Genomic DNA, 48,537 nt, shown 5'->3' with positions numbered 1-48,537 from the left:
CCGTGAGGGTGGACGCACCGTCGGCTCGGGTGTTGTCACCAAGATCATAGCGTAAAGGGTACGTACCCTGGGTAGGTTACACTCGCTAGCGTAGTGTTTTATAGAGGAACACCATGGCCAAACAGAAGGTGCGTATTCGCCTCAAGGCATACGACCACAAAATCCTGGATCAGTCGGCACGCCAGATTGTTGACGCTGCCGAACGGACTGGTGCGTTGGTCGCCGGCCCTGTGCCGTTGCCAACCCGCATCGAGAAGTATAGTGTGATGCGTTCACCGTTTATCGATAAAGACTCGCAGGAACAGTTTGAAATTCGTACGCATAAACGCTTAATCGACGTGCTCGATCCGAGTCAGCAGACGATTAATGCGTTGATGAAACTCAATCTGCCCGCTGGTGTTGATATCGAGATCAAACTGTAGTTGTAACTGAAAGAAAAGGCAGCCGCTGCGCAACGACGTAAGCTGCGGAGGTAGCAGTATGGTTCATGGAATGTTGGGTCGCAAGGTGGGGATGATGCAGGTCTTCACCGAAAAAGGGGAGGTTGTCCCTGTTACGGTGATTAACGCTGGGCCTTGCGTTGTGACACAGGTACGCGTAGCTGAACGCGATGGCTACGATGCAGTGCAGATCGGCTTTGAAGAAGTTCCAGCTCGTAAGTTGACCAGGCCTCGGCAGGGTCACTTGAAGCCGGCTGGTGTCCTGCTCCGCATTTTGCGTGAATTCAGTGCCGATCACCCACAAGACCATAAGCCTGGCGATGTTATCAAAGTTGATCTCTTCCAGCCCGGTCAGAAGGTTGATATTGCGGGTAATTCCAAGGGGCGCGGTTTTGCCGGTGTTGTCAAACGCCACGGCTTCCGCGGTGGCCCCAAGACCCACGGACAGAGTGACCGCCATCGTGCCCCGGGTTCGATTGGTGCCGGCACGACCCCCGGTCGGGTCTGGAAGGGGCAGAAGATGGCCGGTCGTATGGGTGGCAAACGGGTGATGGTTCAGAATCTCGAAGTGGTTGATGTGCTGCCCGAGAAAAACCTCATCCTGGTCAAGGGCTCTGTCCCTGGTGCCCGCAACGGCCTGTTGCAGATCCGCAAGGCAGTGAAGGGCTAAGGGGGAACAAAATGCAGGCAGAGTTGTATAACCAGTCAGGTGAGCAGATCGGGACGATCGAGCTCAACACGTATATCTTTGGCGTTGAGCCAAATGTGGCGTTGATGCATCAGTACGTGGTGATGCAGCACGCGAATGCTCGCCTTGGGACACATAATACGCGTGGACGTAGTGAAGTCAGAGGCAGTACCCGCAAGCTCTATCGCCAGAAGGGTACCGGTCGTGCACGCCAGGGTTCGGCACGTGCCCCCCATCGCACCGGTGGTGGCGTTGCCCACGGCCCGCACCCGCGCTCCTATCGGCTCAATATGCCCCGCAAGATGCGTCGGCTCGCCGTGCGCTCCGCTCTTTCGGTCAAATACGCGGCAGCTCAGATCCGTTTTGTTGACGACCTGAGTTTCGAGCGTCCACGTACCAAAGATGCGATTGCGTTTCTCAACGCACACGGACTGGAGGGTAAAACCCTGATCGTGCTCGATAGCAAGAGTGAGCAGAATATGATTGTCCGCCGTTCGGCGAGCAATCTTCCCAAAGTTGGAACCCTGCTCGCCAGTTATCTCAATGTGCGCGATCTTCTGCACTACGATAATATTGTGATGCCGCAAGCCGCGTTGACCGTGGTGGAAAGCATCCTGGGTAATGGCACCGGCGCGGCGGCGGCGGTGAGCGAGGAGGAGTAGCGATGCCAACGCCGCACGAAATTATTGTGCGCCCTCTCATCACTGAGAAGAATACGGGCCTTATGGAGTATGGCAAGTATTCGTTTGAGGTGCTCCGTGGTTCTTCGAAACCGGAGATTAAGAACGCGGTCGAGACAATCTTCAATGTCACCGTGCTGAAAGTTCATACCATGGCGGTGCGTGGCAAGATGAAGCGCCGTGGTCGTGAGTCTGGCTATACCCGCGATTGGAAAAAAGCGATTGTCACGCTCGCTCCGGGTGATCGTATCGAGATCTTCGAGAGCTAACGGAGGAGATCTATGGGTGTGCGCAAATATAAACCAACCTCGGCAGGTCGCCGGAATATGTCAGTCTCAACCTTTGATGAACTGACGAAGAAGCGCCCTGAACCAGGTTTGATCGAGCCCCTGCGTAAACGCGCTGGGCGAAATAATCGGGGGCGCATTACGGTGCGCCATCGTGGCGGTGGACACAAGCGCTTTTATCGCATTATTGATTTCAAGCGCAATAAGGTTGGTATTCCTGGCAAGGTTCAGGCGCTCGAGTACGATCCTAATCGCTCGGCTCGCATTGCTCTGGTTGCCTATGTCGATGGCGAAAAACGCTATATCATCGCTCCAGTTGGCCTGAAGGTCGGCGATCAGGTGATGAGTGGTCCCAGTGCTGATATCCGAGTGGGCAATGCGCTGCCGTTGAGTGCTATTCCCCTTGGTACGCAGATCCATAATGTCGAACTCGAAATCGGCCGCGGCGGGGTGCTGGTGCGGAGTGCCGGTACGTCGGCTCAGTTGATGGCAAAAGAGGGCGATTATGCCACGTTGCGGATGCCTTCGGGTGAAATGCGGATGATCCACGTCCGCTGTATGGCGACGATTGGCCAGGTTGGCAACCCCGATCACCAGAATGTCCGCATTGGTAAAGCTGGACGTTCGCGCTGGCTCGGCCGTCGCCCAACCGTCCGCGGTACGGTGATGAACCCCCGTGACCATCCCCACGGTGGTGGTGAGGGCCGCGCACCAATTGGAATGAGTACGCCAAAGACCAAATGGGGCAAGCCAGCCCGTGGGGTCAAAACCCGCAATAACAAGCGCAGTGATCCCTTCATTGTGCGTCGGCGCAAGCCAAATCGTGGCTAAGGTAGTGATGGAGGAGTGTTATGTCCCGTTCGTCCAAGAAGGGGCCGTACGTAGATATTAAACTGCTTGAGCGGATCGAGGGCATGAACCGCGCGAACGAAAAGCGGGTGTTGCGCACCTGGTCGCGTGACTCGACCGTCTTTCCGCAGATGATTGGACACACGATCGCAGTGCATGATGGCCGCCGCCATGTGCCGGTCTATGTCACCGAAAATATGGTTGGCCATAAGCTTGGTGAGTTTGCCCCCACCCGCCTCTTTCGTGGTCACGGTGGCAAGAAGGCTGATAAGCGCGGTAAGATGAAGTAGGCTAGGCCACAGCAAGCCGTTCGGCTTCCTGTGGTACAATGGACGGGTTTGTGCCTCGTGCTGCCCGTGCCTGGAGTACAAACGAGTACAATGATGGAAGTCAAAGCTGTTACCCGTTATGTGCGCATCTCGCCGCTCAAAGTCCGTCTGGTGATGGATGTCGTGCGTGGGATGCCCGTGGATAAAGCCCTGGCAACGCTCAATTATATGCCCCAAAAGGCGGCACGTGAGGTCGCTCGTACGATTAAGTCGGCTGCCGCCAACGCTGAGCATAATTTTGATCTTGATCGCGATACCCTCACGATCAAACAGATTTATGCCGATCAGGGGCCTGTGCTCAAGCGCTTTATGCCTCGTGCCCGCGGTATGGCAAATCAGATTCGTAAGCCGACGACCCATATTACGGTGATCGTTGATGATGGATCTGAGTACTAAGAGCCTTTCCGGGATCATCGTCTCGGCTAGCCTGGTGGCTCACGACAAGTAGGTGGCCCGGATTGATGCGAAGTACCAGAAGTGAGGAGGTCCTCGTTGGGACGTAAAGTGCATCCGATAGGCTTTCGCCTCGGTTATATCAAAGATTGGCAGTCCAAGTGGTTTGCCGAGGGCGACATGTATACGGCGCAACTTCACGATGACCTTGCCCTCCGCAAGTTGATCGCGAAGGAGTTGGCGAATGCCGGGGTTTCGCGGATTGAGATCGAGCGCTCGGCCAATAAGGTCGAGGTGACAGTCTATACCGCTAAACCAGGGATTGTGATTGGGAAACGTGGGGCAAATGTTGATCTGCTCAAGAGTACGCTTGAACAGCGCACAGGCAAAAAGATTAAGCTGAATATTCAAGAAATCCATCAGCCTGAACTGGATGCCCAGCTTGTTGCCGAAAGCATTGGTGAGCAGATTAGCAAGCGTGTCAGTTATAAGCGTGCAATGAAGCAGGCTGTGCAACGGGCGATGCGCCTCGGCGCTCAGGGTGTGCGTATCAAGTGCTCGGGTCGCCTCGGCGGTGCCGAGATGTCGCGCATCCAGAGTGAGAGCGAAGGTCGGGTGCCCCGCCATACCCTGCGCGCTGATATTGATTACGCTCAGGTTCATGCCCATACGACGTATGGACGCATCGGCGTCAAGGTCTGGATCTATAAGGGCGAGGTCTTTCCTGATCAGCTTGCGAAGCTCCAGGCTGAACAACAACTTGCAGCTTCGAGCCAGCCCGAGCGCAGTGAGCGCAGTGAGCGCGGTGAGCGCCGTCCGAGGAGGGGTGATAATGCTTCTGCCTAAGCGTACGAAATATCGCAAGATGCAAAAAGGCCGCAGCGAAGGTCTCTCCTATCGCGGCAATAGCGTTGCGTTTGGTGATTATGGGCTCATGGCGCTTGAGCCAGTCTGGATTACCAGTCGCCAGATCGAGGCGGCCCGTCGTGCAATTACTGGTTATGTGAAGCGTGGCGGTAAGGTCTGGATTCGGATCTTTCCCGATAAGCCCGTTACCCAGAAACCTGCCGAGACCCGTATGGGTGGTGGCAAGGGGAGTGTTGATCACTGGGTGGCTGTGGTCAAACCAGGACGTGTGATGTTTGAATTGGCGGGTGTCCGCGAAGATATTGCCCTTGAGGCGATGCGCCGCGCTGCCCAGAAATTGCCGATTAAGTGCAAAGTCATTACACGTGATGAAGTTGAAGCGGAGGTGAGCAGTGAAGAGAGCGAGTGAACTGCGTAGCCTCGAGGACCCTGAATTGCGCGATCAGCTCAAGGCAAATCTTGAAGAGTTGTTCAATCTGCGCTTTCAGAAGGTCATGGGGCGAATGACCAATACCGCTCGCCCGCGCCAGGTCAAAAAAGAGATCGCACGGATCAAGACCGTCTTGCGTGAGCGAGAGTTGGAGCAGGAGTAGGCGATGAGCGATTTGGTACAGCAAGGCCCACGCAAAGTCCAAAAGATTGGCCGGGTCGTGAGCGATAAGATGGAAAAAACAGTGGTGGTGGCCGTCGATTATCTTAAGCCCCATCCCCTCTATCGCAAAATTATTCGGAAAACCAGTAAGTTTCACGCCCACGATGAAGAGAATGCGTGTAAAGTGGGCGATCTGGTGCGGATTGAAGAGACTCGACCCCTCAGTCGTACGAAACGGTGGATGGTCGTCGAGATTATGCAACGTGGCGAGGAGTAACTGCTATGATCCAGCCTCAGTCACGCCTGAAGGTGGCCGATAATACCGGGGCCAAGCAGATTATGTGCATCCGTGTGCTCGGAGGCTCATGGGTGAAGTATGGGCGTGTTGGCGATGTCATTGTCGCTAGTGTGAAGCAAGCCGCACCCGGTGGATCGGTTAAAAAAGGCGAAGTTGTACGGGCCGTGATTATCCGTACCGCGAAAGAGTTTGGGCGCTCTGATGGTTCGCATATCCGCTTTGATGATAATGCGGCCGTGATTATTGGGAAAGAGAATAATCCTCGCGGTACCCGTATTTTTGGCCCGGTGGCACGTGAACTGCGCGAAAAACAGTTTATGCGCATTATTTCCCTGGCCCCTGAGGTGCTCTGAAAGACGTGTGACCCGCGTCTTGTACCGCCGCTCCAAGCGGCAAGGTGCTGCGCAGTTCCTACGGTAACTGGGCCACCTAACCAGGAGAATGTCTTATGCATGTCAAGACCGGAGATGAAGTCCTGATCATCACGGGCAAAGATAAGGGCCGCAGCGGTAAAATTAAACGGATGTTTCCGTCTGAGGGCCGTGTGGTGGTTGAGGGGCTCAATATCGTGAAACGGCATACCAAAGCTCGTGGCCCCGGTAAGCCCGCTGGCATTATTGATATTGAGGCGTCCCTCGATATGTCGAATGTGATGCTCATTTGCCCTAGCTGCAAGCGTGCTTCACGCACTGGGTACCGCTTTCTCGAAGAGACTGACCATAAAGGTCGGCCCCGTAAGGTTCGTTTCTGTAAGGCGTGTGACGCGACCATTGATTAGGACGTTTATCAGGGCCGGAGTCGTCTCGTGGTTCGATGCCTCCAAGCCCCTGGAGATGTAGTATGACCGTTCGTTTGCGCGAGAAGTATCAGCAAGAGGTTGTCCCCGCGCTGATGCAAGAATTTAAGTTTACGTCAGTGATGCAGGCACCCCGGCTCACCAAGATTGTGATCAATATTGGTGTCGGTGAGGCGGTGCAAAATTCTAAGGCGCTTGATGCCGCCGTGAATGATCTGACGATCATTACCGCTCAGAAACCCGTGATTACCCGGGCGCGTAAGTCCGTTGCTTCGTTTAAGCTCCGTGAAGGAATGCCCATTGGGGTGATGGTGACGATTCGCGGGAATCGGATGTATGACTTCTATGATCGTTTGGTTAATCTGGCCCTGCCCCGCATTCGTGATTTTCGTGGGGTGAGCCGCCGTTCCTTTGATGGCCGTGGTAACTATAGCCTCGGCCTCCGTGAGCAAATCGTGTTCCCTGATATCGACTACGATAAGATTGATAAGCTCCGTGGCATGGAGGTAGTCATTGTGACGACTGCCCCTGATGATGCTCAGGCCTATGCCTTGCTCAAGCGCCTCGGAATGCCATTTCGTGATTAGTCTGGACCAGGAGCAAAGGCTTACCAGTCCAACGGTTTAGGAGGAAATACCTTGGCGAAGACGTCCTGGATCGTTCGTTCAGAACGCCCACAAAAATACAAGGTGCGTGAGTATAACCGCTGTAAGGTATGTGGTCGCTCGCGCGGCTATATGCGTAAGTTCGGCATGTGTCGCATCTGCTTCCGTGAACATGCGCTCAAGGGCATGATTCCGGGTGTGGTCAAGTCGAGCTGGTAATAGCATCTGTGAGGAGGCTCGCTGTGAGCGTGAACGATCCCATTGGTGATATGCTGACTCGTATCCGTAATGCCTGTATGGCTCGTAAGACGGTCGTTGATGTTCCGGCATCAAAGATGAAAATTGCGATTGCGGATATTCTCAAGCATGAGGGTTTTATCAAAGATTACACCGTGATCGAGGGGACTCCGTATCATACGATCTCGATTACGCTGAAGTATATGCCGGATCGGCGCCCGGCTATAACTGGCCTGCGCCGGGTGAGTAAGCCGGGTTTGCGGATCTATACCGGTCGTGATGAAATTCCGCGTGTCCGTGGTGGCCTGGGTCTCAGTATTCTCTCGACACCCAAGGGGGTGCTCGCTGGTCACGACGCCTGGCGCGAGCGCGTGGGCGGTGAGGTGCTCTGCTATATCTGGTAGAGCCTACAGGGAGGCTACAATGTCGCGAATTGGAAAAAAACCAGTTACCCTTCCCAAGGGTGTGGACGTGCAGATTGCTGAGGGGAATTTGGTGACGGTGAAGGGTTCGAAAGGAACCCTCACCCAGCAATTGCATCCCGATATGATTATTGTGCAGGAAAATGGTGAGTTGACGGTGCAACGGCCCTCTGATACTAAGTTGCACAAGTCGCTCCACGGTCTGACGCGTACGCTGATCGCGAATATGGTGGTCGGTGTAACTGATGGCTGGCAGCGTGCCCTCGAGATTAATGGCGTTGGCTATCGGGCGGTGCTCGAGGGCCAGACGCTGGTGCTCAGCCTGGGCTTTTCACACCAGGTGCGTCGTGAGCCGCCACCAAATGTGCAGTATGTCGTTGGTGAGCGTAAGAGCGCGAATGAGCCGCTCGGGTTGATCGTTCGAGGGATCGATAAGCAGGTTGTTGGGGAAGAGGCATCCCGCATTCGAGCGCTCCGTCCACCTGAACCCTATAAGGGTAAGGGTGTGAAGTATGCCGAAGAGAAGGTGCGTCGTAAGGCTGGTAAGGCTGGTAAAGCACGGTAGTGCAAGGAAGATAGACGTATGGCAAGGCGATCTCCCCGTGAGTTGCGTGTCCGGCGCCACTTTCGCCTGCGAAAGCGGGTCAGTGGTACTCCGGAACGCCCACGGCTCAATGTTTTTCGCAGCAATGCCCATATCTATGCCCAGGTGATTGATGATGTCGTAGGGCAGACCCTGGCTGCTGCATCATCGAATGAAAAGGGTTGGGCGGGCGAAGTAGGAACCAAGACCGATGAGGCCGCTGTGGTGGGCCGGCTTGTCGCCGAGCGCGCTATCGCAGCTGGGGTCTCGAAGGTGGTCTTTGACCGCGGTGGCTATAAATATCACGGTCGTGTGAAGGCGCTCGCTGAGGCGGCGCGTGAAGCTGGCCTGAACTTCTAATGGCCCCCAAGGGCCACACGTGCGGAGGCAATGTGAGACGAGAACGTATTAACGCCGATGCCCTTGAGCTCGAAGAGCGGGTTGTCCAGATCAATCGTGTTTCCAAAGTGGTCAAGGGCGGTCGCCGCTTTAGCTTTAGCACCGTGGTGGTGGTGGGCGATGGCAAGGGCCACGTGGGTGTCGGTATGGGGAAGGCGTCTGAGGTTCCTGAAGCTATCCGCAAGGGAACTGAGGCCGCCAAGAAGAATCTGATCCGTGTCCCACTTGTGGGGAGTACGGTGCCCCACGATGTGCAGACGAAATATGCCGCAACCAAGGTGATGATCCGCCCGGCTGCCCCCGGTACCGGGGTGATCGCCGGACGTGGGGTTCGCCCGGTCGTTGAGGCCGCCGGGATCAAGGATGTGCTCTCCAAGGTCTATGGCAGCAATAATCCGGTGAATGTGGTCAAGGCTGCGTTCCAGGCCCTCAGTGAGCTCAGTTCGCTCAGTGATATGGCCCGACGCCGCGATATGACGCCGCAAGAGTTGATCGCACGCCGTACTCGCCGGGAGTCTGCGCCAGTCAAGGAGGAGACGTCGGCATGAGTAAGCTGCGTATCACGTATCGCAAAAGTATGATTGGTTACGCTAAAGACCAGAAAGAGACGATTCGTTCGCTTGGTCTGCGGCGCCTTGGCCAGTCAACAATTAAACCCGATAATCCGTCGATCCGGGGCATGATCTTTAAGGTCAGGCACCTTGTGGTCGTTGAGGAATTACCTGATGAGGTGACAGCATGAAGCTGCACGATCTGCACCCCGCCGAGGGCTCACACCGCAAAAGCAAACGCATCGGTCGCGGTCATGGCTCGGGCAAAGGCAAGACGAGCGGCAAAGGTATGATGGGTCAGAAAGCCCGCCGTGGCCCTGGTCCCTATCGTACCTTTGAAGGTGGGCAAAATCGCCTCGTGAAGCGAATGCCTTTCCGTCGCGGTTTTACTAATATTTTCGGAATCGAGTACGAAATTGTTAATCTCGATCGCCTGGCGGCATGGCCCCAGGACGTTGAGGTGACTCCTGAAGCGCTGCTCGAACGGCGCGTCGTCCGTAAGAAGAATCTTCCTGTCAAGGTGCTTGGTCAGGGTGAGCTTGCGTTGCCCTTGACGGTCAAGGCACATAAATTTTCGGCCAGTGCCAAAGCGAAGATCGAAGCTGCTGGCGGCACCGTGGTTGAGTTGCCATGGGTCGTTGAACGTCACTCGCGCTCACGAGGGCCAAACCCTTCGATGCGCAATGCCGAGCCGCGTGAGTCCAAACGCATGCGCGAGCAGGCTTGATTTCTTCATACTAAGGGATACATAACCAATGCTCCAGGCTCTTGTTCGCGCCATTCAGTTGCCCGATCTGCGAAGACGTGTTCTCTTTACCCTGGGAATGCTGATCGTCTTTCGCTTCATCGCGCATATCCCGGTGCCGAATATTAATCCTGACTCGCTCCAGCAGTTGCGTGATGCGCTGGCTTCGAACCAGTTGGCGCAGTTGCTCAATATCTTTGCGGGTGGGGCGCTGCAGAATTTCTCGGTCGCGGCTATGGGGGTCTATCCCTATATTACCGCTACGATTATTATGCAGTTGCTCCAACCACTCATTCCTGCGCTTCAGGAGTTGCAAAAAGAGGGTGAGCAGGGTCGCCAGCGTTTGACCCGGTATCAGGTTATTTTGACCATTCCACTCGCGTTTTTGCAGGCCTATGGTCAGACCCTGACCCTCGAACGAACGATTAATCCGACGGGTGATCCTTTTCAGTCGCTCTTTCGCTCGCCTTTTGATCTGGTCAATAACTTTTTTCCTACCTTTACGATCCTGGTTTCGATGGTCGCAGGGACAATGTTGCTGGTCTGGCTCGGTGAGCAGATTAATGAGCGTGGCATCGGGCAGGGCATTTCGGTGATTATCTTCGGTGGCATTGTTTCTGGTTTGCCAGGACTCCTGGTGCAGGGCTGGCAGATTAGCTCCACTGGTGATGTGGGGACGATCCTGGGGCTGATTGGGTTCCTGGTGATTGGGTTGGTGACGATTGTGGGCATTATCTTGATCCAGGAGGGTCAACGCCGCCTGCCTGTCCAGTATGCGAAACGTGTCCGTGGCAATAAAGTTTACGGTGGGCAGAGTAGCCATATTCCGCTGAAGGTCAATATGGCTGGAATGATCCCGCTTATCTTTGCCCAGAGCATTATTATCTTCCCGGGGATCGTTGCTTCCTGGTTCTACCGTGAAGGTGAACCTGGCATTGGCAACGCCATTGCGGGCTTCTTTTATAATACCTTTAACCCGACAGGGGTGGGTGGTGGCTTTGTCTATATCTCGTTGCTTTTCCTGCTGACAGTGGGCTTTACCTACTTTTATACGATGGTGCTTTTTCAACAGCAGGATATTCCCGATAATCTGCAGCGCAACGGAGGGTTCATTCCGGGTATTCGCCCAGGGAAAAATACCGAGATCTATCTCAAGCGGGTGTTGAACCGGATCACCCTTGCCGGTGCGCTCTTCCTTGGTTTGATTGCTGTCTTGCCCTTTATTACACAGTCGGTGACCGGGCTACAACTCGGTCTGGGCAGTACCGCACTTCTCATTGTCGTGGGTGTGGCTGTGGATACAATGCGCCAGCTCGAATCGCAGTTGATAATGCGTGACTATGAGGGTTTCTTGAGCCGGTAGATGTGGAAGGTGGCGCGGGCGCTGCTCGCCTCCACCTTCTGCACCTCATTGTATCGGAGCAGCTTACAATATGGTAGTATCAGGGCTGATGTCTGGCAATGGTGCCCTGAGATCGACCTGCAAAGTAGCCTTCTCAGGCTGAGAATCAACCGTATGGGTTGCGCCGATGGGTGTTGCAATCTACTGAGCGAAAAGAGAGTTGTTATGACTACCAACGTAATCTTGCTAGGGCCTCCAGGAGCAGGGAAAGGCACACAGGCAAAAACGCTTGCGGAACGTACCTCATTGTCTCATGTTGCCAGTGGCGATCTCTTTCGGGCTGCCCTGCGTGAAGGTACCGAGCTCGGCATGCTTGCCAAGTCATATATGGATCGCGGCGAGTTGGTTCCTGATGAGGTGGTCATTAATATGATCCTTGAGCGTATTCAGGCGCCTGATTGTCTGGCCGGGGTCATCTTTGATGGCTTTCCTCGTACGCGTGAACAAGCCGTGGCCCTCGGAGAGTCGCTCGCAGCCCACGATGGCAAAATAGATGCCGTGCTCTACCTTAGTGTGCCCAATGAGGTGCTCCTCCGCCGGATAGCTGGTCGTCAGACTTGCAAAACCTGTGGGGCTACGTATAATATCTACTACTTCCCGTCCCATCGGCCGGGAATTTGTGATGCCTGTGGTGGCAAACTCTATCAGCGGAGCGATGACTCGATGGAGACGGCGCAGCATCGTCTTGATGTCTATTTTGAACAGACGATGCCTTTGATTGAGTATTACCAGCGCCAGGGTATTTTGCACGAAATTGATGGTCAACGTGAAATTACCTGGGTAAATGAAGAAATGCTGAAGGCTTTGAGCCAGTATCTGGTCACATCGCCTCAGCCAGAGGAGTGATATGTCAAAAAAGAAGGATGTGATCGAAATGGAGGGCACTATTACGGAGCCGCTGCCCAATGCGATGTTCCGTGTAGAGCTTGAGAATGGACATGAGGTGCTTGCCCATATTTCGGGCAAAATGCGCATGAACTATATACGTATTCTGAAGGGCGATCGGGTGCTTGTTGAGCTTTCACCATATGATCTAACCCGTGGACGTATTACATATCGTTACAAATAGGGCGTAAGCGATGGTGTGGTTTTCGGGAGTATCCACTGCCGGAAGCCATATCAATATGAAAAAAATCGCTCGGGTGAGATGTGAACAAGGAGGCTATTGTGAAAGTACGCGCTTCAGTAAAGCCTCGCTGTGAATATTGCAAGGTAATCAAGCGTAAGGGTGTGATCCGTGTGATCTGCTCACGTACGCCCAAGCATAAACAGCGTCAGGGCTAAGGTACACACATGGGAAGGATCGGGCTGGTTGATCCAAGCCAGCCACGGCTTCGTACACGAGGATAACACGTGGTTTCTCGTATCCGTGCTTGACTAGAAGCCGGGTAAGGTTCCAGGAGGACGAAAAGTTCATGGCACGAATCGCCGGGGTTGATATCCCCCGCAACAAGAAGGTTGGCATCTCGATTACCTATATCTATGGGATCGGGCGCTCGAATGGCGCCGATGTTTTGCGTAAAGCAAATGTCAATCCTGATGCGCGGGTACGCGATCTGACCGAAGAAGAAGTCGGTCGTATCCGTGAAGTGGTTGATCGTGAGTATCGCGTCGAGGGTGACCTGCGCCGTGAGGTGCAACTCAATATCAAGCGTTTGATGGATATCGGCTGCTATCGTGGCCTCCGTCATCGCCGTGGGATGCCTTTGCGCGGTCAGCGTACCCGTACCAATGCCCGTACGCGCCGTGGCCGTAAGGGACAGGCCATTGGGATCAAGAAGAAGGTCAAGAAGTAAACGCGATCCGACAACTTTTGTGGGCACAGGTTGGTGCAATGCACCTGGCCTGTGTTCGTGTGTGTTGAAAAAGCTCAAGGTAGTCAGTCAGTTAGGTAAGGAGAGCGAACATGCCCCCAAAGGGACAGAAGAGTGGAGCAGCAAGTCGGCAGCGCGGCAAGCGTCGTGAACGCAAAAATGTGCCCCGTGGCCAGGCACACGTGCTGAGCACTTTTAATAATACGATTGTCACGATCACTGATCCACAGGGTGCAGTGATTTGTTGGGCTAGCGCCGGGCAGTCAGGCTTCAAGGGTTCACGCAAGAGTACTCCCTATGCAGCCCAGGTGACCGCCGATACCGCAGCCCGCAAGGCGATGGAAAATGGGATGCGTTCACTTGAAGTTTTCGTCAAAGGTCCTGGTTCTGGGCGTGAGGCAGCAATCCGGTCGCTCCAATCGGCTGGTTTGCAGGTCTCATCGATTACTGATGTGACGCCGATTCCGCACAATGGGTGTCGTCCACCCAAGCGGCGGCGTGTGTAGTGATCGTGGACATTGGTGTGATCCGGCGAGATGTTGTGCGGACGGTACCGCAGGGTTGTTGGCCCTGGCGCCCCCCGCGCTGACAGAAAGCGCCCTTCTCGTCGTACTGGTAGGAATAGTTGTTGTTTTTGGGGCAGCGTTTGGCTGTCTACGTCTATGGAGGTTGTAAGCAGGTATGGCGCGTTATCATGGACCGGTCGGCAAGGTTAGCCGACGACTTGGCATTGGTATTACCGAAAAAGGTCAGCGCATTCTGAATAAGCGCCCCTTTCCCCCTGGACAACACGGCCCGTCGGCTCGGCGCCGTCAGGTCTCTGACTATGGGTTGCAGTTGCTTGAAAAGCAAAAGGCAAAATATATTTATGGCGTGCTAGAACGGCAGTTCCGCCGCACGTTTGAACAGGCTTCGCGGCGCAGTGGCGTGACAGGTGAGTACCTGCTCAGCTTACTCGAGCGTCGTCTTGATAATGTGGTCTATCGCCTTGGCTTGGCCACGACTCGTGCTCAGGCCCGCCAACTTGTGTCCCACGGGCATATTATGGTTGATGGCCGGAAGACGAATATTCCCTCGTATACGGTCAAGATTGGGCAGACGATTTCGATTCGCCCCGAGAGTCGCCGTCGAACCTATTTTAAGAATCTGGTTGATAGTGGTGAACTAAATAAGTATCGGGCTCCTGAATGGCTGCGCCTTGATCCTGCTGAAATGACGGGGACGATTGTTTCGTTACCCCGCCGTGAAGATGCAGAGGCTGGCATTAATGAGCAGTTGATCGTTGAGTTCTACAGCCGCTAGACCAGCGCGATGGATGTCGGCTGGCGAGACGGTAGCTGTGGGTGCCTTATGCCAGGATGGTTATTCGTGTTCAGAGGGCGAAGTGTCGCTTGCTGTTGCGGTGATCTTCTGGTTGTGCCTGATGCTGGTAAGCCGTGCCAACCCCGGCTTCTGTCTGCGACTGCTATAAAGGAGGCGTGACGTGCTTGACATCGCCATGCCCAAGATCGAGGTTGTGCAGACGGCCGAGAACTACGGGCAGTTTCGAATCGAGCCCCTTGACCCAGGCTATGGTCATACGCTCGGCAATGCATTGCGACGAGTCTTGCTCTCGTCTATCCCAGGATATGCGATCACCAGAATTAAGCTTGCAGGCGCGTTTCAAGAGTTTGCAGTGCTTGAGGGTGTCAGAGAAGATGTGACCGAGTTTGTCTTGAATGTCAAAGGGGTGCGTCTCCGTGTCCATGGTCATCAGCCGGTCAAGCTTCAGTTGAGTCGCCACGGTGCGGGATATGTGACCGCCGGCGATTTGATTATTCCTGAGAATGTAGAGTTGATCAACCCTGATCACTACCTCTGCACGCTTGAAACAGATGATGCTCGCTTTGAGGTGGAGATGACGGTGGAACAGGGGCGTGGCTATCTTGCTGCTGATCAGCGTGAGATTGTACCGCTCGGTGAAATGCCTGTTGATGCGATCTTTACGCCTGTGCCACGAGTCATCTATACGGTAGAGAATACTCGTATTGGGCAGGCAACCGACTTTGATCGTCTGCTGCTTGAAGTTTGGACCGATGGGACGATCAAACCTGGGGATGCCTTGAGCTATGCGGCCCGCGTTTTGGTACACTATAGCCAGACCGTGGCTGATTTTAATCGGCTGGGGGCTGAACCCGAGCCTCAGTTGGCACCGAGTGGGCTCACTATTCCGGCGGATGTGTATGATAAAACCATTGAGGAACTGGATCTTTCGACCCGTACCTATAATTGTCTGAAACGTGCCGAAATTACACGGGTTGGCCAGGTTCTGCAAATGGATGAAAAAGCGCTGCTTTCGGTACGAAATCTCGGCCAGAAATCAATGGAAGAGATTCGCGATCGCTTGATCGAACGTGGGTATATTCCACGGCTGACGACAGCCCTGGATGGAGTGTAAGTGCAGGGCAATGAGTGGCCGCAAGGTTGCTGATTGCGCTGGTGAGGATATAAGGTATGCGACACCGACACGCTGGTAAGTTGCTCGGCCGTTCGTATGAGCACCGCAAGGCGCTCTATCGCAATTTGATGATTGCACTGATCGAGCATCGCAAGATTACAACCACCCTCGCTAAGGCGAAGGCAGTTCAGCCCGAGATGGAAAAATTGATTACGCTGGCCCGTGAGGATACCCCTCATACGCGGCGGATGGCCTTGTCGAAGCTGTCAAGCAAAGATGCCATGCGTAAGCTTTTTACCTTTGCGCCTCTCGACTATGCGGATCGTAATGGGGGCTATACCCGCATTACCAAGCTCGGCCCCCGCCTTGGTGATGGGGCACCGATGGCAGTTATTGAGTTGATCTGATGCGAAATATTGCGCTACTGCTCGCCTATGATGGCACTGACTTTATTGGCTCGCAGTGGCAAAATCAGGGCCGCTCGGTACAGGGTGCCCTGGAAGAAGCATGGGAGGCTCTGACTCAGGAACAGAAACGGATAACCCTTTCGGGCCGCACTGATGCCGGTGTGCATGCTTATGGTCAGGTGGCAAGTATCCGGAGCACGACCCGTCATCCTCCCTCGACGATTGTCCGTGGCTTGAATGCCAGGCTGCCCGAGGATCTGCGGGTACAGGATGCTTGTGAGGTTACGCCTGATTTTCATGCTCGTCATAGCGCAATCAGGCGCGACTATCGTTATCTGATTGATGCGAGTATCGTGCCTCTGCCCGCCTTGCGTCATATGGTGTTGCATGTGGAAGGACGTCTTGATCTGGCGCACATGGCTGAGGCGCTGCAGATTTTGGAAGGGACGCACGATTTTGCGGCCTTTACCGTTCAGTCACCTGACCAGAAACGTACGGTTCGCACGATGCATTCCGCCAGATTGACCGAGATCGAATTGCTGGGCCGCCGTTTGATTGCGCTTGAGGTAGCCGCAAATGCGTTTTTACAGCATATGGTGCGGGTGATCGTCGGCACAGTGCTGTTGGTGGGGCGGGGACGAATGACGGTGAGTGCGTTTCAGCAGGTGCTCGAACGCGGCGAACGTAAAGCGGCAGGGCCAACCGCTGCGGCCCACGGGCTCACCTTGATGGCGGTACACTATCCGCCCGGCCTGGTGCGCTGGGAGAGTAGACAGGCGTGAGCCTCTCACGAGCAATAAGGATTGGAAACAGTGAAAACATATCATCAGAAAGACTCTGAAATCCAGCGTGATTGGTATGTCGTTGATGCGACCGACCAGGTGCTGGGGCGTTTCGCAACGCAGATTGCGACGTTGTTGCGCGGCAAGCATAAGCCAACCTATACACCCTCCAATGATGGTGGGGATTTTGTCGTGGTTGTCAATTGCGAAAAGATCAAAATCATGGGCCGTAAGGCCGACCAGAAGGTCTATTATCGTCATACCGGCTATCCTGGGGGGCTGAAAGTCACCCCCTACCGGATGATGCTGGCCAAGCATCCGGATCGTATTTTGCGTACTGCTGTGAAGGGTATGCTGCCGAAAAATCGTATGGGTCGCCGCCTGCTTGGCAAGTTACGTATCTATGCTGGCCCGAACCATCCGCACGCCGCTCAGCAACCCAAGATCTGGACGCCCCGTTATAGCTAAGGAGAGCTCGCCCTATGGAGGCTAAACGCTACTATCAAGGAACCGGACGACGTAAGACGTCGGTGGCGCGTGTGCGCCTCTTCCCTGGCAATGGGGAGATCGTAGTCAATAATAAGACACCCGAAGACTATTTTGGCCCTCGTGATCTGTTGCAGCACGAGATTCGTTCGCCACTGCAATTGACTGAGATGCTGTCGAGTTTCAATGTCCTGGTGAAGATTCATGGTGGCGGTGTCCACAGTCAGGCTGGCGCAATGCGCCACGGGATTGCACGGGCCTTGCTTGATCATGATCCTGAATTGCGCCCGGTGTTGAAAAAAGCAGGCTTCCTGACGCGCGATCCGCGCGTGAAAGAGCGCAAGAAGCCTGGTCTCAAGCGTGCCCGTAAGGCTCCGCAGTATACCAAGCGGTAGCAATGTTCCTGTGCTGGCAAATAAGAGCGCACAAGGCTCTTGTTTGCCAGTACCAGGCGAGAAACCTGATGCGAGTAATCACAGGTCGCGCCAAAGGCCATAAACTCAAAGCCCCGAAAGGCATGGGTACGCGCCCGATGCTTGACCGGGTCAAAGAGTCGCTTTTTTCGGTGCTTGAAGGGTATCGTCCGATTCGTGGACGGGTGCTTGACCTGTATGCTGGTACCGGATCGCTCGGGATCGAGCTCCTCTCGCGTGGGGCAAGTTTTGCTGACTTCGTTGAACAGAATCCTCATGTCTGTTCGATTATTCGGAGTAACCTTGCTCATACCCGACTTGATGCTTTTGCCCGAGTGCATCATATGCCAGTCGAACGGTTTCTTCAGGCCCATCGTGGCAATGCAGCCTATGACTATATCGTGATGGATCCACCCTATGCTGACCCGATGATTGAGCAGACAATCGCGACAATTGCGACAGGGGCCTTTGGATGTCCTGATATGCTGCTGGTTGTTGGGCATTCGCCACGGGTGGAACTGGCCGAACAATATGCCGACGTGACACGGATCAAATTTCGTCGCCTCGGTGATTCTTGCTTTTCCATCTATGCGTTTGGCGAAGAGGAAGCACAGGCTGAAGGGTTGACAACCGAAGAGGTAGCGTGCCCCACGGTACTATAGTCGCGAAGCAGTGGGGACGCGTCGCGAAGGAGAGCCAGGCCTGTCATGCGTATTGCAGTCTATCCCGGTAGTTTTGATCCTGTCACGTATGCCCATCTTGAGATTGCCGAGCGTACGTGCCGCATCTTTGACCGCGTTGTGATGGCGGTCTTTGATCAGCCAAAGAAGAACCTGCTCTTTTCAACCGAAGAGCGCCTGGCCCTCTTGCGCGCATCGCTGACTGATTTGCCGCAGGTTGAGGCGACATCCTACACCGGATTGACCGTTGATTTCGCTCGTTCGATTGGGGCGATTGCGCTGGTGCGCGGGCTGCGGACAGTCAGTGACTTCGAGGTTGAATATAATATGGCGCAATTGAACCAGACACTTGATGCAGAGATCGAAGTGGTGGTTTTGATGGCTAGTCGTCAGTTTGCCCATATTAGCTCGAGTGCGGTTCGTGAAATCGCTGGACTCGGGCGAGACCCGGTCGAGTTTGTCCCGCCACATATTATTCCCGTGTTGCGGCAGAAGTTTGCACAAAGGGGGTGACAGCCATCGAGCTTGATGATTTAATCGACGAGCTGGAGGATGCCCTCGCCGAAGGTCGCCGGGTACCGTTTAGCACACGGCTCCTGGTTGATGAAGAGCGTATTCTCGATATCATTGATCGTATGCGTGTGGCGATTCCTGAGGAACAGAAGCGTGCGCGCCGGATTGTGCAAGAACAGGAACGCCTGATTGCCGAGGCTCAGATGCGCGTGCAACAAGTGCTTGAAGAGCGCGGTCTGCTCGAGGCAGTGGAGAATGAGCGGAGCCGGTTGCTTGAGGCAGCCGAGTATGAGGCCACTCTGGTGCGTGCCGGGGCTGATGACTATGCTCGCCAGGTGCTCGAAGAACTTGATGAGCGTCTGACTCGTCTGGTGACAAGTGTGCGCAATGGCCTCTCGACTCTTGGCACGCGGCCCACCGATGCGGATCACGAAGCTTGACAGGCAAGCCTTCTCTCGCCTATAATGCAGTGTTTGTAGCGCTCTGTTGCATTGCTGCGCTTGTGTTGCCATGACTGACCTGAAATTTAATGTTGCGCAACTGCTCCGTGAAGAGATGGGATCGCGCCGGGATTATACCTTTACTGAAGCGGCCTTGGCGCTTGATGAGCAGTTGACCTTGCGTGACATCAGAGGCACCGTTCGTTTTACCCGCACGGCGACAGGTGTGTGGGCGAGGGTGCATGCCGAGGGGGTTGTTCAGCTTCTGTGCGTTCGTTCACTGGAAGAGTTTGAATACCCGGTCACGGTTGAATTTGCCGATCAATTCCATTCGGTGATAGATATCTTCTCTGGGGGGGGCTTGTCGGCCCCGATTGAAGAAGATCCGTTCTTTCTCAATGAGTTGCATATGGCCGATATCGGCGAAGCGCTCCGTGAGTATACCTTGCTTGCGTTGCCGCTCAATCCGGTCAGTCCAGCCTATCGCGATCGACCTATCCAGTATACGGTGCAGTCTGATGGGCTTGAAGCTGATACCGAAGTTGACGTGGGTGAGGGTGAAGAGACTGAAGTTTCGCTTGAGGCTTTGAAGGCCTGGGCTGAACGCCATAATCGTAAGAATAAGTAGGAGAGCAGAGAGATGGGTGCAGTTCCAAAACGAAAAGTGTCGCGCCATCGCCGTGGCAATCGTCGCCAGCATCTGGCCCTGACGCCACCAGTGATCGTGACGTGTCCGACTTGTGGTAAACCAATGCGAGCTCATTACACCTGTAAAGCCTGTGGTACATACAAAGGCCGTCAGGTTGTGGTGATGCCCCAGCCAGAATAGGCTGACTGGTGACACTCTCTATGCCACGTTATGCGGCAATTACTGGCTGGGGCCTGGCCGTCCCGCGTCGGGTTGTGACCAATGCTGAGCTTGCTCGGCAGATGGACACTTCTGATGAGTGGATTCAGAGCAGAACAGGGATTGCTCAGCGCTATGTTGCCAGTAGTGATGAGCCGACCTCAATGTTAGCGGCGGCAGCTGGTCGTCATGCCCTGGCGCAAGCCGGTGTGTTACCTGCGGCCGTTGATACGGTTATTGTCGCGACGTGTACGCCTGATCGTCCCTTTCCCGCTACTGCGTGCAGTGTTCAGCGTCTGCTTGAGATTCCTCGGGCCGGGGCGTTTGATCTTGCCGCTGCGTGTAGCGGGTTTGTGTATGGCTTGAGTGTTGGTTCCAGCCTTGTGCAAAGCGGGATGAGCCGGACGCTCTTGCTCGTCGGGGCCGATATTTTTACCCATCTAATCAACTGGCAGGATCGTAATACAAGTGTCTTGTTTGGTGATGGGGCCGGGGCTGTGGTGCTGCAGGCGACTGAGCAACCCCTGGGGTTGCTTGCCTCAAACGTAGGCTCGTGGGGTGACGGCGAAACCATGATGGCCGTAGATGCTGGTGGGACGCTGCTGCCTGCGACACCCGAATTACTGGCACAGGGACGCCAGTATGTCTATATGAACGGGCGCGAAATCTTCAAGCACGCTGTCCGTGGTATGTGTGAGTCGTCAGAGCGTGCTCTTGCCGATGCTGGTATCACGCTCGATGAGATCGCCCTGGTGGTGCCACATCAGGCCAATGTACGCATTATTGAAGCGGTGGCAAAACGGTTAGGCTTGCCAATGGAACGCTGTTTTGTCAATCTGGATCGTTATGGCAATACATCAGCTGCTTCTGTCCCGATTGCACTCAGCGAGGCGGCCCAGCAGGGGCGCATTGTTCCAGGTGATCTCGTGTTGCTGACTGCTTTTGGCGGCGGGTTAACATGGGGGTCGGCTGTGATACGCTGGGGTAGCCCGACACACCGTGGTTGAGGCGGGATTATTCGCAGGCATTGTTTGACGATCCGAAACGCAATGACGCAAAGTTGTCAGTCCAGTGTGCTTACGCCCACGGTCTGAACCTTTGCGTTTTTGTGTGTGGGTCACCAAAACCTATGAAAGGTGCAGTGGCATCTCTATGACACAGGCATGGATTTTTCCGGGGCAGGGCTCACAAATAGTGGGAATGGGGCGGGATCTCTATGATCAATCGCCTGCGGCGCGGGCAGTCTTTGATGAGGCTGATGATGTGCTTGGGTTCGCACTGAGTCGTCTCTGTTTCGAGGGTCCTGAGAATGTATTAATGGCGACCGAGAATGCACAGCCAGCCCTGCTCACGATGAGTACGGCCGTGTTGCGGTCGCTCGAAGAAGCTCGGGGTATGGCGCTACCGCCGCCAGCTGCTGTGGCCGGGCATAGTCTTGGGGAATATTCCGCCCTGGTTGCAGGTGGGGCGCTCGATTTTGCCGATGCAGTTCGCCTGGTGCGGCAGCGTGGTGAACTGATGGCCCAGGCCCGTGATGGGAGCATGGCTGCGGTGATTGGGTTGCCTGAAGACGATCTCGACCAGGTTTGCCGGGAAGTGAGTGCGTCGCTTGCCGATCATCCTGAACCGGTACGGACGATTGTGGTTGCCAACTATAACGCACCTGACCAGTTGGTGATCAGTGGCAGCACCCTCGCCGTTGAGCAGGCCTCGATCCTGGCAAAGATTCGTGGGGCCAAGCGCGTGTTGCCGCTGCGGGTCAGTGCCGCCTTTCATTCGCCCTTGATGCGTCATGCTGCTGATGGCATGGCATGGGCAATTCGTTCGGTGGGTGTACGTGATCTGCGCATCCCATTGATTGCCAATGTTACGGCTGAGCCGCTGCTCAAGGCGGACGAGGTGCGTTACGAAGCCGTTGCTCAGGTGGTGGCCCCGGTACGCTGGATTGCGTCGGTACAGCGCATGGTGCAGGATGGCGTCTCAGCCTTTCTTGAGTTGGGCCCGGGCAAAGCACTTACCGGGCTTGTCCGGCGGATCGCTCCCAACACCCGGTTGATCAACCTCAGCACGAGTGATGATGTCCGTGCCTTTGCCCTTGACCGCGAGTCGGACTGAAAGCGCAGCGCCGTTCTTGTCATAGACGTGTGACGGCAAAAGCCGGAGGGACTTCCTCCGGCTTTGCACTGAATTAACAAGCTTTGTATTTCACGTAACGACCGATACCAAAAGTTCCAACGTGCGTGCAAGATCCGAGAGACTCCAACGTACGTTCAGCTTACCGAGCTTCCGTCATACGTACAAGTTCCCCTAGAAATACACCCTTCGTTCAGTTCCCTTCTGATTGCCGACGTGCAAACCCAACCTTACTTGATGCCTCAAGGGTATGTGATCGACCCGTTGAGTAGCTTAAACTTATCTACTTATCTCTAGCAGACCCTGGGCTGCTCCACCATCTGCAGGAACTAGAAGCATTCCTACTGGCTAGCTTTTGCTTGCGGGTATGGCTCATATCTATGCGTGGGTTTACTTTCTGTACCACACGGCCTGAGCTTTGCCACGAGAGGCAACCATTGCACGCGCAGAGCATCTGATCACTCAGTCAGCGATCCAGCGCTTGTCTGTCAGTCTCCCTATGATAACACCCAGTGCTTATCATATTTCCCCTGACGTACGCAACCCCCTCAAAAAACCTTTTTCTTTACAACGAGAGGATAGCGCTTGTGCATTTGTTGCACGTTTTCGATTGTTTATGTACTCTGGTTTCGAACTGTTCCCTTGAGGCTTCAACCAGATCATAGCATTCTTACGCCAAATATGCAAGACCTTCATCGCCTCTTAACGATAATAAACCTTTTTTTGCGGCATTATACGCCTCTTATGCGCCAAAAGACACAAAGAATGCACACGGGGTTTTCTTGTAACTGTAAAGTGTTTATGCGCGAGGATGTGCGTGATCGGCCAGCACACGTTCGGCCACAGCACGGCCAGAGAGCAGCACCAGGGGAATACCACCGCCAGGGTGGGTGCCACCACCAACAAAATAGAGGTGACGGAGGCCACGCGCACGCAGGGGAGGGCGGAGGAAGGCAGAGAAACGGTTATTCGAGGCGAGGCCATAGATAGCGCCGCCAGCGGCATTGTAGATTGTTGCGATCGTTGCCGGTGTCCAGATCTGCTCGTACACAATCTCGTCCTGCAAGTTTGTCAGCCCCATCCGTTCGAGCTTGCGCACCACCAGATCGCGGTATGGTTCAGCCTCGCGTTGCCAGCAGACCCGGTCGTTGACGACCGGTGCATTGACGAGGACAAAGAGATTCATGTGGCCGGGAGGGGCGTGGCCGGGATCGGTAAGGCATGTGGCCGCCACGTAGATCGTCGGATCAACAGGGGGTACTCCTTTGTCAAATATGGCCGCAAATTCACTAGGATAATCAGTGCTAAAGAAAATGTTGTGATGCGCCAACTGTTCGTAGACTCGTTTGATGCCCAGAAAAAGCACGAAACCGCTGCACGATGGTTCGAGGCGGGCCAGTTGACGGGCTATGCGAGTTTGCCCAGGCAAGAGCGCCTGATACGCATAGCGTGGATCGGCATTGACAACGACCTGCTGCGCCCAGAGCACCTCACCATCGGCGAGGCGCACACCCATTGCTGCACCGTCGTGCTCGAGAATCTCGGCGACTGGACTATTGCAGCGTATTTCGACGCCCAGTTCTTCAGCGAGGCGTTGCAGGGCGACCGCGAGGGCATACATGCCACCGCGTACATACCAACCGCCCTCGGCCATTTCGATATAAGCAATGACATTGAAGGTTGCCGGTGAGAGATAGGGCGAAGAGCCATTGTATGTAGCATAGCGATTGAAGACCTGGCGCAGATACGGGCTACGGAAGAACGAACGCACCGCGGCATCGACACTCCGCAGCGCATCAATGCGTGGGCCATCCCGCACCAGGCGAGGGGTGATCAGTTCACGCAGACCATCGAAGGGTTTGAGCAAAAAATTATCGGCCACCGCATCATATATCTGCGACGTATGGGCCAGAAAGCGAAAGAAACCGGTCACATCAGCGGGGGCGAGGTGCTGGATCTCCTGGATCAACTGAGGCAAGCGTTGCCAGGCGTTGAATGACGTGCCATCGGGCCACTGATAGCGGCAGGTCGGCTCGATCTGTTCAAGGTGCAGATACGCATCAACCTGGCGACCAGCCGCAGCAAAAAGTTCCGTGATGACCCAGGGCATGGTGAGCAATGAAGGCCCCGTATCAAAGGTATAGCCCTGGTCAGTGACGAGATTGAGCTTGCCACCGACGCGAGCATTCTTCTCGAGGATCAGCACGCGGTGGCCTTGTGCAGCGAGGCGAATCGCTGCAGCGAGGCCACCGAGTCCTGCGCCAACAATAATGGTTGGTTTCGTTGCCTGGGAGGTGCGCACCATCAAGCTCAGCGTCGTTTCTGGCCCGGGATCTGGGCTCCAAAAATACTGGGGGGCAACTTAAAGCCGTGGGCTTCGAGACGCGGAGTAAAGCGTGGGCGCACCCCGGTCGGACGCATTTCGGTCTCAATTTTGCCTTCGGGCGACTTGCCGAGCATTTCGAGCTTAAAGATATCCTGGAGGACCACCGTATCGCCTTCCATGCCCTGAACCTCGGTAATATAGGAAATCTTGCGTTGCCCATCATCGAGGCGTGTCTGCTGGACAATAATATCAATCGCCGAGGCAATCTGCTCACGGATGACCCTGAGGGGTAGATCCATACCGGCCATCATCGACATCGTCTCCATACGGGCGAGGGCATCGCGGGGTGCATTGGCGTGGAGCGTTGTCAGCGAGCCATCGTGACCAGTATTCATCGCCTGGAGCATATCGAGCGTCTCGCCGCCACGACACTCACCGATGACAACACGTTCAGGGCGCATACGCAGCGAGTTAATAACCAGGTCGCGGATCTGCACACGACCACTGCCGTCCACTTCAGCGGGTTTGGCCTCGAGGCGCACAACGTGATCCTGGGCAAGTTGCAACTCGGCGCTATCTTCGATGGTCACAATGCGCTCGTCCTCGGGAATGAAATTCGAGAGCACATTCAGCAGGGTTGTTTTACCAGAGCCAGTGCCGCCAGAGACGACAATATTGAGGCGTGACACCACACAGGCACGCAAAAACTCAGCCATCTCGACCGTGAGCGACCCATAGCGGATCAAGTCATCAATTTTGAGTTTATTCTTGGCGAACTTACGGATCGTGACGGTTGATCCATCAATTGAGCAGGGAGGAATAATTGCATTGACACGCGAGCCATCAGGCAGACGGGCATCCACCATCGGCCACTTACGATCCACGCGACGTCCAAGGGGGCGAATAATACGGTCAATCACTTTCAAAACATGCTCTTCGCTCGCAAAGTTCACGCTCGTAAGCTTAACCTTGCCCTTCTGTTCAACGTAGACCCGATGGGGCCCATTGACCATAACCTCACTGATGCTGTCATCATTCAGCAACTGTTGGATTGGCCCAAAGCCCATCAGTTCATCACAAACCATCGTAAAGAGATGCTTGACTTGATCGGGCGGGAGACTCACGCCTGACTGCTGATAGACACGGGCGAACCGTTCTTGCAGCAATTTTTCGGTTTCAGGTGAATTGTTCAACTCGCTCTGATTACCGAGAGAAGCCTGAATGCGGTCGACACACCAGAGCGAGAGTTCGAGCATGCGTTGCTGATCATCAGGTTGAACCGCATCCTGCACCACCGGAGTGGAAATAGCGGTGCCACGAGGCGACTCAACCGGTGCAGCGGGTGGTGGCATGGGGGTTTGCACTGGTGGTGGTGGAGCCACAGTACTCAACGGAGTTGAGCGAGCTGTGACGGGTTCACTTGTTTGTGGAGCGCCACTATTGCCACCGAGCCGTTTCAGCAGAGACATACACCACCTCCGTTTGCTAGGGCCATGCGAGCCAGGGTCAAGAACAAATCAGTTTGCGGAAAGGAAGAGACGCGCAGCGTCAGCGTTTTGGACATAAGATCTACTTAGAGCATAGCATAGCACCATTACCCAAGCTGTACAAAATAGGCCTCGCAGGCGCGATCGATCAATTCACGGCTCATATTAGGAGGAATAGCGCGATACTTGGCTTCATCAAGGATCTGGTCGCAGAGATCGCGGGGATGGCAGGCGCGCAGATCGCGTCCGACCTTCATATAATGTTCTTGCAACAGATGGCGCAACCCCTCATCGCTATACGGGATCTTCTTGGACTTGCAAACGAGTTGAAAGATCGCACGAAACTCAGTTGGCGAGGGATTAGGAACCTCGATTTTATGCCGGATGCGACGGAGGAAGGCATCATCAACGAGTTCTTTCGGATCGAGGTTGGTCGAGAAGATAATCAAGACATCGAAAGGCACCTGGAGTTTCTTACCGGTCTGGAGGGCGAGGTAATCGACCTTCTTCTCGAGGGGCACGATCCAGCGATTGAGCAGATCCTGGGGGCGGCACTTCTGGCGGCCGAAGTCATCGATGAGAAAGAGACCCCCATTGGCTTTAAGTTGAAACGGAGCCTCATAGACCTTGGAGATCGGGTCATAGATCAATTCAAGTTGTTCGAGGATCAATTCGCCACCGACGACCACGCGGGGGCGGCGGCAGACGAGCCAGCGTGCATCGGGGAAACTGGCATTACTACCGGCGGCCTTGTTGCCAAAGGGCGTAGCAACAACTTCGACATGACCGACTTCATGCTGTTGCACAACCTGGTGATTGAGTGGATCAAAGAGCTTGACAATTTGCCCATCAATTTCGATCGCATACGGGATCAAAACATAGCCAGCAAGCATGTTCGAAATCCCTTCAGCGATCGTCGTTTTGCCATTCCCGGGGGGGCCGTAGAGAAAGAGCGAACGAGCCGAATTTGCGGCGGGTCCGATACGATCGAGCATCTTCTCATTGACCACCAGGTGGCTAAAGGCCTGGCGGATCGTCTGCTGATCAATGATCATATCACCGATCTGCTGACGCTGGCACATCTCGAGGTACTCATCAAGCGGAACGGGGGCCGCACCGGCGTACTGGCTCCGTTCAATCGCCTCGTGGGCACGATTACGGCCTTTGGGGGTAATAATATACTGGAAGGAACGTTCGCTAAAGCCGCCTTCAGCCCCAATGATATCGGTAAACTCTTCAAGCTTGAGAAACTCAAGCACCTTATCGAGCACACCAAGAAACGGCAACTTGGTCATCTCCTCAAGGCGTTGTCCAGTAATCGAACCGGTAAAATAGATCACCTTGAGGACGTGATCGGTCAGGAACGCCATCGTGAGACCAGTTTCGGCAATGGACGAAGGCTGGCGCGGCATAGCAGGGAGCGCTGCCGCACCAGACTCACGCGATGTCTGGATAGGAGACTGGGAGCTAGGAATTTCGTGCAGCCTGATTGGCATGAGGCCTCCTTGCACGACATCGAAGCGAGCCGGCATTTAGCCGGCGTGATCATTCTTCAATGCCATCGTCATCATCACCCATATCCTGTTCAATCTCTTCGAGGCCGATTTCTTCTTCTTCATCGGTAGCGAGATATTCTTCATCAACAACATCAATCTCGTCGGTATGTTCTTCATCATCCAGGAGATCTTCATACTCCTCATAACGAAGACTAGAGACATAGGCAGCCGCCTCGCCGAGTTTACCAGGAAACGAGATACGGTTGCGTTGGGCGGGATCCTGATACGTCTCACGAATCAGCAAACGAACACTTCGCGGATCACTTTGGGCAATTGCGGCGAGATAGCGATTACCGCCATTGATCAACTCGGCGAGGCGTTGTCCAAGCTTTGGTTCAAGGCGACCAACCACAGTGCCATCGGCATCGATCACATAGACATTGCGTCCTTCGACGCGAAAAGTCATCTTTTCACCAGTTACGAGCGCATCGACAGCAGGTGAACGGGGCACATCAACGAGGGTTGTGATGGCAGTTCGCCCTGTTTCGGTAATAAACATACGCATATCAACTTGCTGGCGTGGTTTCAGATGCACCTGTCCACTCTCGAAGCCACGGGCAAGGAGGGCATCAAGGCGCGCGACATTTTTGCGAGCAATGCTATTCGTCGGCGTAATACGCAAGGCCTGTTGATAGGCATCGTGGGCATCACTGTAGCGACCGAGCTCCATCAAGGCCTTGCCAAGGCGATTGAAGGTGTCAACATCTTCGCCGAGGCCAAGGATTTGTTGATTTGTTTCCAGGGCCTCTTCCCAGCGATTCATAGCTGCGAGTTCAACGGCCTTCTCTTGCAATTTGCGACGAATGCGCTGTTTTTCATCCTGTCTGGCCAAAGCGGGCTCCTCTACTCTCTATTGATGTTTGTACAAAAGACGGCACATTCTAGCCAACCCGTCGCCCCTGCAGGCTCCAGGGGCCAGTATGGGTAATCTGCACCTGTACCACTTGACCCGTAAGGTCATCGGCATGGGTAAAGAAGACCAGTTTATTTTGAGGGTTACGCCCACGCCACTTGCCCCGATTTTCACCCTCAACAAGCACGTCCACCGTCTGGTGAAGATACTGCGCATTGAGTTCAGTGGCAACTCGTTCGTGGAGTTGTTCGAGGGCGCGACGGCGGGCCTCTTTTTCTGCTTCGGTGACGGCGAGCGTAGGATCTTGCTCTTGTTCAGCGGCGAGGGTTCCTGGGCGTGCCGAGAACGCAGCGATATGGATCTTATCAAAGCGGATCGTCGCGCAGAGAGCGAGCGTCTGCGCAAAATCCTCTGCTGTTTCACCGGGATGGCCAACAATAATGTCGGTTGTCAGGGCGATCTGAGGGATAGTGGCGCGAATTTTAGCAACCAAGGCCTGATAGCGTGCGGTTGTATAGCCGCGTCGCATACGCTTGAGCAGCGCATCAGAGCCTGCCTGCACAGGCAGATTAAGATCGGGCATACAGCGGGGCAAGCGAGCCATTGTCTCGATCAAGCGATCGGTCATCCAGGCGGGATGGGAGGTGAGGAAGCGCAGGCGTTGGAGCCCGGGAAGCGCGTGGAGAGCCTCGAGCAGATCGGCGAGTTCGGGACGGCCAGGGAGATCGTGGCCCCAGGAGTCCACGATCTGACCGAGCAGCGTAATTTCGCGGGCACCACGGTCAACAATGCGCCGGCACTCTTCAACCAATTCAGGGAGGGGGCGTGAGCGCTCACGCCCACGGCGCAGGGGAATGACGCAATACGAACACGTCATATTGCAGCCATACTGAATAGGCACATGCACCGAGACAGGTGGATGCGCCGTATTGGCAACGGGGAGAACCGGCTCATCGAGTGTATAGATCGGATTAGGTGCGAGAGCCACGACCTCATCAACGGCTGAGGGCGAAATGAAATGGTCAACCATGGGCAACTGCTGCTCAAAGACCGAGCGATTTTCGGGGCCGACCATACATCCCCAGAGCACGACACGGGTCTCGGGATGGGCCCGTTTGACCCGCATGAGTTCACCGAGTTTCCCAAAGATCCGCTCTTCGGCACTGGCGCGCACACTACACGAATTGAGCACAATAAACGAGGCCTCATCGGGAGAGCGTGCCGGACTATAGCCAACCCCCTGGAGGGCGGCTTCAAGGCGCTCAGAGTCAGACACATTCATCTGACACCCAACTGTCCAGACATAATAACGCCGCTCGCGAGGTGTTGGGTCGCGATCAGGCTGCTGGCGCAGGGAGAGTTTATCGATAAAGAGAAGATCTTGCATCGGTTACCAGACAATAATAGGCAAACCGGCATTCACGCTAGCTGAGGCTGCTGCCTGGAACAATTCAAGGCAGCGATAGGCCTCGGATTGGGGTGAGACACCGGCTTTGATAAGCAGAGGACTCAGTTCGGCGAGTTCCTGCTGCAAACGATACGATGATGCGAAATAGGCGCTATCTTCGTGTCCATCTTCATCCTCAAAAGCGAGCCAGACGGGTTGCGCAAACTCAACGGGCAAGAAATAGCTGTTGATCCCCTGGAGATTGACGAGATGGGCAAAGCGGGTCTGGGTTAACTCGTCCCAGATATCCGTCACCATCCGGTCGAGATCATCGTCATAGATCACCGGGCCATCTTCGATGACCTCAGCGAGGTCTTCATCGTGTTCAAGATGAACAGCCATCCGCGAAAGCTGATAGAGCGCCCCCATGTGCGGTAACCCGCCCTCCCAGAGCTGAACCCCAGGCATTGCGAGTAGGTCAACATCGATCCCCTGTTCACGGAGTTGATCCTGAACAACAGAGACGGTTTCATATTCTTCGTTATATGCTTCGCGATCCTCATCGGGTCGCACGGTAATCATTGAACCAACGGCAAGGTCAAGTTCAGCAGGCTGGTCATTCGGAACCATAGTTTCTCCTCGATGTGAGCATGATATGCAGCGTATAGTATACCATAGACATCTCTAAGAATGGAGCTTTGCGGATTTGAGGTTGCCGCTGGTACACCTTTCTGCTACACTATAGACTCTAAGAACCATCGGTGAAACAGGTGTTGTGCAGCGCCGCACCCCTGTTGTATAGCAATCCTAAACGACTTGTGTCTCAGAAGGATCGGCTTATGGATTTTAAGAATTATATCAGGTAGTGCCGACGTCAGTCGGCTGAGCCAGAAGCCGACTGACGTTGGCACTACGGTAGCCCGATGTAATGCTTCATCTTCATTAGTAAAGTCGGCACTCCTGGATAGAACCCAAGCAGGACTGCTCTATGAGCGAATGAACGGGCGTCACATCTGTGAAGGGAAGCAGAGTGAAGCGATTAGCCGGTCAATGGCAGAGCCACCTGAGCGACCATATCGTTTTCTTTAGCTATCGCTGGTTAGCGTGGATTTTTGCTGCCCTGACACTCACGCTGCCGGGGCGTCCAACCGAGACCTTACCACGTGATGCGGGCCTCTTATTGCTGATTGGCGTGCTCAATGTTGTTGCGACCGCTCTTGCGCAAGGATATATCCAGTTTGCGCGTCAGCGTCCCACCTTGCTTGTGCTTGATCTCATTGTCGGCATCGCGATCCTCTGGTTAAGTGGGAGCACCATGTTGCCGTTCCTCCCCTTTGCCCTCGGGGCGCTGGTCTTGCCCGCACTGTTGTATGGCTCGCGTGGGAGCATTGTTGGCGGTTCGGTCTTCATTATCCTGGATCTCTTTGGGCTTGCGGTCATCAACCGTGGAAGCGAGGTGACGCTTGCCGAAGGCACCATTGTGTTACGGGTCGTGCTGCCACTGCTCTTCAGTTTATTCTGGTGGTGGGTGGCCGCGGTCGTGATGAAGGGCCAGGCGCAGCAGACGAGTGGGGCGGAAGGTGCTCATGGCCCATTCGCGAGTCCGTTGCTTGGCAGCGCTGATCCCGAGACGGCGCAACGGACGGCCGTACGAACCCGGGTGTTGGAGCGTCCAGCCAGCGAGGAAGCAGTGCGGCGACCTGTTCATCCGGGGGTAACTTCATCGCTTGTGGCGACGCGCTCAACCGAGCAGCGAGCCGATCCTGCGCGTAAAGTTTTTTATGAACTGATGGCTATCCAGGGCCGTGATCATGATTTGATGGCGATGCTTGATCAATTAGGAGCAGCCATTGCCGATCAGGCTGGGATCGAGGTACGGGTCAGCGTCATTGGTGAGCCGCGGCCTCTGCATCGGGCGATTGAGATGCTCTTGTTGCGGATTGCGCATGAGGCGCTGCTCAATGTGCAGCATCACGCACAGGCACACATAGCGTTGGTGGTAGTGCGGTTTGCACCCAATCAAGTCATCCTGATGATCCAGGATGACGGGGTTGGCCTGCTTGACGGTACGTATGAGCGCCCGGGCGTGCATGCGTTACGGGTTGTGCGTTACCGTCTGGCCGAATTCGAGGGTGAACTTCACGTCGTTGAGCGTGAGAGCGGTGGCTTGACGGTTGAAGCCAGGATGCCCACGACTCACATATAAGCATGTCGCCACCGGGCTCAGTGCTTGAGCCCTTGAGACAGCTTGCAGACAAGGTTTCATGAACATGCGTTCCGGGCTTGCGGTCATCAGCGTGATCGGGGCCATTGGGTTGATCATCTATGGTATTTTCCAGCCAGTTGAAGGCGAAGTGCGCTGGCTGCTCTGTCTCTGGGCATCTGCCCCTCTGTTCGGATTAGCTGCATATCTAGCGACACGAACGGGCGAGACGAGGAGCCTGTCACGTAATCTGACGAATCTGGGACTTGTCTTTCTGGTTGGTTTTGGCTTGATCAGCCTGCAACTCTTGCGCCAGCAATTTGTGCGTGCATCGGCGATTGCGATGCATGTTGTGCAGGATGAAGAAGGTCATGCGATCAGCAATATCCGGCCTGTCCTTGCCTCACAGAAAGTGTTGCGTGGCGAGATCCGTGATCTGCGAGGGATCGTGCTCGTGCAGAGCGAGCCAGTCGGCAATGCTGCGCGGCGAGTCTATCCGCTGGCTGATCGGTATGATCCACGTGCCTTTAGCAATATTGTGGGCTTTTTTAGCACGCGGTATGGGCAGAGCGGTCTGGAAGCGACCTACAATGCCTATCTGAGTGGTGAGCGTGGCAACGAATGGCAGCGTCTGCGTGATAGCCTGCTGAGTGAAACTCCGCGTGGGAATCATCTGACCCTGACGCTGAATGCGGATCTACAAGCCGAAGCTGCGGCGGCGTTGGGAGGGCGAATTGGTTCAGTGGTTGTGCTTGATCCGCGTACCGGTGCAATCCGTGCCCTGGTGAGCAATCCTGGTTTTGATCCACGCGGCTTGAGCTTCAACCCCGGGGTAGCTGATCGAGAAGCAGAGAATAATCGCATCACGCAGTACTGGGAAGAGATCCAGGTGGAAAGCGCGGGCCAGCCGCTGCTGAATCGTGCGACGCAAGGTCTCTATCCCCCCGGTTCAGTTTTTAAGACCGTCACGGCAGTTGGGGTTCTCGAACACAGTGGGGTAGGTCAGCCAGAGACGATCACCTGTCCCGAGACATATCTACCCGAGCCGAATGCCCCAGCGATTGTCAATGCGGTAGGTGGCCTGGCGGCGCGTACTGGTGATCCATCGGATCTCGAGCGGGTCTATGCTTTTTCATGCAATACAGCCTTTGCTCAGTATGCCACACGCTTGGGAGCCGAGCGGATGGTCGAAACGGCAGGCCGCTTTGATATTGGCACCCCGCAGCGCATAACGACGACCTACCGTGGCCTGACCGATCTACTCGCCAATCAGAGCCTGCTCTATCGTGATGCAGGGTTTCTGAATCAGCCACGTGCCCTGGCTGACACAGGCTATGGACAGGGCCAGTTACTGGTGACGCCTTTGCAGATGGCCCTAGTTGCGGCTGCCATTGCCAATGACGGGATCATGATGCAGCCATACCTGGTGCAGACAGTGACCCGGCCTGATGGAGGGCTGATTCTCACCCACACCCCGCAGAGGATTCGGCGCACGATGAGTTCGGCCACGGCGCAGACAATGTTGAACAACATGCATGCAGTGGCACGCTATGGTTTTGGGGAGAGCGTCAGTCGTTTTGTGCCTGGGATCGCGGTGGGTGGCAAATCGGGGACGGCGGAGCACGTGGAGGGTGCTGTGCCACATGCATGGTTTATTGCTGTAGCCCCACTTGATGCCCCACGGTATGCCGTTGCCGTGATGGTAGAGCGTGGAGGCGAGGGGAGTAGCGTGGGGGCGGAATTGGCGGGGCGTGTCCTGGCTGCTGCATTTGCCACTGAATAGGCTGCTACTATTGTGGTTGGTGGAGGCCTGTGGTTGGGCATCAACCAACGTGTGACAGAGCAATCTGGACGTGCGGTATGCTCAACGGGAATTGGTCGTATCAATGGATCGCATACGCAAGGCTAAGGATCTGCCCATAGGATGGATTGCATCATGAAACAGGGCAGGCTGGGTGAAATGCTATGGTTGGTACTCGGACTCGTCATCATCCTGGGTGGATGTTCTGGTGCTGCGCCACCGATGGCCCCCTCTGTACAGGGATTGGCTGTGACGGCAACGGCGATCACGACGCGTGAACCTGACGCACCTACGATCGTTTTGCCCCCACCAACGGTTGTGCCTGTGCCTTCACGGCCACCCGAGCAAGCGGTCGCAGTAGTCGGAACTGCCGTTGCTGAGCTCGCGCCAACGGCGCTATCCCAGGCCACACGGCTCGAAATCTTTACCGAGGTGTGGCGACTTATCCATGAATACTATCTCTACGATGATTTTGGTGGCGTTGAGTGGTATACGGTTCGAGATGAATTTGAGCCTGTAATTCTTGCGGCACCGACTGATGCAGCGTTTTATGAGGCTATCACCCGCATGGTTGCGCGTCTTGGCGATAATCATTCACGTTTTGTGCCTCCACAGGCTGCACGGCGCGAAGACGCGATCACCAGTGGGCGTGAAGAGCAGGTTGGGATCGGGGTTATCGTTTTGCCATTGAGTGATGGGTTGATGATCCAGCACATCTTCCCCGACAGCCCTGCCCTGCAGTCTGGATTACGTCCACGCGACCGCATTGTTGCCATTGACGGTGCTTTTTTTTCGCATGGAGATCTCGAAGGGCCTGACGGAAGCCAGGTACGTCTGGCGGTGGTGCGGCCTGGAGAAGAGAGTCGCGATATTCTTATTACACGGCGACGGGTAGAGGGGGCCATCACGCCGACGGCACGGCTCTTGCCAGGTGGCATTGCCTATCTGGGTATCACCACGCTCTGGGTGAGCAACATGGATCAGCAGGTGACAGCGTTGCTCACCGAAATGGTTGCTGAGCATGACTTGCGTGGGGTTATTCTTGATCTACGGAGCAATCCTGGTGGATGGCGCACGGTTCTGGCGGGGATCCTGAGCAACTTTGTCAGCGGTGAAGTCGGTTACTTTACGAATCGCCAGGGTGACGTCCCTCTGGTGATTGAACCGGGGAGCCTTGACGCCCTGCGAGGGATGCCGCTGATCGTCCTTGTTGATCGTAGTACAGCCTCGTATGCTGAACTGATGGCCACCATCTTGCAGAGTCATGCTGGTGCGGTTATCGTTGGCGTACCGACGTCAGGCAACACCGAAACCATCTATTCGTACGAACTGAGTGACGGCTCACGACTCTGGATTGCGCAGGAGGGGTTTGAATTGCCCGATGGCACTAATCTAGAGGGTGTTGGCGTACAACCGGATGTGATCGTCAACGAGGATTGGACTCGTTTTCGTGAAGAGGATGATCCAGGTATCCTGATCGCGTTACGGTTGTTGAACCCATAGGGGCAGACACAGAGCGGCGTGGAGGGGAACGTGGGGCGTTGTGGTGCTGGCACGCCCCCACGTTCAAGCTGGAGCGCCTACTTGAGCATCCGCATCAATTCGCGAGGGTCAATCCCCCCGGGCCCACCGGGGCCGCCACGACCACCGCGACCGCCGCGGCGCCCGCCCTTGCCGCTACCGCCACCAGTGAGTTGCTTCATCATGCGTTGCATCTGCTGAAACTGCTTGATAAGGGCAGAGACATCCTGTTCAGAGGTACCGCTGCCACGCGCAATGCGGGCGCGGCGACTCTGCTTGATAATCTCGGGATTGCGTCGTTCGAGGGGGGTCATCGAGAAGATCATCGCCTCGACGCGCTTGAGTTGGCTCTCATCGAGCAACTCCTCATTGCGAGCGATCTGGCTCATACCCGGGATCATTGCCAGGATCTGTTGAAGTGGACCGAGCTTCCGCATCTGTTGCATCGCATTGAGGAAATCCTCGAAGTCGAATTTGCCTTTGCGGAGCTTCTTCTCCATCGCCTTGGCCTGGTCGGCATCGTACATCTGCTCGGCTTTTTCGATAAGGGAGAGCATATCACCCATGCCGAGGATGCGTGAAGCGAGGCGATCGGGGAAGAAAGGTTCGAGGGTATTTGTATCAATTTTCTCGCCGGTCGAGAGGAACTTGATCGGAACCCCGGTCACGGCACGCACCGAGAGGGCGGCACCGCCACGAGCATCACCGTCCATCTTGGACATCACGAGGCCGGTAATCTGGACGCGCTGATTGAACGTATCAGCCACACGCACCGCTTCCTGACCTGTCATGGCATCAACCACGAGAAGGCGTTCGATTGGATCGACCCGGGCAATAATCTGGTCAAGCTCGGCCATCAGGGTCTCATCAATCTGGAGGCGTCCAGCGGTATCAACAATCAGCACATTGACCTGATCGCGTTTCGCCTGCTCGAGGGCATTAGCAGCGATATCAGGTGGTTGGCTGCCAGCGGGCTCACTATAGACCGGCACATTCAATTGCTTGCCGAGGGTCTGGAGCTGCGTAATGGCGGCAGGGCGATAGATGTCACAGGCGGCCATCATCACGCGGCGGCCCTTTTTGCGTAAATGAAGGGCGAGTTTGGCGGCGAGGGTCGTTTTACCCGTACCCTGGAGACCAACAAGCATGATCACGGTCGGACCAGGGCGTGACTCCTGGAGGGGAGCCGGATCATTGCCAAGGAGGTTAATCAGTTCTTGATGAACAATTTTGACGACCTGCTGGTGGGGCGTCAAGCTCTTGGTTACTTCTTCGCCAATTGCCTGCTCAGTCACCTTGGCGACAAAGTCTTTGACGACCTTGAAATTGACATCAGCCTCAAGGAGCGCGAGGCGAACTTGCTTCATTGCCTCACGGACATCATCCTCATCGAGGCGGCCTTTGCTCCCGAGTTTTTGAAAGACCGTCTGGAGACGATCAGAAAGACTTTCAAACATAGCATGCGCTCGTTTCTCTGCTGCGCGTATACGAAACTATCATTTATTGTAGCCGCTATCATGGGGTTGCGTCAATTGGCAAGATTCTGCGGCAATTGCCATCGCGTGGGCACGGACGAGGGCAACCGCAGTAGCACGCGAACAGACGAGGCCCTCGATTTCGGTGATCATGGTGAAGAGGCGGCGATAATTGCGGCGTAATTGCTGCTCATCGGCATCATCGAGCATACCGAGACCGGCACGCCAGACATCAAACGTCGCATCGGGATCGCCAAGTGGCCGCAGGCGATCGAGGCTCGCGTAGAGTTGGGCCGCGCTATCAGTTAAGAGACGAATAGTGTCAATTGCCATAAGTGTATCATGAGGCTCATTCCATAGAAGGTATGGTAGCCTATAGGAACGTTTGTGAGATCAGTCGCAAGTTTTATTTCTGGCGGTGAATCTATCCGCCTGTGGGCTGACGCAGGGGGCCTGTTTCTGGTATAATCCAATGGGAAGAAGAAGAATATGCAGGTATGACGCAACAAAATACAATTCGGCCTGAAGCCGATACTCCTTTCACCCCAGATCAGACAGCGGTGCCTCGCCCGAGTGCAGCGCCGGTGTTTCGCCCGCGCCAGCGTTTTTTGCGGGTCTCGCTCTTTTTTTTGAGCGTAGTCATCCATATCTATATCTGGGATATCTTTCTGGCGCGCTTTACGCTGTTACGCTGGTATGTGCGGCGTTCGGCGGCCGTGCGCTGGTCGCGGCTTGCGCGGCGTTTTCGGTTTCTTGCGCTTGAGCTTGGCGGGATGCAGATCAAGCTTGGGCAGTTCCTCTCATCACGGGCTGACATTGTGCCTGATATGGTGCGGCGTGAGCTTGCCGGTCTCCAGGACGAAGTCCCGCCTGCTCCGGCCGGGCATGTGCTCGAAGTAATCATTGAGGAACTGGGCGCGCCACCGAGCGAGATCTTTCAGCGTTTCGACCAAGAAGCTGTGGCTGCTGCTTCGTTTGGGCAGGTTCATTTTGCCACGCTGCACAATGGCCGTGAAGTGGCCGTCAAGGTGCAGCGGCCTTATATTGAGCGCATTATTGAAGTAGATCTTAGCGCCGTTGCCTGGGTCATCCGGCTGATTAAGAATTACCCGCCGATTCGACGGCGGGCCGATCTTGATGCCTTGCTCGCCGAGTTTGCACGAGTGCTTGTCCAGGAACTGGATTATGTTCAGGAAGTGCAGAGTGCGGCGCGTTTCCGCAAGAATTTTGCGGGGGTCTATGGCATTCATGTACCTGAGCCAATTCCCGAGTATTCGACGCGTCGTGTCCTGGTGATGGAGCGGATCAGCGGGGTCAAGATCAATGATTTGCCTACGCTTGAGGCGCTGGGGGTGAGTCGGATTGAGTTGGCGGCGCGGCTCAACAATTGTTATCTGAAACAATTTTTTGTTGATGGCTTCTTTCATGCTGATCCGCATCCAGGTAATCTCTTTGTGCGGATCGATCCAGAGCTGCCTGCGGTTGCCTATACGAATGGGCAAACCGAACCGAAGAAGCACCCTGACGATTTTAGGAACGGGGTTCTACCTGATGGGCATTTGCTTGGTGATGCCGAAGCCCATACGCTTGAACCTGGGCGTCCGTTTACCTTGATCTTTATTGATTTTGGGATGGTTGGTTCCCTGCCTCCACAGACGATGGAGGTGATCCGTGGAGGGGTTGTCGGCCTAGCAACCAATGATGCTGAGCGGATTGTTGATTCGTTTGAGCGCTTGAATATGCTGTTGCCGGGGGCTGATCGACGACTGATCATTCATGGGGTCGAGATTATGTTGCGCCATTCGTTTGATCGCACGATGCGCGAGATGACGAATATTGATGTTGATGCTATTTTTGCTGAGACCAAAGGCATTATCTATGATCTGCCTTTCCAGATTCCGCAGAATCTGCTCTATTTTGGTCGTGCAATGAGCATGGTGGCGGGTCTTTCGACCGAGATTTGCCCTGATATCAATCTGTTCCAGGAGTTACGTCCCTTTGCGCGTATGTTGCTTGATCAAGAGCGGCGGAATGGCAACTGGTCTGAGCAGATCCAGAAGGAATTGCGCGAGCTTGGGCAGATTTTGCTGACCTTGCCGCGTCAGATGGATGCCTACTATCGGGCTGGCAATCGGGGTGAGTTGCAGACGCGCTCGGATATGAGTCGGCTGGAACGTGGTCTCCGTCGCGTTGAACGCTCGAATGACCGGCTTGCCGGGGGCATGGTTGCCACCGGGCTCTTTCTGGGTGGGGTGCAACTACGCACGCGTGGTTTTGAGAAAGAGGCTGATCGCGCCTGGTGGGCTTCGGTTCTCGCGACGATCTGGATACTCTGGCCCCGTGGTGAACGGTGAACATCGGGTGATCTGGGGCGGCGCGATCATTTTGCTGGTGATCGCGCTGGTGATGGTGGTGTGGTGGCCCTGGTCTTCTCCAGATCCACTTACGCAGGCTGATGCGTTGTTCGCTGCCGGACGTTATTACGAGGCACTTGAGGCGTATCAGGGGTTGGCTGGAGATCATCCGGCGGCATTGTTGCGTGTCGGGATGCTCCGTGTCATTCGCGGCGAAGCAGTGCTGGCTGAGCGGACACTCAGGTCGGCGATGGTGCGGGGGCTTGCGCCAGGTGACTATCACCTGGCCTTGCTGTATCTGGGGCAAGCGCTGCTTGACGATGGCCGTCTGGCGCAGGCTGAGCGTACCTGGGCCTTGCTAGAGGATTGTCGGGTTGGCGAGGCATGTGTGTATCGCGGGCCAGGACGGGTGTTGACTGCCGAGGCTTACCTGAGGCAGGGGGCATACGATGCCGCTACCGAGGCGTACCGTGCAGCGCTGCTGGTGCCGATGCCATCCGGTTGGTCTGAACGGGTGCATTATCGACTGGCACTCTTGCTCGCCGGCGACGATCCTGACGGGGCGCTAGCGATCCTGATGGCAACCGATGACGTTGTGACCTCAGGCGCACTGGCGGTTCCACTCTTGCCCATGCTGGAGGGAGATCGTGCGCACTTGATGGCGGTTCTTCAAGTCGCGGAGGGGTTGCGACCACAACTACTTGGGCAGACCTATCTTGAAGCGGGCCTGTATGATCTAGCGATTACCCAGTTTACTCTGGTTGACCCTGACAGCCCTGAAGGATTGAGTGCAGCAGTGTACCTTGCGTATGCGCACTGGCTTGCTGGTCACACGGGCGAAGGGCATGAAGCATTGGAAGCAATGGTGGGGTTGCATCCTGATACCCCACAGGCACGAGCCTTGCTGGCGCTGATTGCGGTGGCGGAAGGAGTGGACGAAGCCGCCTGGTTGGAACTTGATGCGCTTGCGCAGGAGCATCCGCAGGCACCTGATCGTCATCTAGCGCGGGCGAGTTGGTACGCAGCGAAGGGCGACTACGCCCAGGCTAGCCTGGCATATGAGCAGGCGTTGGGAACGGCACCGTTTGAAGAACAGGGCCGGTATGCACTGCTGGCAGCCCGGTTTCATCTGGCAACGACCTACGAACTTTGTTCTATCGGTCTGCCCCTCGCCGAACTCGCGTTAGAGCGGCTTCCAGAGGAGGTTGAAGCCCTCGCGCTTGCGGCAGGAGTGCGGTATCAGTGCAGCGATGGTCGCGGAGCGATTGAAGCGGCACAGGCTGCTGAGGCGCTGGCGGCGCGGGCGGATGCGGCCTTTTACCTGGGGGCAGCCCTGGCGGCAACTGGCGAGTATGAAGCAGCCCGAACGGCGCTTATACGGGCAAGCGATCTGGCTCCCGCCTCGCGTTGGCGTGAACGAGCGGAACTGTTGCTCGCGACGATGCCACAGCGGCATAACTTGACGCCAACAGCAGATCGGGTAAGATAGACGCGCTATGCAAGAAAATTTCTTTGTCTACCAACGGCGTGCGTTACGTCCACTTCTGGTATGGGGCATTGGGAGCAGTGTGCTCGGGGCGCTGATGTTGCCTTTTGCCGGTTTCTGGCGGCATTTTGGCCTTCAGGCCGTGGCCTGGGGCGTCATTGATGTATTGCTGGCGATGATTGGACGGCGGAGTGCGCTGCTCAAGGCTGAGCGGATGGCTACGGGTGAGCTGGAAGCGCGTGATGCCCTGCGTGAGGCTGAGCAATTCCGCAAGATACTCACCGTCAATGCGGGCCTTGATGTTGGGTACATTCTCGTCGGGCTAGCGGTGGCCCTGCGTTATGCCGAGCGCCCTGATCGTCAGGGTCTCGGGTATGGCATTGCGACGCAGGGAGCCTTTTTGCTGGTCTTTGATGCACTGCTGGCACGCCAGGTAGGCCAGCGCATGGATGCCGATGATCACGAATGAACTCTATGGACTATTGCAGTGCCCGACGTGCCACTCACGGGCATTGTATGTGCTTGACGACGGAGTACATTGTGCTTCGTGTGCCACGGTTTATCCGTTGCGCGAAGGCTATCTTGATCTGATGCCACGGGGGATGCACTACGACTATGTGTCGAAGTATGTCACCGATGAAACCGAACTAGCAGAAGAGTTGGACTACCGTGAATTGGCACCGCCGTTGCTCGCTGCCGGGGTACGTGACCGGGCGTTACGGCGTTTGCTACGGTTTCGCCCGACTGATATTGTGCTCGACAACGGATGTGGCACAGCCAAGCACGCAGTCTGGAATGCCGATCAGGTGCATCTCATGGTTGGCAGTGACCCGGCTACGCTCTTTGCCGACCGAGCGGTCGCTGAGGTTGCCCTGGCCCAGGCCGACTCGCGGAGTCTACCTTTCGCCGAGGGGACTTTTGATAAAGCCTTTGCGATTGATATTCTTGAACATTTCCCGCTTGAGGTCATTGATGCCTATCTGGCGGAAACGGCGCGGGTCTTGCGCCCTGGTGGGCGGATGCTCGCCTTCTCGAATACGCGCGAGATGTCGCCGATCCAGCCGATCATCAATCTCAGTCGACGCCTTGGGCGGCTCTTTGTGCGGGCAGGGCTGTATGATTTTTCGCGAGAGGCGCGGCGGAAATCCGACCATATCAAAGCGCTCGAGACCTGGGAAGATGTGGTTGCTGCCTTTGAGCGGGCCGGTCTTCGCCCGGTCAAGGTCGTCTTCTGGAACAGCCTCTTTACCACCTTTGTTGAGCATGTGGTGATGAAACTCGGCGAGGCTGTGCTGGGGCGCACGGCGAAGAAACCGTCGCAGCCACCGCCTCAAGCAGCTAAAGATCCAAGTGCTGACCCTTATCTCGCCTCACTAGCAACGCAGACGACACCCGAAGGAACGGCTCGCGAAATTCGGGCACGCCAGCGAGTGCGTTCACACCTACGCCCTGGCAGTCCGGTCTATCGTGCCTTAATGGTGATCACCCTGGTGATGGAACTCGATCTCTGGTTGTTTGGCTGGATGCGGTGCGGCAGTTACTTTATTGTTGTGGAGAAACCTCGATGATTGAGTACCGGCCATTAACCCCTGACGATCGTGAGCGCTGCCTGGCGCTCGAGAGCTATGCCTTTCAAGTAAACCCGGAACTGGTACCGCTTGATGGCGAGGAATTGGCTCAGTTCCGGGGGTTATTTGTTGAAGGGCAACTCGTCGCGCAGTTGCAACTGCACGATCTGCGGGTTCAGATGGGGGCAGGGGTGCAAGCCGCTGTTGGCGGCATTGGTGCGGTCGCCAGTACACCCGAGTTGCGGCGACGTGGCTATATCGGGGCCTTACTGCGGCACGCGGTTGACGAACTACGCTCCTCTGGGGTGGCATTGGCAATGCTCTACCCCTTCAAGGTCTCATTTTACAGTCGCTACGGCTGGGCGACCTGTATGGAGCAGAAGATCTACAGTGGTGAGCCGGCACTTTTTCACTCGTTTCGTCGGGCACCGGGGCATTGGATTGCCGTCGGCGAAGACGAACTTGACGAGCTTGATGCGATCTACCGTGAGGCGCTGCGTGGACGTTTTGGCCCGGTTGTTCGTACACGAGCGTGGTGGCGCAATCGGATCATGCGGGACTGGCAGCAGCGCCCGTACTACGGCTATATTTGGCGCGATGAGCAGGGCAAGGGGCGTTCGTATACGATCTTTCGTTTTGAGCGTGAAGCCCGGGGTGATCTGATGAATTGCCGTGAAATGGTCGCGATTGATCCGGTTGCCCGCGCCCAACTCTTTGTCTTTCTTGCGGGGCATGAAGGCCAGGTTGTCAGGGTTGAATTTCGAGCGCCTGCGGATGCACCGGTCAATTTGCTCTTTCCTGATCCATTGGAATGCCGCATCCAGCCCTATTTTATGCTGCGCATCCTGGATGTTGTTGGTGCGCTAGAGGCGCATCATTATCCAAAAGATTTGCAGGGCCAGGTGACGATCGCCGTGACCGATGACTGGCTTGTCGAGAACCAACAGATCTTTGCGCTGGAATTTGCGGCAGGCACCTGTCAGGTACGCCAGATGCCGCTTGGAACATTGCCTGATATCCAGTGTGACAGCCGCATTCTGGCGCAGATCTACAGTCGTTACCTGCGCCCACGGACAGCGGCGACCTTTGGCACGCTCGAGGTCTATAATCGGGAAGCGCTGGCCCTCTTTGATCGGGCGTTTATGGGACTGGTGCCGTTTAGCGTAGATATGTTTTGAGCGTGCGTATGGTTTCCCAGTGAAGTCACGGGTGGTCAAGGTGGAGGTTGATGGTGCGACCGCTCTATATTTCACCACTCGGGCGTGGCGGGGTGGATTTTGGCATTCAGAACATTGTGCGCTCGGTGCGTGCGGCAGGGTTACAACCAGAGTTGTTGCGGTTGCCCGAGATCTACAATTTTCTACCTTTTCTGATTCGTCGTGCCTTGCCTGAGGGGTGGTGGCGCGGGTTTGATCTGATGCAGGGGCGGTCGCGGGTCGCCTTTAGCTTCAAAGCAACTGGTTTGCCTGTGGTGACGACGGTGCATCACCTGACCACAGACCCTGATTTGCAGCCCTACAGTTCATTTGCCCAACGTCTCTTTTATCGCCTGGTCGAGTCGCGTTACGACGGCCTTTCGGTCGCGTATGCTGATGCGGTTGTGTGCGTCAGCCGTTTCACGCAGCGCCAGGTCGAGCAGACGTATGGGCGTGCCGATAGCATCATTATTTACGATGGCATTGATACAGATGTCTTTGTGCCAACACCCGATTTCGCACGTCGGGACGATGGCCTGCCACTGGCGGACGGGCGGATCAGGTTGCTCTTTGTGGGCAACCGGACGCGGCGCAAAGGGTTTGATCTGTTGCCAAAGATCATGGAACAACTGCCGTCTGACTATCGACTCTACTATACGGGTGGTTTTCAGGGGAACGAAACGGCACCGCCGCACCCCCAGATGACGCCGATTGGTTCACCTGATCGAGCCGGGCTCGTTGCCGCCTACCAGAGCTGTGATATCCTGCTCTTCCCCTCGCGCTTGGAGGGCTTTGGCATTGCGCCGGCGGAAGCGCTGGCATGTGGGCGTCCGGTGGTAACCACACGGGCGGGCGCTTTGCCTGAAGTTGTTGATGAGGGGCTCAACGGTTTTCTGGTTGCACGGGATGATATTGCCGGTTATGCCGAAAAAGTCCGGATCCTTGGTGAAGACGCCGCGATGCGTCGGAGCTTTGGCGACCATGGGCGTCACAAAGTTGCCAGCAACTTTGGGTACGACCAACTGGGCAACGGCTTTCGGAGGTTGTACGAACGGCTACTGGGGCGTTAATCTTCCCCGTAGCGCGGACAACCGCTGGTGGGCTGAGTCAGCGACAGCCACGAACGAGGCGCAACGGCATCGTAGCGTGAGTGCATAACGCGTCTATGACCCGAGTAATTCTTCAGCCTCGATGATAGCCTGGGCGATATCCTTCATCTTGGCACGCTTATCGCGGGCGCGTTGCCGGAGGCGTTCGTAGGCATCACGTTCATTGAGGCCAAGGCGCTGCATCAAAATACCCTTGGCGCGCTCGATCAACTTTCGTGCCTCAAGCGACTCTTCGAGTTCATCGACCTGGTTACGCAGTGTTTGCATCTCCTTGAAGCGAGCGAGGGCGATATTGATCGCCGGGGGCAACTCGATCTCATTGATCGGCTTGACGAGATAGGCAAGCGCACCGGCAGCCTCAGCTTTGCGCACCGTATCTTTATCAGCATAGGCGGTGAGCATAATGATGGGCACGGGAAACTGGTCACGGATCCGTGCCGCAGCCTCGGTACCTTCCATTTCGGGCATTCTGATATCCATCATAATCAGATCGGGCTTGAGGCGACCAGCCAGGTTCACCGCCTCAACACCTGAGCGTGCGATCCCGATGACATCGTAGCCCAGTCCTTTGAGTTGTTCTTCGAGCGTCAATGAGACAAGGTCATTGTCTTCAGCAATCAGAATGCGGATAGCGCTCACAGCTCTTCCTTTTGCACAACGTGCCTTATGTGCGCAGCTTACAATGAAGCCCCAGGCTTGTACCGACGAAAACGGCCAGCGAAGGTGGCTGTTGGTGCCAGCACAAGCGAAATTTTCGGAGGTCTGGGGATCCTGAATCCAATCGTATGATACCACACCAGCGGCCCGACAAGGGCGAAAAGGTCTATGCTATAATCGAGACAGTGCTTGTGGCAAGGGAGGGATGGCGTGTTGAATTGGAATAATTTCGGATCGGCGTTCAATACACTACGTGAGCTAGATGTCACGGCGATCCGTGAAGAGAGCGAAGTTGTTGTACGGATTGCTGGTCTTGGCTCGCGGCCACTCTTTCAGCGCGTGGTCGAAATCCTGCGCATGAGTGGCAGTCATCATTTTGGACCACATGGATCAGATCCATTTTCGTATCAACCCCTGCCGTATGGTGAACCCGAGCCTGGCTTGCGCGAGGCCGACCTCTTGCTGGTGACGGTTGATGGGCGTGCGCCACTCAGCGCTCGCGAGGCCGAGGCCATCGGGCGTCTGGCGCTGCTCGCCTTGCCAACGGTGATCATCATTGCTGGCGTTGCGGCCCCAGACGAGACAGAGCATGTGCGGCCTGAGTTTGCCCATGCGCGTATTCTTGTGCTACCTGAGCTTGGCGCTCCTGTGGTACCCGAGCAGATCGCGGCGGCCATTCTTGATCGATTGCCGAAAGACCGGCATCTTGCGGCGGCGCGGGCGGTAACCGGGCTGCGTCCGGTGTATGCCCGTACCCTGGTCAACTCAATTTCGAATACCAATGCCACCTATGTTTTGCTCTCATCGATTCCGATGCAAATACCGATCTTATCGGTGCCAATTGCCACGGCAGATATGCTTGTGCTGACGAAAAACCAGGCTTTAATGGTCTATCGGCTGGCGTTGGCGCACGGGGCAGCGCCTGATTTCCAGGCGCGGATGCGCGAGATTCTGCCGGTGGTTGGGGGGGCATTTGCGTGGCGCCAGCTTGCACGAACCCTGATTGGCCTGATTCCCTTCTGGGGGATCTTGCCGAGGGTAGCGGTGTCGTATGCGGGCACATATGCAACGGGGATCGCAGCATCGCGCTGGTTTGCCGAAGGCGAACTGGTCTCGCGTGAACGGATGAAGGCAATTGCTGAGGATGCGTTGCGAATCGGGCGTGAGCAGGGTGCCGTGCTGATTGCCACGATGCGTGCCCAGGGCAACAAACCTGGTTTGAGCCTATTCAGGCGCAGACACAAAGAGTGAGCGCTTCGCCCTCGCCCCCGCGCACTTTTTTGTACGGAGACAACGCCAGCTTAGCTGGCGTTGTCTGCATGGGAAGAGACTACTTATCTTCGGGATCGAGGCGGGTTGTCTCACCGGTGGCGGGCCCACTTGCGGGTGGATCTTGCTCGCTACGAATCCGGGTCACAAAAGCGGCAAGCTGATCATTGAGTTGGGCAATGCCACGAGCGAGGGTTTCCTGGAAATCCTGGGTCACCTTGCTTTGCTGGGCCTGATTCACGGCCTGCTCACTCTTTTCGACCAGTTCCTGGATGTGGGGGTTCTCTTTGAGTGATTCAACAGCTGACTGAAGTTGGGTACCAATCTCGCGCAGGCCTGCGGAGAGATCCTTCTGGATCTGTTTGGCCTTCTCGTTTTCCATTGCATTGCGGACCGCATTTTCGAGTTGTTGGCCCAATTCACGCAATTCATTGGCGAGATCGCCCTGGGGCTGATTTGATGGATCGGACTGATTCGGCTGATCGTCTGGCTGACTCATGTGATGTCTCCTTCTGATGATTTGCACTTAGAAACGACGACGCCAGCGGCGGAGCAACCACCATCCACTGGCAAAAGCAAAGATCCCGGCACGGAGGGCTGCCCGCTGGTGAGCCTGGCCGGGAGGATTGGGGGCAGACGACGGAAAGGATGGGCGAAGCGAGGCCTGAGCTTGTACGGCGAGGCCAGGCAGCGCTACCTGCGTGACAGGCAACCTATGCTGACGGGCTGCCGCATAGATTTCGGCATGGACAAAAAGGTCAGAGCCGGTTGGTCGACAATATTGACGCAGATCACTGCGCAGAAGAGCAAGCCCAAGCGCCGGGTCACGCAAGGTCGCATCGTGGCGACGGCCAAGCAGGGCCAGCAGGCGATCACGCAGCGTGTGTGATAGTGGTTCGCGATAGGGCAGGACTGCGGCGTATCCCGGGGCACTTGCAAGGAGGCGCGGAAGTGAGGAAGGCAGCGCTGGCCTACTGAGATCCAGCGCGATCACGTACGATCCTCGGGCGGCACTCCAGGCATCATAGAGAGCAGACCGGTAACCACGGCGTTGCGGATAGCGCATCAGAACAATTGGAGCGTGGAGGGCCGCAAAACGATCGATTTGCTGGGCCAGATCGCGGGAACAGCCATCATCAACGAGGATAATCTCCGTTTCCATCGTCCGTGCGGCGGCCAGCGCAAGGCACTCGGCCACGGCTGCAGCAAGCCCCGTTGAACGATGACTGACTACCAAGACGATGGAAAGAGGGAACTGTTCCATACGACAGCAACTACTCCGCTTGTGGTACAAACCTTGCGTACCTAGTATAGCATGCCTTGCGGCTGCGTTTTTTGACGCAGAGGCGCAGAGGCGCAGAGGCGTAACGTTAGAAGATTGATTTTTTGAAGCAAAGGCGCAACATTTCTGACGTACGCCTACGGTGCTTGCTGGTAGCACTGGCGGCAGCGTGCCTCGTAGAGATCGAGCCCGCCGACAACGAGGGTTTCGGCTTCGCGGGGGGCTGGGTGCCCATTGATAAGCCGTTGCGAGCGGGTGGCATAGGCCCCGCAGCGCACGCAGATAGCATAGAGCTTGTCAACCTGTTCGGCAACTGCCATGAGTTGCATCATCCCCGGGAAGGGCTCGGCCCGATAGTTTTGATCGAGCCCGGCCACAATCACCCTGAGCCCCTGGTCGGCCAGGAACTGACAGGCATCGAGAATCGCCTGTGGCGAGTCTTCGAGGAAATGGATCTCATCAAGGGCGACAACCTGAACATCCTCAGTCGCGGCAAGAACCTGTTTGATCGAGGTGATTGGCACAGCCTCGAGTTGTGAGCCTGTGTGGCTGGCGATATGGGCGGCACTATAGCGCGTATCCATCCGAGGGGTAAAGATACGGCAGGGTTGACGGGCGATCATCACCTGTCGCATGCGCCGAATTAACTCCTCGGTCTTGCCACTATACATACATCCACAAATGACTTCGATTCTTCCACCGGAACCAGGTCGAGTCATATGAATAATCCTTGAAGATAGGCAGATTTCATTCTGGTCAATATACGTACATCTGTACAATGTGTCAAGTTGTTGGGCGGTGCCAGGGGCCGCAGGCCCCTGGCACCGCCCGTGCAGAGCACCCGCCAGGGCACCCGCCAGGGCACCCGCCAGGGCACCCGCCAGGGCACCCG

The 48,537-nt window shown here is 55.7% G+C and carries 62 protein-coding genes; 50 read left to right on the top strand and 12 right to left on the bottom strand.

What is annotated here, in order from left to right; translation table 11 throughout:
- The first annotated feature begins 113 nt into the window (after nt 1-113).
- From rpsJ to fabD, 40 genes are all read left to right on the top strand, one after another.
- A complete protein-coding gene (gene rpsJ / locus EYB53_RS18090) occupies nt 114-422 on the top strand; it encodes a 30S ribosomal protein S10 (protein ID WP_097650758.1) in 309 nt (102 codons plus the stop codon).
- A 58-nt stretch (nt 423-480) separates the two neighbouring features.
- Nucleotides 481-1,110, top strand: a complete 630-nt coding sequence (gene rplC, locus EYB53_RS18085; RefSeq protein WP_135479798.1) for a 50S ribosomal protein L3 — start codon at nt 481-483, stop codon at nt 1,108-1,110.
- A gap of 11 nt (nt 1,111-1,121) precedes the next feature.
- Nucleotides 1,122-1,790 carry a 50S ribosomal protein L4 gene (rplD, locus tag EYB53_RS18080; protein ID WP_135479797.1) on the top strand — a complete coding sequence of 223 codons (669 nt, stop codon included), beginning with the start codon at nt 1,122-1,124 and terminating at the stop codon, nt 1,788-1,790.
- Nucleotides 1,791-1,792: 2 nt separating this feature from the next.
- On the top strand, nt 1,793-2,077 hold the full coding sequence (gene rplW / locus EYB53_RS18075) for a 50S ribosomal protein L23 (protein ID WP_135479796.1): 285 nt from the start codon (nt 1,793-1,795) through the stop codon (nt 2,075-2,077).
- Between the two features lie 12 nt (nt 2,078-2,089).
- Nucleotides 2,090-2,926 (top strand): 50S ribosomal protein L2, encoded by an 837-nt coding sequence (gene rplB, locus EYB53_RS18070; protein WP_135479795.1) that lies wholly within the window; start codon nt 2,090-2,092, stop codon nt 2,924-2,926.
- A gap of 20 nt (nt 2,927-2,946) precedes the next feature.
- Complete coding sequence (gene rpsS / locus EYB53_RS18065) at nt 2,947-3,234, top strand: 30S ribosomal protein S19 (protein WP_097650763.1); 288 nt, start codon at nt 2,947-2,949, stop codon at nt 3,232-3,234.
- Nucleotides 3,235-3,327: 93 nt separating this feature from the next.
- On the top strand, nt 3,328-3,669 hold the full coding sequence (gene rplV / locus EYB53_RS18060) for a 50S ribosomal protein L22 (protein WP_135479801.1): 342 nt from the start codon (nt 3,328-3,330) through the stop codon (nt 3,667-3,669).
- Nucleotides 3,670-3,765: 96 nt separating this feature from the next.
- Nucleotides 3,766-4,512, top strand: coding sequence for a 30S ribosomal protein S3 (rpsC, locus tag EYB53_RS18055; protein ID WP_135479794.1), 747 nt, complete (start codon nt 3,766-3,768; stop codon nt 4,510-4,512).
- Nucleotides 4,499-4,942, top strand: coding sequence for a 50S ribosomal protein L16 (gene rplP, locus EYB53_RS18050; protein WP_097650766.1), 444 nt, complete (start codon nt 4,499-4,501; stop codon nt 4,940-4,942). Before rpsC ends, rplP begins: the two co-directional genes overlap by 14 nt.
- Entirely contained in the window at nt 4,926-5,126 is a 201-nt protein-coding gene (gene rpmC / locus EYB53_RS18045) for a 50S ribosomal protein L29 (protein WP_135479793.1), read from the top strand. Before rplP ends, rpmC begins: the two co-directional genes overlap by 17 nt.
- A 3-nt stretch (nt 5,127-5,129) precedes the next feature.
- On the top strand, nt 5,130-5,402 hold the full coding sequence (rpsQ, locus tag EYB53_RS18040) for a 30S ribosomal protein S17 (RefSeq protein WP_135479792.1): 273 nt from the start codon (nt 5,130-5,132) through the stop codon (nt 5,400-5,402).
- A 5-nt stretch (nt 5,403-5,407) separates the two neighbouring features.
- A complete protein-coding gene (gene rplN / locus EYB53_RS18035) occupies nt 5,408-5,776 on the top strand; it encodes a 50S ribosomal protein L14 (RefSeq protein ID WP_129672363.1) in 369 nt (122 codons plus the stop codon).
- A 95-nt stretch (nt 5,777-5,871) separates the two neighbouring features.
- Complete coding sequence (rplX, locus tag EYB53_RS18030) at nt 5,872-6,201, top strand: 50S ribosomal protein L24 (protein WP_097650770.1); 330 nt, start codon at nt 5,872-5,874, stop codon at nt 6,199-6,201.
- A gap of 62 nt (nt 6,202-6,263) precedes the next feature.
- Nucleotides 6,264-6,806 carry a 50S ribosomal protein L5 gene (gene rplE / locus EYB53_RS18025; protein WP_097650771.1) on the top strand — a complete coding sequence of 181 codons (543 nt, stop codon included), beginning with the start codon at nt 6,264-6,266 and terminating at the stop codon, nt 6,804-6,806.
- 51 nt (nt 6,807-6,857) lie between these two features.
- On the top strand, nt 6,858-7,043 hold the full coding sequence (locus EYB53_RS18020; RefSeq protein ID WP_097650772.1) for a type Z 30S ribosomal protein S14: 186 nt from the start codon (nt 6,858-6,860) through the stop codon (nt 7,041-7,043).
- Between the two features lie 23 nt (nt 7,044-7,066).
- Nucleotides 7,067-7,465, top strand: coding sequence for a 30S ribosomal protein S8 (rpsH, locus tag EYB53_RS18015; protein ID WP_097650773.1), 399 nt, complete (start codon nt 7,067-7,069; stop codon nt 7,463-7,465).
- 19 nt (nt 7,466-7,484) lie between these two features.
- Entirely contained in the window at nt 7,485-8,048 is a 564-nt protein-coding gene (gene rplF, locus EYB53_RS18010; RefSeq protein ID WP_135479791.1) for a 50S ribosomal protein L6, read from the top strand.
- A gap of 18 nt (nt 8,049-8,066) precedes the next feature.
- Nucleotides 8,067-8,426, top strand: a complete 360-nt coding sequence (gene rplR / locus EYB53_RS18005) for a 50S ribosomal protein L18 (protein WP_097650775.1) — start codon at nt 8,067-8,069, stop codon at nt 8,424-8,426.
- Nucleotides 8,427-8,458: 32 nt separating this feature from the next.
- On the top strand, nt 8,459-9,013 hold the full coding sequence (rpsE, locus tag EYB53_RS18000; RefSeq protein ID WP_135479790.1) for a 30S ribosomal protein S5: 555 nt from the start codon (nt 8,459-8,461) through the stop codon (nt 9,011-9,013).
- Nucleotides 9,010-9,207, top strand: a complete 198-nt coding sequence (rpmD, locus tag EYB53_RS17995; protein ID WP_097650776.1) for a 50S ribosomal protein L30 — start codon at nt 9,010-9,012, stop codon at nt 9,205-9,207. The genes rpsE and rpmD overlap by 4 nt, the downstream gene beginning before the upstream one ends.
- On the top strand, nt 9,204-9,743 hold the full coding sequence (gene rplO, locus EYB53_RS17990) for a 50S ribosomal protein L15 (protein WP_135479789.1): 540 nt from the start codon (nt 9,204-9,206) through the stop codon (nt 9,741-9,743). The genes rpmD and rplO overlap by 4 nt, the downstream gene beginning before the upstream one ends.
- 28 nt (nt 9,744-9,771) lie before the next feature.
- A complete protein-coding gene (gene secY, locus EYB53_RS17985; protein ID WP_135479788.1) occupies nt 9,772-11,124 on the top strand; it encodes a preprotein translocase subunit SecY in 1,353 nt (450 codons plus the stop codon).
- 204 nt (nt 11,125-11,328) lie between these two features.
- Entirely contained in the window at nt 11,329-12,009 is a 681-nt protein-coding gene (locus EYB53_RS17980) for an adenylate kinase (RefSeq protein ID WP_097650779.1), read from the top strand.
- A 1-nt stretch (nt 12,010) separates the two neighbouring features.
- Entirely contained in the window at nt 12,011-12,232 is a 222-nt protein-coding gene (gene infA / locus EYB53_RS17975; RefSeq protein WP_044199231.1) for a translation initiation factor IF-1, read from the top strand.
- Nucleotides 12,233-12,330: 98 nt separating this feature from the next.
- Nucleotides 12,331-12,447, top strand: a complete 117-nt coding sequence (gene rpmJ, locus EYB53_RS17970; protein ID WP_012258254.1) for a 50S ribosomal protein L36 — start codon at nt 12,331-12,333, stop codon at nt 12,445-12,447.
- Between the two features lie 131 nt (nt 12,448-12,578).
- Nucleotides 12,579-12,959, top strand: a complete 381-nt coding sequence (gene rpsM / locus EYB53_RS17965; RefSeq protein ID WP_135479787.1) for a 30S ribosomal protein S13 — start codon at nt 12,579-12,581, stop codon at nt 12,957-12,959.
- 110 nt (nt 12,960-13,069) lie between these two features.
- Nucleotides 13,070-13,483 carry a 30S ribosomal protein S11 gene (gene rpsK / locus EYB53_RS17960; protein ID WP_097650781.1) on the top strand — a complete coding sequence of 138 codons (414 nt, stop codon included), beginning with the start codon at nt 13,070-13,072 and terminating at the stop codon, nt 13,481-13,483.
- Nucleotides 13,484-13,658: 175 nt separating this feature from the next.
- Nucleotides 13,659-14,279 (top strand): 30S ribosomal protein S4, encoded by a 621-nt coding sequence (gene rpsD, locus EYB53_RS17955; protein WP_135479786.1) that lies wholly within the window; start codon nt 13,659-13,661, stop codon nt 14,277-14,279.
- Between the two features lie 181 nt (nt 14,280-14,460).
- Complete coding sequence (locus tag EYB53_RS17950) at nt 14,461-15,414, top strand: DNA-directed RNA polymerase subunit alpha (RefSeq protein ID WP_135479785.1); 954 nt, start codon at nt 14,461-14,463, stop codon at nt 15,412-15,414.
- A gap of 56 nt (nt 15,415-15,470) precedes the next feature.
- Nucleotides 15,471-15,821, top strand: a complete 351-nt coding sequence (rplQ, locus tag EYB53_RS17945; RefSeq protein WP_129672380.1) for a 50S ribosomal protein L17 — start codon at nt 15,471-15,473, stop codon at nt 15,819-15,821.
- Nucleotides 15,821-16,603 carry a tRNA pseudouridine(38-40) synthase TruA gene (gene truA / locus EYB53_RS17940; protein WP_135479784.1) on the top strand — a complete coding sequence of 261 codons (783 nt, stop codon included), beginning with the start codon at nt 15,821-15,823 and terminating at the stop codon, nt 16,601-16,603. The genes rplQ and truA overlap by 1 nt, the downstream gene beginning before the upstream one ends.
- Nucleotides 16,604-16,633: 30 nt before the next feature.
- On the top strand, nt 16,634-17,071 hold the full coding sequence (rplM, locus tag EYB53_RS17935) for a 50S ribosomal protein L13 (RefSeq protein WP_135479783.1): 438 nt from the start codon (nt 16,634-16,636) through the stop codon (nt 17,069-17,071).
- Nucleotides 17,072-17,085: 14 nt separating this feature from the next.
- Entirely contained in the window at nt 17,086-17,484 is a 399-nt protein-coding gene (gene rpsI, locus EYB53_RS17930) for a 30S ribosomal protein S9 (protein ID WP_135479782.1), read from the top strand.
- Between the two features lie 68 nt (nt 17,485-17,552).
- Nucleotides 17,553-18,164 carry a 16S rRNA (guanine(966)-N(2))-methyltransferase RsmD gene (gene rsmD / locus EYB53_RS17925; protein WP_135479781.1) on the top strand — a complete coding sequence of 204 codons (612 nt, stop codon included), beginning with the start codon at nt 17,553-17,555 and terminating at the stop codon, nt 18,162-18,164.
- Nucleotides 18,165-18,209: 45 nt separating this feature from the next.
- Nucleotides 18,210-18,695 (top strand): pantetheine-phosphate adenylyltransferase, encoded by a 486-nt coding sequence (coaD, locus tag EYB53_RS17920; RefSeq protein ID WP_097650789.1) that lies wholly within the window; start codon nt 18,210-18,212, stop codon nt 18,693-18,695.
- The gene (locus EYB53_RS17915) at nt 18,692-19,135 is read left to right on the top strand and encodes a hypothetical protein (protein ID WP_135479780.1); all 444 of its coding nucleotides are present in this window, start codon (nt 18,692-18,694) and stop codon (nt 19,133-19,135) included. Before coaD ends, EYB53_RS17915 begins: the two co-directional genes overlap by 4 nt.
- Nucleotides 19,136-19,205: 70 nt before the next feature.
- Nucleotides 19,206-19,763 carry a YceD family protein gene (locus EYB53_RS17910; RefSeq protein ID WP_135479779.1) on the top strand — a complete coding sequence of 186 codons (558 nt, stop codon included), beginning with the start codon at nt 19,206-19,208 and terminating at the stop codon, nt 19,761-19,763.
- A gap of 12 nt (nt 19,764-19,775) precedes the next feature.
- Nucleotides 19,776-19,964 (top strand): 50S ribosomal protein L32, encoded by a 189-nt coding sequence (gene rpmF, locus EYB53_RS17905; RefSeq protein WP_135479778.1) that lies wholly within the window; start codon nt 19,776-19,778, stop codon nt 19,962-19,964.
- A gap of 20 nt (nt 19,965-19,984) precedes the next feature.
- Nucleotides 19,985-20,989 (top strand): beta-ketoacyl-ACP synthase III, encoded by a 1,005-nt coding sequence (locus EYB53_RS17900; protein ID WP_135479777.1) that lies wholly within the window; start codon nt 19,985-19,987, stop codon nt 20,987-20,989.
- A 145-nt stretch (nt 20,990-21,134) separates the two neighbouring features.
- Nucleotides 21,135-22,097: an ACP S-malonyltransferase gene (gene fabD / locus EYB53_RS17895; protein WP_135479776.1), complete on the top strand. Its 963-nt coding sequence runs from the start codon at nt 21,135-21,137 to the stop codon at nt 22,095-22,097.
- 817 nt (nt 22,098-22,914) lie between these two features.
- Here the strand turns inward: fabD and EYB53_RS17890 are convergent.
- The 6 genes from EYB53_RS17890 to EYB53_RS17865 form a co-directional block, all read right to left on the bottom strand.
- Nucleotides 22,915-24,420 (bottom strand): phytoene desaturase family protein, encoded by a 1,506-nt coding sequence (locus tag EYB53_RS17890; protein ID WP_135479775.1) that lies wholly within the window; start codon nt 24,418-24,420, stop codon nt 22,915-22,917.
- Nucleotides 24,421-24,425: 5 nt separating this feature from the next.
- Entirely contained in the window at nt 24,426-25,910 is a 1,485-nt protein-coding gene (locus tag EYB53_RS17885) for a TadA family conjugal transfer-associated ATPase (protein ID WP_167857463.1), read from the bottom strand.
- A 125-nt stretch (nt 25,911-26,035) separates the two neighbouring features.
- Nucleotides 26,036-27,424: a DUF8689 domain-containing protein gene (locus EYB53_RS17880; protein ID WP_135479774.1), complete on the bottom strand. Its 1,389-nt coding sequence runs from the start codon at nt 27,422-27,424 to the stop codon at nt 26,036-26,038.
- A gap of 49 nt (nt 27,425-27,473) precedes the next feature.
- The gene (locus EYB53_RS17875; protein ID WP_254151123.1) at nt 27,474-28,316 is read right to left on the bottom strand and encodes a tetratricopeptide repeat protein; all 843 of its coding nucleotides are present in this window, start codon (nt 28,314-28,316) and stop codon (nt 27,474-27,476) included.
- 49 nt (nt 28,317-28,365) lie between these two features.
- Nucleotides 28,366-29,724 (bottom strand): tRNA (N6-isopentenyl adenosine(37)-C2)-methylthiotransferase MiaB, encoded by a 1,359-nt coding sequence (gene miaB, locus EYB53_RS17870; protein WP_135479773.1) that lies wholly within the window; start codon nt 29,722-29,724, stop codon nt 28,366-28,368.
- A gap of 3 nt (nt 29,725-29,727) precedes the next feature.
- On the bottom strand, nt 29,728-30,354 hold the full coding sequence (locus EYB53_RS17865) for a putative DNA-mimic protein (protein WP_135479772.1): 627 nt from the start codon (nt 30,352-30,354) through the stop codon (nt 29,728-29,730).
- A 400-nt stretch (nt 30,355-30,754) separates the two neighbouring features.
- Between EYB53_RS17865 and EYB53_RS17860 the strand changes: the two genes are divergently transcribed.
- The 3 genes from EYB53_RS17860 to EYB53_RS17850 all read left to right on the top strand — a co-directional run bounded on the left by EYB53_RS17860 (nt 30,755) and on the right by EYB53_RS17850 (nt 35,231).
- Complete coding sequence (locus EYB53_RS17860) at nt 30,755-31,930, top strand: sensor histidine kinase (RefSeq protein WP_135479771.1); 1,176 nt, start codon at nt 30,755-30,757, stop codon at nt 31,928-31,930.
- Between the two features lie 58 nt (nt 31,931-31,988).
- Complete coding sequence (locus EYB53_RS17855) at nt 31,989-33,710, top strand: peptidoglycan D,D-transpeptidase FtsI family protein (protein ID WP_254151122.1); 1,722 nt, start codon at nt 31,989-31,991, stop codon at nt 33,708-33,710.
- A 153-nt stretch (nt 33,711-33,863) separates the two neighbouring features.
- Complete coding sequence (locus EYB53_RS17850) at nt 33,864-35,231, top strand: S41 family peptidase (protein WP_254151121.1); 1,368 nt, start codon at nt 33,864-33,866, stop codon at nt 35,229-35,231.
- A gap of 77 nt (nt 35,232-35,308) precedes the next feature.
- Here the strand turns inward: EYB53_RS17850 and ffh are convergent, their stop codons facing one another.
- Nucleotides 35,309-36,706: a signal recognition particle protein gene (ffh, locus tag EYB53_RS17845; protein WP_135479769.1), complete on the bottom strand. Its 1,398-nt coding sequence runs from the start codon at nt 36,704-36,706 to the stop codon at nt 35,309-35,311.
- Between the two features lie 39 nt (nt 36,707-36,745).
- Nucleotides 36,746-37,057 (bottom strand): hypothetical protein, encoded by a 312-nt coding sequence (locus tag EYB53_RS17840; protein WP_205712680.1) that lies wholly within the window; start codon nt 37,055-37,057, stop codon nt 36,746-36,748.
- Nucleotides 37,058-37,221: 164 nt separating this feature from the next.
- Between EYB53_RS17840 and EYB53_RS17835 the strand changes: the two genes are divergently transcribed.
- Genes EYB53_RS17835 through EYB53_RS17810 form a run of 6 tightly spaced genes read left to right on the top strand, consistent with a single transcriptional unit; the run spans nt 37,222 to nt 44,398 of the window.
- Nucleotides 37,222-39,078, top strand: a complete 1,857-nt coding sequence (locus EYB53_RS17835; RefSeq protein WP_135479768.1) for an ABC1 kinase family protein — start codon at nt 37,222-37,224, stop codon at nt 39,076-39,078.
- Nucleotides 39,065-40,567, top strand: a complete 1,503-nt coding sequence (locus tag EYB53_RS17830) for a tetratricopeptide repeat protein (RefSeq protein WP_209949621.1) — start codon at nt 39,065-39,067, stop codon at nt 40,565-40,567. Before EYB53_RS17835 ends, EYB53_RS17830 begins: the two co-directional genes overlap by 14 nt.
- Before the next feature lie 7 nt (nt 40,568-40,574).
- The gene (locus EYB53_RS17825; RefSeq protein WP_135479766.1) at nt 40,575-41,033 is read left to right on the top strand and encodes a DUF6992 family protein; all 459 of its coding nucleotides are present in this window, start codon (nt 40,575-40,577) and stop codon (nt 41,031-41,033) included.
- Entirely contained in the window at nt 41,020-42,132 is a 1,113-nt protein-coding gene (locus EYB53_RS17820; protein ID WP_135479765.1) for a class I SAM-dependent methyltransferase, read from the top strand. Before EYB53_RS17825 ends, EYB53_RS17820 begins: the two co-directional genes overlap by 14 nt.
- On the top strand, nt 42,129-43,310 hold the full coding sequence (locus EYB53_RS17815; protein WP_135479764.1) for a GNAT family N-acetyltransferase: 1,182 nt from the start codon (nt 42,129-42,131) through the stop codon (nt 43,308-43,310). The genes EYB53_RS17820 and EYB53_RS17815 overlap by 4 nt, the downstream gene beginning before the upstream one ends.
- Before the next feature lie 50 nt (nt 43,311-43,360).
- Nucleotides 43,361-44,398, top strand: a complete 1,038-nt coding sequence (locus EYB53_RS17810) for a glycosyltransferase family 4 protein (RefSeq protein WP_135479763.1) — start codon at nt 43,361-43,363, stop codon at nt 44,396-44,398.
- Nucleotides 44,399-44,491: 93 nt separating this feature from the next.
- On the opposite strand, the gene EYB53_RS17805 is transcribed toward EYB53_RS17810, so the two are convergent.
- On the bottom strand, nt 44,492-45,076 hold the full coding sequence (locus tag EYB53_RS17805) for an ANTAR domain-containing response regulator (RefSeq protein ID WP_097650810.1): 585 nt from the start codon (nt 45,074-45,076) through the stop codon (nt 44,492-44,494).
- Nucleotides 45,077-45,304: 228 nt separating this feature from the next.
- Between EYB53_RS17805 and EYB53_RS17800 the strand changes: the two genes are divergently transcribed.
- The gene (locus EYB53_RS17800; protein WP_135479762.1) at nt 45,305-46,345 is read left to right on the top strand and encodes a hypothetical protein; all 1,041 of its coding nucleotides are present in this window, start codon (nt 45,305-45,307) and stop codon (nt 46,343-46,345) included.
- A gap of 79 nt (nt 46,346-46,424) precedes the next feature.
- On the opposite strand, the gene EYB53_RS17795 is transcribed toward EYB53_RS17800, so the two are convergent.
- From EYB53_RS17795 to EYB53_RS17785, 3 genes are all read right to left on the bottom strand, one after another.
- Nucleotides 46,425-46,862, bottom strand: coding sequence for a hypothetical protein (locus tag EYB53_RS17795; RefSeq protein WP_135479761.1), 438 nt, complete (start codon nt 46,860-46,862; stop codon nt 46,425-46,427).
- 27 nt (nt 46,863-46,889) lie between these two features.
- A complete protein-coding gene (locus tag EYB53_RS17790; protein ID WP_135479760.1) occupies nt 46,890-47,627 on the bottom strand; it encodes a glycosyltransferase in 738 nt (245 codons plus the stop codon).
- Nucleotides 47,628-47,782: 155 nt separating this feature from the next.
- Nucleotides 47,783-48,364 carry a thymidine kinase gene (locus tag EYB53_RS17785; protein WP_135479759.1) on the bottom strand — a complete coding sequence of 194 codons (582 nt, stop codon included), beginning with the start codon at nt 48,362-48,364 and terminating at the stop codon, nt 47,783-47,785.
- Between the last annotated feature and the right edge of the window lie 173 nt (nt 48,365-48,537).

The sequence above is a fragment of the Candidatus Chloroploca mongolica genome, assembly GCF_004762035.2.
Taxonomy (GTDB): domain Bacteria; phylum Chloroflexota; class Chloroflexia; order Chloroflexales; family Chloroflexaceae; genus Chloroploca; species Chloroploca mongolica.
This window is presented reverse-complemented; position numbering and strand designations above follow the sequence as displayed.

What these genes read in the sequence shown, in the direction of transcription:
- EYB53_RS17820 (WP_135479765.1), top strand. Translation starts at nt 41,020, where the DNA reads ATGATCACGAATGAACTCTATGGACTATTGCAGTGCCCGACGTGCCAC.
- rpsQ (WP_135479792.1), top strand. Translation starts at nt 5,130, where the DNA reads ATGAGCGATTTGGTACAGCAAGGCCCACGCAAAGTCCAAAAGATTGGC.
- rpsJ (WP_097650758.1), top strand. Translation starts at nt 114, where the DNA reads ATGGCCAAACAGAAGGTGCGTATTCGCCTCAAGGCATACGACCACAAA.
- EYB53_RS17840 (WP_205712680.1), bottom strand. Translation starts at nt 37,057, where the DNA reads ATGGCAATTGACACTATTCGTCTCTTAACTGATAGCGCGGCCCAACTC.
- rplD (WP_135479797.1), top strand. Translation starts at nt 1,122, where the DNA reads ATGCAGGCAGAGTTGTATAACCAGTCAGGTGAGCAGATCGGGACGATC.
- rpsK (WP_097650781.1), top strand. Translation starts at nt 13,070, where the DNA reads ATGCCCCCAAAGGGACAGAAGAGTGGAGCAGCAAGTCGGCAGCGCGGC.
- rplE (WP_097650771.1), top strand. Translation starts at nt 6,264, where the DNA reads ATGACCGTTCGTTTGCGCGAGAAGTATCAGCAAGAGGTTGTCCCCGCG.
- ffh (WP_135479769.1), bottom strand. Translation starts at nt 36,706, where the DNA reads ATGTTTGAAAGTCTTTCTGATCGTCTCCAGACGGTCTTTCAAAAACTC.
- rplW (WP_135479796.1), top strand. Translation starts at nt 1,793, where the DNA reads ATGCCAACGCCGCACGAAATTATTGTGCGCCCTCTCATCACTGAGAAG.
- EYB53_RS17885 (WP_167857463.1), bottom strand. Translation starts at nt 25,910, where the DNA reads ATGTCTCTGCTGAAACGGCTCGGTGGCAATAGTGGCGCTCCACAAACA.
- EYB53_RS17815 (WP_135479764.1), top strand. Translation starts at nt 42,129, where the DNA reads ATGATTGAGTACCGGCCATTAACCCCTGACGATCGTGAGCGCTGCCTG.
- rplN (WP_129672363.1), top strand. Translation starts at nt 5,408, where the DNA reads ATGATCCAGCCTCAGTCACGCCTGAAGGTGGCCGATAATACCGGGGCC.
- rpsM (WP_135479787.1), top strand. Translation starts at nt 12,579, where the DNA reads ATGGCACGAATCGCCGGGGTTGATATCCCCCGCAACAAGAAGGTTGGC.
- EYB53_RS17980 (WP_097650779.1), top strand. Translation starts at nt 11,329, where the DNA reads ATGACTACCAACGTAATCTTGCTAGGGCCTCCAGGAGCAGGGAAAGGC.
- rsmD (WP_135479781.1), top strand. Translation starts at nt 17,553, where the DNA reads ATGCGAGTAATCACAGGTCGCGCCAAAGGCCATAAACTCAAAGCCCCG.
- rpmD (WP_097650776.1), top strand. Translation starts at nt 9,010, where the DNA reads ATGAGTAAGCTGCGTATCACGTATCGCAAAAGTATGATTGGTTACGCT.
- fabD (WP_135479776.1), top strand. Translation starts at nt 21,135, where the DNA reads ATGACACAGGCATGGATTTTTCCGGGGCAGGGCTCACAAATAGTGGGA.
- EYB53_RS17890 (WP_135479775.1), bottom strand. Translation starts at nt 24,420, where the DNA reads ATGGTGCGCACCTCCCAGGCAACGAAACCAACCATTATTGTTGGCGCA.
- rplX (WP_097650770.1), top strand. Translation starts at nt 5,872, where the DNA reads ATGCATGTCAAGACCGGAGATGAAGTCCTGATCATCACGGGCAAAGAT.
- coaD (WP_097650789.1), top strand. Translation starts at nt 18,210, where the DNA reads ATGCGTATTGCAGTCTATCCCGGTAGTTTTGATCCTGTCACGTATGCC.
- EYB53_RS17825 (WP_135479766.1), top strand. Translation starts at nt 40,575, where the DNA reads ATGCAAGAAAATTTCTTTGTCTACCAACGGCGTGCGTTACGTCCACTT.
- truA (WP_135479784.1), top strand. Translation starts at nt 15,821, where the DNA reads ATGCGAAATATTGCGCTACTGCTCGCCTATGATGGCACTGACTTTATT.
- EYB53_RS17880 (WP_135479774.1), bottom strand. Translation starts at nt 27,424, where the DNA reads ATGCCAATCAGGCTGCACGAAATTCCTAGCTCCCAGTCTCCTATCCAG.
- EYB53_RS17865 (WP_135479772.1), bottom strand. Translation starts at nt 30,354, where the DNA reads ATGGTTCCGAATGACCAGCCTGCTGAACTTGACCTTGCCGTTGGTTCA.
- rpsD (WP_135479786.1), top strand. Translation starts at nt 13,659, where the DNA reads ATGGCGCGTTATCATGGACCGGTCGGCAAGGTTAGCCGACGACTTGGC.
- rplB (WP_135479795.1), top strand. Translation starts at nt 2,090, where the DNA reads ATGGGTGTGCGCAAATATAAACCAACCTCGGCAGGTCGCCGGAATATG.
- rpsI (WP_135479782.1), top strand. Translation starts at nt 17,086, where the DNA reads ATGGAGGCTAAACGCTACTATCAAGGAACCGGACGACGTAAGACGTCG.
- EYB53_RS17810 (WP_135479763.1), top strand. Translation starts at nt 43,361, where the DNA reads ATGGTGCGACCGCTCTATATTTCACCACTCGGGCGTGGCGGGGTGGAT.
- rplC (WP_135479798.1), top strand. Translation starts at nt 481, where the DNA reads ATGGTTCATGGAATGTTGGGTCGCAAGGTGGGGATGATGCAGGTCTTC.
- rplR (WP_097650775.1), top strand. Translation starts at nt 8,067, where the DNA reads ATGGCAAGGCGATCTCCCCGTGAGTTGCGTGTCCGGCGCCACTTTCGC.
- EYB53_RS17790 (WP_135479760.1), bottom strand. Translation starts at nt 47,627, where the DNA reads ATGGAACAGTTCCCTCTTTCCATCGTCTTGGTAGTCAGTCATCGTTCA.
- EYB53_RS17835 (WP_135479768.1), top strand. Translation starts at nt 37,222, where the DNA reads ATGACGCAACAAAATACAATTCGGCCTGAAGCCGATACTCCTTTCACC.
- miaB (WP_135479773.1), bottom strand. Translation starts at nt 29,724, where the DNA reads ATGCAAGATCTTCTCTTTATCGATAAACTCTCCCTGCGCCAGCAGCCT.
- infA (WP_044199231.1), top strand. Translation starts at nt 12,011, where the DNA reads ATGTCAAAAAAGAAGGATGTGATCGAAATGGAGGGCACTATTACGGAG.
- rpmF (WP_135479778.1), top strand. Translation starts at nt 19,776, where the DNA reads ATGGGTGCAGTTCCAAAACGAAAAGTGTCGCGCCATCGCCGTGGCAAT.
- EYB53_RS17785 (WP_135479759.1), bottom strand. Translation starts at nt 48,364, where the DNA reads ATGACTCGACCTGGTTCCGGTGGAAGAATCGAAGTCATTTGTGGATGT.
- rpsS (WP_097650763.1), top strand. Translation starts at nt 2,947, where the DNA reads ATGTCCCGTTCGTCCAAGAAGGGGCCGTACGTAGATATTAAACTGCTT.
- EYB53_RS17900 (WP_135479777.1), top strand. Translation starts at nt 19,985, where the DNA reads ATGCCACGTTATGCGGCAATTACTGGCTGGGGCCTGGCCGTCCCGCGT.
- EYB53_RS17910 (WP_135479779.1), top strand. Translation starts at nt 19,206, where the DNA reads ATGACTGACCTGAAATTTAATGTTGCGCAACTGCTCCGTGAAGAGATG.
- rplQ (WP_129672380.1), top strand. Translation starts at nt 15,471, where the DNA reads ATGCGACACCGACACGCTGGTAAGTTGCTCGGCCGTTCGTATGAGCAC.
- rplV (WP_135479801.1), top strand. Translation starts at nt 3,328, where the DNA reads ATGGAAGTCAAAGCTGTTACCCGTTATGTGCGCATCTCGCCGCTCAAA.
- secY (WP_135479788.1), top strand. Translation starts at nt 9,772, where the DNA reads ATGCTCCAGGCTCTTGTTCGCGCCATTCAGTTGCCCGATCTGCGAAGA.
- EYB53_RS17850 (WP_254151121.1), top strand. Translation starts at nt 33,864, where the DNA reads ATGAAACAGGGCAGGCTGGGTGAAATGCTATGGTTGGTACTCGGACTC.
- EYB53_RS17795 (WP_135479761.1), bottom strand. Translation starts at nt 46,862, where the DNA reads ATGAGTCAGCCAGACGATCAGCCGAATCAGTCCGATCCATCAAATCAG.
- rplF (WP_135479791.1), top strand. Translation starts at nt 7,485, where the DNA reads ATGTCGCGAATTGGAAAAAAACCAGTTACCCTTCCCAAGGGTGTGGAC.
- rplP (WP_097650766.1), top strand. Translation starts at nt 4,499, where the DNA reads ATGCTTCTGCCTAAGCGTACGAAATATCGCAAGATGCAAAAAGGCCGC.
- EYB53_RS17855 (WP_254151122.1), top strand. Translation starts at nt 31,989, where the DNA reads ATGAACATGCGTTCCGGGCTTGCGGTCATCAGCGTGATCGGGGCCATT.
- rplO (WP_135479789.1), top strand. Translation starts at nt 9,204, where the DNA reads ATGAAGCTGCACGATCTGCACCCCGCCGAGGGCTCACACCGCAAAAGC.